This is a genomic window from Acinetobacter sp. SM34 (assembly GCF_022012365.1).
Lineage (GTDB): Bacteria > Pseudomonadota > Gammaproteobacteria > Pseudomonadales > Moraxellaceae > Acinetobacter.
Map to the genome: position 1 here is coordinate 113,992 of NZ_JAKLTP010000007.1, position 42,111 is coordinate 156,102.

38 protein-coding genes and 6 pseudogenes (1 of these 44 only partly in view) are annotated in these 42,111 nt (G+C 41.0%); 24 read left to right on the forward strand and 20 right to left on the reverse strand.

Annotated elements, in window-relative coordinates:
- The 8 genes and pseudogenes from LZZ98_RS08005 to LZZ98_RS08040 all read right to left on the reverse strand — a co-directional run.
- Window positions 1-53: pseudogene (locus LZZ98_RS08005) on the reverse strand (DUF4198 domain-containing protein) (its annotated part extends 124 nt beyond the left edge of the window); the annotation flags it as partial.
- Between the two features lie 42 nt (window positions 54-95).
- Window positions 96-734, reverse strand: coding sequence for a CoA transferase subunit B (locus LZZ98_RS08010; RefSeq protein WP_237787387.1), 639 nt, complete (start codon window positions 732-734; stop codon window positions 96-98).
- A 2-nt stretch (window positions 735-736) separates the two neighbouring features.
- Complete coding sequence (locus LZZ98_RS08015; protein WP_237787388.1) at window positions 737-1,441, reverse strand: CoA transferase subunit A; 705 nt, start codon at window positions 1,439-1,441, stop codon at window positions 737-739.
- A 98-nt stretch (window positions 1,442-1,539) separates the two neighbouring features.
- Entirely contained in the window at window positions 1,540-2,442 is a 903-nt protein-coding gene (locus tag LZZ98_RS08020; RefSeq protein ID WP_237787389.1) for a hydroxymethylglutaryl-CoA lyase, read from the reverse strand.
- Window positions 2,439-4,433, reverse strand: coding sequence for an acetyl/propionyl/methylcrotonyl-CoA carboxylase subunit alpha (locus LZZ98_RS08025; protein ID WP_237787390.1), 1,995 nt, complete (start codon window positions 4,431-4,433; stop codon window positions 2,439-2,441). The genes LZZ98_RS08020 and LZZ98_RS08025 overlap by 4 nt, the downstream gene beginning before the upstream one ends.
- 19 nt (window positions 4,434-4,452) lie before the next feature.
- Complete coding sequence (locus tag LZZ98_RS08030; RefSeq protein WP_237787391.1) at window positions 4,453-5,247, reverse strand: enoyl-CoA hydratase/isomerase family protein; 795 nt, start codon at window positions 5,245-5,247, stop codon at window positions 4,453-4,455.
- Window positions 5,248-5,259: 12 nt separating this feature from the next.
- Window positions 5,260-6,861, reverse strand: a complete 1,602-nt coding sequence (locus LZZ98_RS08035; RefSeq protein WP_237787392.1) for a carboxyl transferase domain-containing protein — start codon at window positions 6,859-6,861, stop codon at window positions 5,260-5,262.
- Between the two features lie 35 nt (window positions 6,862-6,896).
- Window positions 6,897-8,069, reverse strand: coding sequence for an isovaleryl-CoA dehydrogenase (locus tag LZZ98_RS08040; RefSeq protein ID WP_237787393.1), 1,173 nt, complete (start codon window positions 8,067-8,069; stop codon window positions 6,897-6,899).
- 147 nt (window positions 8,070-8,216) lie between these two features.
- Between LZZ98_RS08040 and LZZ98_RS08045 the strand changes: the two genes are divergently transcribed.
- The 4 genes from LZZ98_RS08045 (at window position 8,217) to LZZ98_RS08060 (ending at window position 13,396) form a co-directional block, all read left to right on the forward strand.
- Window positions 8,217-8,852: a TetR/AcrR family transcriptional regulator gene (locus tag LZZ98_RS08045; protein WP_237787394.1), complete on the forward strand. Its 636-nt coding sequence runs from the start codon at window positions 8,217-8,219 to the stop codon at window positions 8,850-8,852.
- 97 nt (window positions 8,853-8,949) lie between these two features.
- Window positions 8,950-10,641 carry an AMP-binding protein gene (locus LZZ98_RS08050; protein ID WP_237787395.1) on the forward strand — a complete coding sequence of 564 codons (1,692 nt, stop codon included), beginning with the start codon at window positions 8,950-8,952 and terminating at the stop codon, window positions 10,639-10,641.
- A gap of 354 nt (window positions 10,642-10,995) precedes the next feature.
- Entirely contained in the window at window positions 10,996-11,496 is a 501-nt protein-coding gene (locus LZZ98_RS08055) for a pyridoxamine 5'-phosphate oxidase family protein (protein ID WP_237787396.1), read from the forward strand.
- A gap of 709 nt (window positions 11,497-12,205) precedes the next feature.
- Window positions 12,206-13,396 (forward strand): MFS transporter, encoded by a 1,191-nt coding sequence (locus LZZ98_RS08060; RefSeq protein WP_237787397.1) that lies wholly within the window; start codon window positions 12,206-12,208, stop codon window positions 13,394-13,396.
- A gap of 101 nt (window positions 13,397-13,497) precedes the next feature.
- On the opposite strand, the gene LZZ98_RS08065 is transcribed toward LZZ98_RS08060, so the two are convergent.
- The gene (locus LZZ98_RS08065; protein ID WP_237787398.1) at window positions 13,498-14,931 is read right to left on the reverse strand and encodes an alpha,alpha-trehalose-phosphate synthase (UDP-forming); all 1,434 of its coding nucleotides are present in this window, start codon (window positions 14,929-14,931) and stop codon (window positions 13,498-13,500) included.
- Window positions 14,919-15,767 carry a trehalose-phosphatase gene (gene otsB / locus LZZ98_RS08070; RefSeq protein WP_237787399.1) on the reverse strand — a complete coding sequence of 283 codons (849 nt, stop codon included), beginning with the start codon at window positions 15,765-15,767 and terminating at the stop codon, window positions 14,919-14,921. The genes LZZ98_RS08065 and otsB overlap by 13 nt, the downstream gene beginning before the upstream one ends.
- A 1,189-nt stretch (window positions 15,768-16,956) precedes the next feature.
- Here otsB and LZZ98_RS08075 point away from each other — a divergent pair.
- Window positions 16,957-17,304, forward strand: a complete 348-nt coding sequence (locus LZZ98_RS08075) for a hypothetical protein (protein ID WP_237787400.1) — start codon at window positions 16,957-16,959, stop codon at window positions 17,302-17,304.
- Window positions 17,305-17,379: 75 nt separating this feature from the next.
- Here the strand turns inward: LZZ98_RS08075 and LZZ98_RS08080 are convergent, their stop codons facing one another.
- Complete coding sequence (locus LZZ98_RS08080) at window positions 17,380-17,817, reverse strand: DUF2147 domain-containing protein (RefSeq protein ID WP_442862700.1); 438 nt, start codon at window positions 17,815-17,817, stop codon at window positions 17,380-17,382.
- A gap of 348 nt (window positions 17,818-18,165) precedes the next feature.
- On the opposite strand from LZZ98_RS08080, the gene LZZ98_RS08085 reads away from it, so the two are divergent.
- Window positions 18,166-18,312, forward strand: coding sequence for a hypothetical protein (locus LZZ98_RS08085; protein ID WP_171264064.1), 147 nt, complete (start codon window positions 18,166-18,168; stop codon window positions 18,310-18,312).
- A gap of 174 nt (window positions 18,313-18,486) precedes the next feature.
- On the opposite strand, the pseudogene LZZ98_RS08090 reads toward LZZ98_RS08085, so the two are convergent.
- A pseudogene (locus tag LZZ98_RS08090) lies at window positions 18,487-18,597 on the reverse strand (IS5/IS1182 family transposase); the annotation flags it as partial.
- Here LZZ98_RS08090 and LZZ98_RS08095 point away from each other — a divergent pair.
- Together LZZ98_RS08095 and LZZ98_RS08100 are read left to right on the forward strand one after the other, a co-directional pair.
- A pseudogene (locus LZZ98_RS08095) lies at window positions 18,586-18,996 on the forward strand (ABC transporter permease); the annotation flags it as partial. The pseudogenes LZZ98_RS08090 and LZZ98_RS08095 sit on opposite strands and share 12 nt — an antisense overlap.
- Window positions 18,997-19,249: 253 nt before the next feature.
- A complete protein-coding gene (locus tag LZZ98_RS08100) occupies window positions 19,250-21,448 on the forward strand; it encodes an OsmC domain/YcaO domain-containing protein (protein ID WP_237787402.1) in 2,199 nt (732 codons plus the stop codon).
- 143 nt (window positions 21,449-21,591) lie between these two features.
- Here LZZ98_RS08100 and LZZ98_RS08105 read toward each other — a convergent pair.
- Window positions 21,592-21,753, reverse strand: a pseudogene (locus tag LZZ98_RS08105) (efflux RND transporter permease subunit); the annotation flags it as partial.
- Window positions 21,731-22,005, reverse strand: a pseudogene (locus LZZ98_RS08110) (efflux transporter periplasmic adaptor subunit); the annotation flags it as partial. The pseudogenes LZZ98_RS08105 and LZZ98_RS08110, both read right to left, overlap by 23 nt.
- 451 nt (window positions 22,006-22,456) lie before the next feature.
- Here LZZ98_RS08110 and LZZ98_RS08115 point away from each other — a divergent pair.
- Genes LZZ98_RS08115 through LZZ98_RS08125 form a run of 3 tightly spaced genes read left to right on the forward strand, consistent with a single transcriptional unit; the run spans window position 22,457 to window position 25,621 of the window.
- Window positions 22,457-23,680, forward strand: coding sequence for an efflux RND transporter periplasmic adaptor subunit (locus LZZ98_RS08115; RefSeq protein WP_237787403.1), 1,224 nt, complete (start codon window positions 22,457-22,459; stop codon window positions 23,678-23,680).
- The gene (locus tag LZZ98_RS08120; protein ID WP_237787404.1) at window positions 23,677-24,900 is read left to right on the forward strand and encodes an ABC transporter permease; all 1,224 of its coding nucleotides are present in this window, start codon (window positions 23,677-23,679) and stop codon (window positions 24,898-24,900) included. Before LZZ98_RS08115 ends, LZZ98_RS08120 begins: the two co-directional genes overlap by 4 nt.
- The gene (locus LZZ98_RS08125) at window positions 24,893-25,621 is read left to right on the forward strand and encodes an ABC transporter ATP-binding protein (RefSeq protein WP_237787405.1); all 729 of its coding nucleotides are present in this window, start codon (window positions 24,893-24,895) and stop codon (window positions 25,619-25,621) included. Before LZZ98_RS08120 ends, LZZ98_RS08125 begins: the two co-directional genes overlap by 8 nt.
- 57 nt (window positions 25,622-25,678) lie before the next feature.
- Here LZZ98_RS08125 and LZZ98_RS08130 read toward each other — a convergent pair whose 3' ends face one another.
- Window positions 25,679-25,864 (reverse strand): hypothetical protein, encoded by a 186-nt coding sequence (locus LZZ98_RS08130; protein ID WP_237787406.1) that lies wholly within the window; start codon window positions 25,862-25,864, stop codon window positions 25,679-25,681.
- A 406-nt stretch (window positions 25,865-26,270) separates the two neighbouring features.
- On the opposite strand from LZZ98_RS08130, the gene LZZ98_RS08135 reads away from it, so the two are divergent.
- Entirely contained in the window at window positions 26,271-27,665 is a 1,395-nt protein-coding gene (locus tag LZZ98_RS08135) for a methylenetetrahydrofolate reductase C-terminal domain-containing protein (RefSeq protein ID WP_237787407.1), read from the forward strand.
- Window positions 27,666-27,690: 25 nt separating this feature from the next.
- Here LZZ98_RS08135 and LZZ98_RS08140 read toward each other — a convergent pair.
- A pseudogene (locus tag LZZ98_RS08140) lies at window positions 27,691-28,090 on the reverse strand (epoxyqueuosine reductase QueH); the annotation flags it as partial.
- Between the two features lie 416 nt (window positions 28,091-28,506).
- Between LZZ98_RS08140 and LZZ98_RS08145 the strand changes: the two are divergent.
- From LZZ98_RS08145 to LZZ98_RS08160, 4 genes are all read left to right on the forward strand, one after another.
- The gene (locus LZZ98_RS08145) at window positions 28,507-29,505 is read left to right on the forward strand and encodes a putative oxygenase MesX (RefSeq protein WP_237787408.1); all 999 of its coding nucleotides are present in this window, start codon (window positions 28,507-28,509) and stop codon (window positions 29,503-29,505) included.
- Between the two features lie 40 nt (window positions 29,506-29,545).
- Window positions 29,546-30,589: a methionine synthase gene (locus LZZ98_RS08150; protein ID WP_237787409.1), complete on the forward strand. Its 1,044-nt coding sequence runs from the start codon at window positions 29,546-29,548 to the stop codon at window positions 30,587-30,589.
- A 102-nt stretch (window positions 30,590-30,691) separates the two neighbouring features.
- Window positions 30,692-31,186 (forward strand): flavin reductase, encoded by a 495-nt coding sequence (locus LZZ98_RS08155; protein WP_237787410.1) that lies wholly within the window; start codon window positions 30,692-30,694, stop codon window positions 31,184-31,186.
- Window positions 31,187-31,230: 44 nt separating this feature from the next.
- Window positions 31,231-32,031, forward strand: coding sequence for a sulfite exporter TauE/SafE family protein (locus LZZ98_RS08160; protein ID WP_237787411.1), 801 nt, complete (start codon window positions 31,231-31,233; stop codon window positions 32,029-32,031).
- A gap of 301 nt (window positions 32,032-32,332) precedes the next feature.
- Here the strand turns inward: LZZ98_RS08160 and LZZ98_RS08165 are convergent, their stop codons facing one another.
- The gene (locus tag LZZ98_RS08165) at window positions 32,333-33,028 is read right to left on the reverse strand and encodes a DUF1826 domain-containing protein (RefSeq protein WP_237787412.1); all 696 of its coding nucleotides are present in this window, start codon (window positions 33,026-33,028) and stop codon (window positions 32,333-32,335) included.
- A gap of 418 nt (window positions 33,029-33,446) precedes the next feature.
- On the opposite strand from LZZ98_RS08165, the gene LZZ98_RS08170 reads away from it, so the two are divergent.
- The 3 genes from LZZ98_RS08170 to LZZ98_RS08180 all read left to right on the forward strand — a co-directional run bounded on the left by LZZ98_RS08170 (window position 33,447) and on the right by LZZ98_RS08180 (window position 34,249).
- Window positions 33,447-33,662, forward strand: coding sequence for a cold-shock protein (locus LZZ98_RS08170; RefSeq protein ID WP_237787413.1), 216 nt, complete (start codon window positions 33,447-33,449; stop codon window positions 33,660-33,662).
- A 99-nt stretch (window positions 33,663-33,761) separates the two neighbouring features.
- Window positions 33,762-33,989: a hypothetical protein gene (locus LZZ98_RS08175; RefSeq protein WP_237787414.1), complete on the forward strand. Its 228-nt coding sequence runs from the start codon at window positions 33,762-33,764 to the stop codon at window positions 33,987-33,989.
- Between the two features lie 62 nt (window positions 33,990-34,051).
- Window positions 34,052-34,249 carry a hypothetical protein gene (locus LZZ98_RS08180; protein ID WP_237787415.1) on the forward strand — a complete coding sequence of 66 codons (198 nt, stop codon included), beginning with the start codon at window positions 34,052-34,054 and terminating at the stop codon, window positions 34,247-34,249.
- 562 nt (window positions 34,250-34,811) lie between these two features.
- Here LZZ98_RS08180 and LZZ98_RS08185 read toward each other — a convergent pair.
- On the reverse strand, window positions 34,812-35,810 hold the full coding sequence (locus LZZ98_RS08185; RefSeq protein ID WP_237787416.1) for an NADP-dependent oxidoreductase: 999 nt from the start codon (window positions 35,808-35,810) through the stop codon (window positions 34,812-34,814).
- A 49-nt stretch (window positions 35,811-35,859) separates the two neighbouring features.
- On the reverse strand, window positions 35,860-36,663 hold the full coding sequence (locus LZZ98_RS08190; protein WP_237787417.1) for an oxidoreductase: 804 nt from the start codon (window positions 36,661-36,663) through the stop codon (window positions 35,860-35,862).
- A gap of 237 nt (window positions 36,664-36,900) precedes the next feature.
- Between LZZ98_RS08190 and LZZ98_RS08195 the strand changes: the two genes are divergently transcribed.
- Genes LZZ98_RS08195 through LZZ98_RS08210 form a run of 4 tightly spaced genes read left to right on the forward strand, consistent with a single transcriptional unit; the run spans window position 36,901 to window position 40,521 of the window.
- Entirely contained in the window at window positions 36,901-37,914 is a 1,014-nt protein-coding gene (locus tag LZZ98_RS08195) for an alpha/beta fold hydrolase (protein WP_237787418.1), read from the forward strand.
- Window positions 37,915-37,953: 39 nt separating this feature from the next.
- Complete coding sequence (locus LZZ98_RS08200) at window positions 37,954-38,817, forward strand: alpha/beta fold hydrolase (protein ID WP_237787419.1); 864 nt, start codon at window positions 37,954-37,956, stop codon at window positions 38,815-38,817.
- A gap of 54 nt (window positions 38,818-38,871) precedes the next feature.
- Window positions 38,872-39,258: a helicase gene (locus LZZ98_RS08205; RefSeq protein WP_237787420.1), complete on the forward strand. Its 387-nt coding sequence runs from the start codon at window positions 38,872-38,874 to the stop codon at window positions 39,256-39,258.
- A 9-nt stretch (window positions 39,259-39,267) separates the two neighbouring features.
- Window positions 39,268-40,521 carry an NADH:flavin oxidoreductase/NADH oxidase family protein gene (locus LZZ98_RS08210; protein WP_237787421.1) on the forward strand — a complete coding sequence of 418 codons (1,254 nt, stop codon included), beginning with the start codon at window positions 39,268-39,270 and terminating at the stop codon, window positions 40,519-40,521.
- A gap of 29 nt (window positions 40,522-40,550) precedes the next feature.
- On the opposite strand, the gene LZZ98_RS08215 is transcribed toward LZZ98_RS08210, so the two are convergent.
- Window positions 40,551-41,012 carry a winged helix-turn-helix transcriptional regulator gene (locus LZZ98_RS08215; protein ID WP_237787422.1) on the reverse strand — a complete coding sequence of 154 codons (462 nt, stop codon included), beginning with the start codon at window positions 41,010-41,012 and terminating at the stop codon, window positions 40,551-40,553.
- 498 nt (window positions 41,013-41,510) lie between these two features.
- On the opposite strand from LZZ98_RS08215, the gene LZZ98_RS08220 reads away from it, so the two are divergent.
- Window positions 41,511-42,077, forward strand: coding sequence for a recombinase family protein (locus LZZ98_RS08220; RefSeq protein ID WP_237787430.1), 567 nt, complete (start codon window positions 41,511-41,513; stop codon window positions 42,075-42,077).
- The last annotated feature ends 34 nt before the right edge of the window (window positions 42,078-42,111 follow it).

Genomic DNA, 42,111 nt, shown 5'->3' on the forward strand with positions numbered 1-42,111 from the left:
ATTTCGATTTCACCTTTAGTATTGGTTTTGGCTTGCGGTTGTTCACGTTTGGCATAAAGAAACCCTTAAAATTTTTATTTTAAGGGCTGGGAAAATCAGGCTGCGTTTCGGAGCAAAGGAACACCGGTGACTTTCTGGATTTCCTCAAAACTCACATCCGGTGCCAGTTCAATCAGTTGAATACCATTGGGGGTGACATCCAGTACACCGAGATCAGTAATAATCCGGTTGACCACAGCTTGGCCGGTGAGCGGCAGGCTACATTGCGCAACAATTTTAGCTGTGCCATCTTTGGCACAGTGTTCCATCAAGACCACGACTTTTTGCACGCCTGCGACCAGATCCATGGCACCGCCCATGCCTTTGACTTTTTTACCCGGAATCATCCAGTTGGCCAGATCGCCATTTTCAGACACTTCCATGGCCCCCAAAATGGCGATATTGACATGACCGCCACGGATCATGGCAAAGGAGTCGGCACTGGAAAAGAAAGATGCGCCTTTACGGGCAGTTACTGTCTGTTTGCCGGCATTGATCAGGTCAGCATCCACAGTATCAGCTGTTGGAAATTCACCAATACCGAGCAAGCCATTTTCGGACTGCAGCCAGACGTTGATGTTTTCTGGAATATAGTTAGCAACCAGCGTTGGCAGGCCAATACCCAAATTGACATAGAAACCATCTTCAAGCTCTTGTGCGGCGCGCTGCGCCATTTGGTTACGTGTCCAAGCCATGATCAAGCCTCCGCCTTTAAGGTCATCTGTTCAATACGTTTTTCCGGTTGGGTATTTAAGACAATTCGATTCACATAAATACCGGGTAGATGAATTTCATCGGGATCAAGCTCACCAATCTCGACAATTTCTTCTACTTCAGCAACGGTGACTTTGCCGGCCATGGCACAGACCGGATTAAAGTTCTGGGCGGTTTTACGAAAAATCAGGTTGCCGGCTTTATCCGCTTTATAGGCTTTTACCAGAGCGACATCAGCTGTTAATGATTCTTCCAGAATATAGGACTTGCCATTAAATTCACGCTCATCCTTGCCTTCAGCAATGACAGTACCTACACCAGTCGCCGTATAAAATGCCGGAATGCCTGCACCACCGGCACGTAATTTTTCAGCCAAAGTCCCTTGAGGCGTCAGTTCAACTTCCAGTTCGCCACTCAGGTATTGACGTTCGAATTCTTTATTTTCACCGACATAGGAAGAAATCATTTTTTGAATCTGTTTGGTTTCCAGTAAAACTCCCAAACCAAAACCATCGACACCGGCATTGTTGGAAATACAGGTCAGGTTTTTCGCGCCAGTTTCCTTTAAGGCCGCAATCAGGGCTTCCGGAATACCGCATAAACCAAAACCACCGACTGCCAGGGTCTGTCCATCCTGAACCACGCCGTCTAAAGCGGCCTCTGCGCTGTCATAAACTTTATTTGACATTTGTCACCTCGATTTATTCTTGTCTTGCAGTTCTCATTGGATGCAGAGAACTGCCGATTTATATCCTTGAGGACTGGTAGAGTGTCCGTTGTTTTTTATTAAGCACATGCCTTTTGCCAATAGGCATTGGCATAATTCGACGGGTTATTGCGCTGTAAGACCGTACTGATATTACGGCTGGCCTGCATCAGGGCATCCAGCTGAATGCCGGTTTCAAGGCCCATCTTGGAGAGCAGGTAATACAGGTCTTCCGTCGAGACATTGCCTGAAGCGCCTTTGGCATAAGGGCAGCCACCCAGGCCGGCAATCGATGAATCAAACACCCGAATGCCTTGCAACAGCGACTGGTAAATATTGGCAATCGCCATGCCATAAGTATTGTGAAAATGACCTGCTAGTACTTTGGCATCAATTTCTGCCAGACACGCATCCCACACTTTCTTCACCCGATCCGGAGTGGCCGTACCGATGGTTTCACCCAAAGACACTTCATAACAGCCCATATCCAGTAAGCGCTGCGTGACTTTAACCACCTGCTTCGGATCAATTGCGCCTTCATAAGGGCAGTCCACCATACAGGACACATAGCCGCGAACCTTGATATCATTGGCTTTGGCGGTTGCCATCACATCCGAAAACTTCTCAAAGCTTTCATCAATCGAGCAGTTGATATTTTTACGGGTAAAGCTTTCAGAAGCTGCGGTAAAAACCGCAACCTCCTTGCAACCCACCGCCAAAGCGGCTTCAAAACCTTTCAGGTTCGGCGTGAGCAAACTGAACTGAATGTTCGGGTCTTTGGGCAAGCTGGCAAATAGCGCATCGCTGTCGGCCATTTGCGGTACCCATTTCGCCGAAACACATGAACCGACTTCAATCGCCTGCAAGCCGGTCTTCATCAGATCCAGAATCAGGTTTTTACGGTCATCCAGCGTTAAAGGTGTTTTTTCGTTTTGCAGGCCATCGCGTGGTCCGACTTCTACGATTTTGACGAAATCAGTCATGCAACTTCCTCCGTCAGCGGCTGGAACTCCACCAGTTCATCACCAGCTTTAACCTGATCACCTTTCTGGAAATATGAACTTGCGATGATGCCGTCATGCGGTGCACGAATCGAATACTCGATCTTCATGGCTTCCAGCGTCATCAGCACATCGTCTTTTTTGACTTTGTCATTCGCTGCCACCAGCACTTGCGTGATCACACCCGGCATTGGTGCAGTCAGGTTGTTTTCTGTCCCTTGATCATCATGCTGATGATAATCAAGCTTGAGGTAATCGAATTTATGCGTCTGACCATTCTGGAACAGGGTAATGCCATGTTCAGTCTGGCTAAAGGCCAATTTTTGCTGTTTGCCAGCAAGTTGTAGCGCTAAAGTATGCGCATCAATGAACTGACCTTGAAGCTGAATCTGCTGACCATTGTAGTTGGCCACAAAGCCTTGATCCTGAGTGCTGAACTGAACTTTAAGATTAATGCCATTGCGTTGCAATTGTACTGTATATGCATTTTGCTGGTTCAGGCGCCAGAACGGCTTCTGCTGCCAGACCGGATTACTCGGAACAGGATTTTGCGCTTGGCGTGACAGCAGTTCAATCAATGCAGCACTGGCCACCAACTCGGCACTGATTTCAGTAGAAGGCTTGAGTAAGAACTCTTCTTCACGCTGAATCAGGCCTGTGTCCAAATGTGCATTTTTAAATGAGTCACACAGTACCAGACGATCTAAAAATGCAATGTTATTTCCTAAGCCATCAACATGGAACTGGCCCAGTGCATGATGCATCTGGGTCAAGGCCGCTTCACGGTTTTTACCCCATACAATCAGTTTGGCAATCATCGGATCATAATAGGTGCTGATTTCATCACCTTCGACAATGCCGCTATCGACACGCACACTGTCATTTTGTGCTGGGTAGTGTAAATAGCTGATCTGACCAATCGCAGGAATAAAGCCTTTTTCTGGCTCTTCGGCATAAACACGGGCTTCAAGTGCATGACCGTGAATCTGCAATTCGTGTTGCTGTTTTGGTAAAGGCTCACCGAAAGCGACACGTAATTGCCATTCCACCAGATCCTGGCCAGTAATCATTTCAGTGACCGGATGTTCGACCTGCAGACGGGTATTCATTTCCATGAAATAAGCCGTACCATCCTGTTCAACGATGAACTCTACCGTACCGGCACCGACATAATTCACTGCACGCGCAGCATCGATCGCCGCCTGACGCATGGCTTCAAGTTTATGTTCTGGCATTTTGGGTGCAGGGGCTTCTTCCAGCACTTTCTGGTGACGGCGTTGTACTGAACAATCACGCTCGAACAGATGCACATAATTGCCGTGGGTATCACCAAAAACCTGTACTTCAATATGCCGTGGCTGAATCACATAGCGTTCAATCAGCACATCTTCATTGCCAAAGCTGGAACGTGCTTCACTTTTACAGGATGCCAGTGAACTTAAGAAGTCTTCACTGCGCTCCACCAGACGCATCCCTTTACCGCCACCGCCGGCACTGGCTTTGATCAGAACCGGATAGCCAATATTGTCGGCCTGCTGTTTCAGGAAATCAGCATCCTGGTTGGTACCGTGATAACCCGGAGTTAAAGGTACACCGGCTTTTTCCATCAATGCTTTAGAGGTCGCTTTCAGACCCATCGCCAAGATGGCATCGACAGGTGGACCAATAAAGACAATATTGTTGTCCTGACAGGCCAGGGCAAACTGGTCATTTTCAGACAGGAAACCATAACCTGGGTGAATCGCCTGGGCACCGGTGCTTTTGGCTGCCTGAATAATACGTTCAATCTGCAAATAGCTTTGAGCTGCTGGCGATTCACCAATATAGATCGCTTCGTCCGCCAGTTTCACATGCTGAGCCTGTGCATCGGCATCGGAATAGACCGCAACGGTGGCGATGCCTAACTTTTTCGCTGTACGAATCACACGGCAGGCAATTTCACCACGGTTGGCAATTAAAATCTTTTCAAACATCGTACGATCCTTCTTGTTGTTATGCCGTGGTCTTGATCCAGGCCGGGCTTTGTTTGTTTAAAAATGCATTCAGTCCATTTTTCGCCTCATCTCCCTGGCGAACATGGGCAATATGCTGTGCTGTTTTAAGCAGCAGATCTTCGGTCAGGACTTGCTGATCGACCAGCTGAATCAGCTGTTTTGAGGCGTTCTGTGCTGCTGGGCCACCGAGTAAAAGTGCTTCAACAATCTCATCAATTTTGCTGTCGAGCTGTTCTGGTGTGGTGACTTCATGCGCCAGTCCAATGGTTTTGGCCTGTTCCGCAGAAATTCGTTCGGCCGTCAGGAAATAACGTGAAGCCTGACGCGCACCAATCGCACGAATCACATAAGGACTAATGGTAGAAGGCGCCAGACCTAAACGCACTTCTGAAGTCGCAAACTTGGCATCGGTGCTGGCGATACAGATATCACAGGCCGAGGCCAGACCCATACCACCGCCAAAAGCAATGCCATGTACACGGGCAATGGTCGGCTGTTTCAAGGTTGCCAGGCTTTGTAGCATTTTTGCTAGTTTTAGTGCATCCGCTTCGTTGTCTGCTTGTGAAGCCTGACCGGCCTGTTTCATCCAGTTCAGGTCAGCACCAGCGGAGAAGCTTTTGCCTCGACCCGCCAGAATCACCACACGTATATCATCACGGTCATTTAGAGACTGGAAGCAGGCATGCAGCTCTTCAATTACTTGAGTATTAAAAGCATTGTGCAATTCAGCACGGTTAATCCAGACCGTGGCGACCTGATTCTGCTGTTCGAGCTGTAAAAATTGATAATCCATTTTTGTCACCTCTTACATGCGGAACACGCCGAATTTGGTTGGCTGGATGGGTGCATTCAGCGCAGCAGCCAGACTCAAAGCTAAAACTTCACGCGATTGAGCAGGATCAATCACACCGTCATCCCATAAACGCGCTGAAGCATAGTAAGGATGTCCTTGGCGTTCGTATTGATCACGAATCGGTTGCTTAAACTGGTCTTCTTCTTCAGCTGACCAGGTTCCGCCTTTTTGCTCAATCTGATCACGTTTTAAGGTAGACAATACGCTGGAGGCCTGTTCACCGCCCATCACCGAAATACGCGAGTTCGGCCAGGTCCACATAAAGCGCGGCGAGTAGGCACGGCCACACATGCCGTAGTTACCGGCACCGAAAGAACCGCCAATCACCAAAGTCAGTTTCGGAACATTGGCTGTGGCTACTGCCATCACCAGTTTGGCGCCATTTTTAGCAATGCCTTCATTTTCATACTGGCGACCGACCATAAAACCGGTAATGTTTTGCAGGAAAATCAGCGGAATATTGCGCTGGGTACACAGCTCAATAAAATGCGCGCCTTTTTGAGCGGACTCAGAAAACAGAATCCCGTTATTGGCAATAATCCCGACCGGCATACCGTAAAGTTTGGCAAAACCGGTCACCAGTGTGGTACCAAAACGGGCCTTGAACTCGTCAAAACGTGAACCGTCAACAATACGGGCAATCACTTCACGGATATCAAAAGGCTTGCGGGCATCACTTGGTACAATGCCGTACAGTTCCGAACTGTCAAACAGCGGCGCTTCTATTTCATCTGCGGTCTTGTTTGGTTTTTTATTTAAATTGGCCACAATATTGCGGGCAATTGCGATGGCATGTTCATCATTTTCCGCCAGATGATCGGCCACACCAGAGAGACGGGTATGTACATCACCGCCACCCAGATCTTCACTGGAAACCACTTCACCCGTCGCAGCTTTGACCAGAGGAGGGCCACCGAGGAAAATCGTGCCCTGATTACGTACAATAATGGTTTCATCCGACATCGCAGGCACATAAGCACCACCCGCAGTACAGCTACCCATCACCACTGCAATCTGGGCAATGCCTTGACTCGACATACGTGCCTGATTGTAGAAGATACGGCCGAAGTGATCGCGATCTGGGAAAACTTCATCCTGTAAAGGCAGGTAAGCACCGCCAGAATCCACCAGATAAATACATGGCAGATGGTTCTGTTCGGCAATTTCCTGCGCACGTAAATGCTTTTTAACGGTGAGGGGATAATAAGTACCGCCCTTAACGGTGGCATCATTGGCTAAAATCATGCAGGTCACACCATTGACCTGACCCACACCAGCAATAACGCTAGCCGCAGGTACATCATCCTGATAAACCTGATAGGCAGCCAGTTGACCAATTTCCAGAAAAGCAGTCCCTGGATCAATCAGGTGGTTAATCCGTTCACGCGGTAACAGTTTGCCGCGATCCAGATGTTTCTGGCGGGCAGTTTCTCCACCACCCAAGGCAATTTTTTCGACTTTCTGTTTAAGGTCATCGACCAGTTGCAGCATGGCATTCTGGTTGGTCTTAAACTCTTCGCTACGTATATTGATCTTGCTCTGTAACTGATTCATGACGAACATCCTTGTTTTATTCTGATTATTAAGGTTTAGGCTGTTTCATTAAACAGTTCACGACCAATCAGCATGCGGCGGATTTCTGAAGTACCTGCACCAATTTCATAAAGTTTGGCATCACGCCATAAACGGCCGGCAGCAAACTCGTTGATATAACCGTTACCCCCCAAGGTCTGAATGGTTTCACCTGCCATCCAGGTGGCTTTTTCAGCGGCATATAAAATGGCGCTGGCTGCATCTTTACGCAGGCTACGTTTATGATCGGCCTTGTCACATTCAGCACCGACTGCATACACCAGGGCTTTACATGCCAGCCAGGTTGAATACATGTCAGCAATTTTGCCTTGCATCAACTGGAATTCACCGAGTGCCTGACCAAACTGTTTACGGTCGTGAATATACGGAATTACGGTATCCATACAGGCATCCATAATGCCCAGTGGGCCGGCACTTAAAACGGCACGTTCATAGTCCAGGCCACTCATCAGCACCTTGGTACCATTGCCGACACCACCGAGTACGTTTTCTTTTGGTACTTCAACATTGTCAAAAAACAGGGGATAGGTATTGGAACCACGCATGCCCAGTTTGTCCAAATGCGTGCCATGACTGAAACCTGGCATATTTTTCTCCACCAGGAAAGCCGTCATGCCTTTGGCGCCAGCCTGCAAATCCGTTTTGGCATAGACCACCAATACATCGGCATCACCACCATTGGTGATCCACATTTTTGAACCGTTCAGCAGGTAATGATCGCCTTTGTCTTCGGCTTTAAGCTTCATGCTGACGACGTCTGAGCCAGCATTTGGTTCTGACATCGCTAGCGCACCAACATATTCACCCGAGATCAGTTTTGGCAGATAACGCTGCTTTTGTTCTTCCGTACCATTTCGATTAATTTGATTCACACATAGGTTAGAATGTGCGCCATAGGACAAACCAATGGATGCTGAAGCACGCGAAATCTCTTGCATGGCAATAATGTGTGCCAGATAACCGAAATTCGAACCGCCATATTCTTCACTCACAGTGAGGCCGAGCAGGCCCATCTCGCCAAATTTTTTCCAAAGGTGAGCAGGGAATTCATTGTCACGGTCAACCTGTTGGGCAATAGGGGCAATTTCCTTGGCGCAAAAAGCAGCCACTGAATCACGCAGCGCAATAAGAGTTTCATCCAAACCGAAATCCAAGCTTTGTAAATTCATTCTTCATCCATCCTGAGGTTATATTTGTTGTGTCCAAAAAAGCATTTTTGTTGTGCTTGTTTTTTAACATACAACGAAAAATTAAAAAAGTGAACCCATATTCACAAAATGATTTACAATTCATTTTATCTTGTTGAGAATAATTTTATGAGTTATAAAAGATCATCACTGATGCAGGAACGAATGGAACAAAATCGCTTGTCGATTTTACAGTCTGCTCGTGAACTGATTACTCAAGGGGGCTTTAAGGAGGCATCGATTCAGGCGATTGCAGAACGTTCAGGCGTTTCTACAGGGCTGGTATATCGATATTTCGAAAACAAAAACCAGATTTTGATTGAGGTTTTATCGGCAGCGATTCAGCATGAAGTAGGAATTTTGAACCATATTGCCGGGTCAGATTTGTCGCCAAAACTGAAATTGCAAAAATCTGTTACAACTTTTGTGAAGCGTGCCATGAACAGCCCCCAATTGGCGTATTCACTGATGTTCGAGCCGGTCGATCCGGAAATGGAACATGAGCGTTTTCGCAGTAAACAGCTGCTCAAACAAAGCATTAAGGAGATTCTGGCCGAAGGGAAGGTGAACGGAGAGTTCGAATTTGAAGATTTAAATACCGTAGCTTTGGGCGTGGTGGGTGCCATGACCTTTGTGGTGATTGAACCTTTGAATCCATCCCGTAATGTAATGTTTGATCAGAAGTATAAGGATCACTTTGTCACACAGATTGCCGATTTTTGTGTTAACGCAGTACGTCGACAGGAGGGAAATTCAGCAGCATAAGCACACAAAAACAGGCATATAGACAAGGTCGTCGTGGTCATAAAACAATTAGTAAAGTTGAAAATCAGAATTACAAAGAATCAAGGAGATCGATTCAATGACACAAGTACGGTTAAGCTATGCCTATGGAACAAGCAGTCAACCCTTATTGGGCATGACTATTGGTGAAAAATTTGATCAGGCATGCGAACAGTATGCACATTCTGATGCAATCGTCAGCTTGCATCAGAATGTGCGTCTAACCTATCAGCAGCTGCAACAGCAAGTGAATGCTTTTGCCTGCAGTTTGCAGAAATTGGGCCTGGAAAAAGGTGACCGTCTGGCCATCTGGTCGCCGAACTGTGTGGAATGGACCATTACCCAGTTTGCTGCCTTTAAGGCAGGAATTATTCTGGTCAACCTGAATCCGGCCTATAAAAGCAATGAGCTGGAATATGTCCTGAACAAGGTGTCCTGTAAGGGACTGGTGATTGCAGCGCAGTTCAAGACCACGGACTATCAGGAAATTCTGACCAAAATTGCCCCTGAGCTGAAGCAGGCTGAAAGTAAATTACTCAATGCAGAGCGTCTGCCGCATTTGAAGCATGTCATCAAGATTGATGATCAAGCACATACTGGTCTACATCGTTTTCAAGACCTGCTGGTTGAGCCGAGTGCAAAAGCCGTGGAAAATTTACAGCAAGTTTCGAGTGAATTGCAGTTCGATGAAACCATTAATATCCAGTTTACTTCGGGGACTACAGGCAATCCGAAAGGCACCATGCTGACCCATAACAATATTTTGAATAACGGTTACTTTGTCGGTGAAGCGATTCATTTAGGGTCGGAAGACCGGGTCTGTATATCAGTACCGCTGTTCCACTGCTTTGGTATGGTGATGGGCAATCTGGCCTGTATCACCCATGGTTCAGCCATGATTTATCCTTCAGCCGTGTTTAACCCGCTTGAAACCTTAAAAGCCATCCAGCAAGAAAAATGTACTGCGGCCTATGGTGTGCCAACTATGTTTATTGCCATGCTGGAACATGAGCAATTTGACGAATTTAACCTGTCCAGCTTGCGTACCGGCATTATGGCGGGTAGTCCATGTCCACAGGAAATCATGCAGCGTGTGATTGAACGTATGCATATGTCTGAAATTACCATCTGTTATGGTATGACTGAAACTGCGCCAGTGAGTGCACAAAGCTCAACTGAAGACAGTGTCGAGCGACGTGTCAGTACCGTGGGTCGGGTTCATCCGCATCTGGAAGTTAAAATTGTCGATGAAAATGGCAAAGTGGTTCCACGCGGTCAGTTGGGCGAGTTATGTGTGCGTGGTTATTCCGTGATGCTCGGTTATTGGGAAGATCAGGACAAAACTCAGGAAGTGATCGATGCTGCGCGCTGGATGCATACTGGCGATATTGCACAAATGGACGATAATGGCTTTGTCAAAATCAAGGGTCGGATTAAAGATGTCGTGATTCGTGGCGGTGAAAACCTATTCCCGAAAGAAATTGAAGATTTCCTTTATACCCATCCGGCAGTTTCAGATGTACAGGTGATTGGTGTGCCTGATCATCGTTATGGTGAAGAACTTTGTGCCTGCATCATTCTGCATGAAAATGATCCATGTACCGAAGAAGCAATTCGTCAGTATTGTGCTGAGCATATTTCTCACAATAAAGTGCCACGCTATGTGCGTTTCTTTCATGAATTCCCGATGACGGCATCAGGCAAAGCGCAAAAATTTAAGTTACAGGAGTTGATGCGCCAAGAGCTGCAATTGCAGGATATCGCCTCATAAGTATTCATTTATTTTTAATCATTATGCACTTGTCTTTAGTCTTACAACTAAACACAAGTGCTTTTTTATGGCCGACATTCTTTTTCTGCTCACTATTTACGAATTTTTAATCAATTTTGGGAACACGGCTATTCAATACTGCAAAAAAGAGAGCATTCACTCAATCAGGCAAAAGCAGCTGATTTCCGTTATTTCTTATGAGTATTGCTAGCAGCTTTTATGGTGCAAATGTATAAGATCAGTGAGGCGGGATATTCAAACTGGAAAATATAACTAAAACTAATCTGGAAAATAAGTTAATCCACAAAATTAGAGCATTTTTTCTTATTTCGGTTTAGTTTCAGGAGAACAGTTATGACAGATAATCAAAATCGTGAAAAATTATGGGAATTGATTAAGGATGTACGATTCTCCATGATCAGTCACACCACTGAATCTGAGGAAATCCATGCACAACCGATGACCATGCTCAACTCTGAGCAAATCAATGAAAGCCAAAATCTTTATTTTATCTTGAGAAATACCAATGATCTGGTCAATGCGATTGAATCTGGCCGTAATCAGATAGGATTATCCTTCGCCAAACCTTCTGACAGTATTTATGTTTCGATTAGTGCGCATGCACATATCAGTACAAACTCGGCGCTGATAGATGAACTTTGGAATTCATGGGCTGAAAACTGGTTTGAAGGAAGAGATGATCCGAGTGTACGAATTCTGGTTGCGGAAGCAGTCAGTGCCGAGTATTGGAACGTTACAGACAATAAAATGACCCAACTGTTTAAGGTGATGAAAGGTAGTCTTACCGGTAAAACGGATGTGCCTCATGCAGAGCATAAAAAAATGAATCTATAAAATTTAAAAATCTGCCGATGGATAAGAAGCAACTTAAAAATTTTAGCCCGCTAGCGAAAACTACCGGGCTTTTTCTCTTTATAGAACAGTCAAATTCATTGAATCATCATTCTACTTTTCAGGGGAAAATTAGTGAGGTTTACTCAATTCATAAAAATTAAAAAATTTACTTGTTTTTGAGAATAGCGAGAACCGTATGTATCAACAGAAGAACATTCATATTGGAAATAATTAACCCACTGAATCCTTGAATAATTTTTTAAATAATTATTATATCTTATAAAAAATAATGATGCATAGCAGCTTTAATGTGGATATTTATTCTAAATAATTAGAATAAGATTCTCAGGAAGAGGAGCTTTTCAAATTCCCTAAAAAAATTTCGTTATTATTTCAGGAAGATAATACTTCGAATAAAGAAAATAAGATATAAATTGCTGTTTTATATTGATTTTTAATGTTCAAACTTGAGTTTTTATTTATTTATTGCTCAACAATATAAGCTGATTACATTCCGGTATTAGTTACAAAATATTTTTTAGAATTTCTAAAAAATAGGATTGATTTGATGTTTTTTTGTGTATAATTTCGCCAAATTAAAGCCCTTGTGAATTTATAGAAAATTTCTATAAGTGAGCAGGGGTTTTTCTATGGGAATCATCCTGAAAGGGACTGCCAAACAGCTTATTTATTGTGGTGGCACACACATATGTTTTTATCTAAAACAACACATCTGGATCATGCAACTCAGCACTCTGCACAGCGTCTATCCACCTTGCTCAGTTTCTTTAGTTTAGGACTAAGTACTGCGGCGTGGGCACCGCTTATTCCTTTTGCACAGCAGCGACTTCAGCTGAATCATGCCGATTTTGGTACTTTATTGTTGTGTATCGGTGCAGGTTCTATGCTGGCTATGCCTGCAACAGGTTTATTGATTCAGAAAGTGGGTTGTCGTGCCATTATTTCGGTAGCCGTTTTATTATTGCTCATGGTGTTACCTTGCTTTGCCTTGACCAGCAGTATATTAATCATGGCGATTGCTTTGTTCCTGTTTGGTACAGCCGCGGGTAGCTTGGGTGTGGCAATTAATTTACAAGCTGTGATGGTGGAAAAAAACAGTTCCAAAAGCATGATGTCGCAGTTTCATGGCATGTGCAGTTTAGGTGGCCTAGCCGGAGTCATGACTGTTACTGCCTTACTTGCATCAGGTGTGAGCCCCTTGATGAGTGCTTTGGCAATTTGTCTTTTATTAGTGATTTTGAGCGTCATGGCTGTGCCTAACAGTTTATCGGTCATTGAAAAAGAACCAAAAACCGATACTACTGAAGTTGAAAACAAAGCTAAAAAATTCCCCAGTCCGTTAATCATTTTGATGGGTGTGGTTTGTTTTATTGCCTTTCTTTCAGAAGGTTCTGCTATGGACTGGAGCGGAATCTATTTAATCAGTGAGTATGGGGTAAAGCCTACCGTTGCTGGGCTGGCTTATACTTGCTTTGCAATCGCCATGACTTTGGGGCGTTTTGCGGGTCAGTATTTAATCAAGGCTTTGGGCGAAAAAAATATCATTATTTACGGTGCACTTTGTGCAGCGCTTGGACTGCTGATAGTCGTTGCAGCTCCGCATTGGACCGTGGTTTTATTGGGCTATGCTTTATTGGGCTTGGGCTGTTCAAACATTGTTCCGGTGATGTTTTCACGTGTTGGCCGTCAAAATGTCATGTCTAAAGCAGCGGCATTGTCATGTGTTTCAACTATGGCTTATACTGGATCTTTATTGGGACCTGCATTGGTTGGGATCACCAGTGAAATGATGGGTTTAACCATGGTTTTCACCTTGATTGCAGCTTTATTGAGCATGATTGCTTTGCTCAATCATTTTACTCAAGTCAAAGCTTGTTAAGTTAATTTCTCTAGTTACTTTGCTAAAATTGCACGGGCATATCCAAAAATGGATATGCCCGTTTTTTTAGTTAAAGAATATAAATAGCTAATTATAAGTACTTAATAATTAAAAATTTTATGATAGGTCTTTTTCGCGGGTGATGGAAAAATATTGAATTCATCAGCTCCTTTCAGATCGGCTAAAAATGCATTACGCCAGTCATTGATATCAAAAAGTTTTAAGCCATTCATTAATTGCTGATAGCGTTCTAAACGTTCTGATTTTGCCATGGTTAAGGCTTTTTTTAGCGCCTGAATCATACTGCTACAACTTTCAGGATCGACAATTAACGCTTCAGACATTTGCGCTGCTGCACCGGTATATTTTGAAAGAATTAGTACACCAGGATTTTCAGGATTTTGTGCCGCGATAAATTCTTTGGCCACCAGGTTCATCCCATCGCGTAATGAATTGACCCAGCAAATATTGGCCTGCCGGTAAATTTTCATTAATTGATCATGTGAAATGGTGTCATGGGTACAATTAATCGGCAACCAGTCATCTTGGGAAAATTCTTGATTAATCAAATCCACCTTGGATTGCAGATGCTCAAATAAATCTTTATACGCTGCGATCTCCATCCGGCAGGGACAGGCAATTTGTATGTCGGTCAGGTGTTTATGATATTCAGGATTGTTTTGTAAAAATGTTTCCAGCGCATTAAACCGTTCGATTAATCCTTTGGAATAATCAATGCGATCGACACTGATAATGGTTTGTTGATCAGCCAAACCATCGAATTCAAATACCACAGAAGCATTTTCATCTTGTTGTTGCGCGACTTTTTGTATCAGTTCCGGGTTAACCCCAATGGGATAACATTTCACCGTCACCGGATGATGATTACAGTTCAACATTTGGCTATGAACGGGTTTTGTAGCCAGGTAATAACTACATACTTCCATACACTTCTTTTGGTCCTGTTCAGTTTGCAAACCCACCACATCATACTGGCAAAGGTCTTGAATCAATGAATGTACAGTAGGAATTAAATTCCAGATTTTTATACCGGCAAAGGGAATATGCAAGAAGAAACCAATTCTATTCTTCATACCCATTTCACGACAGTAACGGGCCACGCTAAAAAAATGGTAATCATGCACCCAGATGATGTCATCGGGCTGAGCAATTTTCTTGAGTTGCTGGGCAAATAGGTGATTAACCTGTTGATAGGTCTTGTATTGCTGAGCCTGATATTCAATTAAATCTGCTCGATCATGCATGGCTGGCCATAAAGTATTATTTGCAAAGCCACAATAATAATTTTGGTATTGTTCCTCGGTTAAAGGGCAAGTAACGTATTCCACACCTTTATATTCGGTTTGATTAAAATATGGCTCTTGATGATTTTCAATTTTTTCACCATTCCAGCCTAACCAGACTCCGCCAATATCGGTAAGTGCATCTTGTAATGCCACAGCAAGACCGCCCGCCGTTACTTTATTGGGGTTGGGTAAACTTACACGATTTGATAATACGATTAATCTAGACATGCTTTTTCTCCATTTGATACTTGAGACAGTCCCAACAAACGTGCTTTTAAAAATTGCGAAAATAGATTGAGAAAATTGGCGACATCAGAAACATTCTTCAGTCGATAGTGAGCGTGAGTTGATTCTGGGCCAACTTTTATACTGATACCGTTATAGTGATTGATGACTTTGAAGCCAGATTCATCGGTTCTGTCATCGCCAATAAAGATAGGCAAAACATCACTGAAATTTAAATGTTTTAATATTTTTTCAATGGCTTTGCCTTTATCGGCCTGTAACGGAAGCAGTTCAAATACAAACTTGCCTTCATTAATTTTTAGTCCCGAATACCTATGCTGCACATTTTCGGCAATTTGTCGGGCAATATCAGCCAATTCGGGACATTGCCGATAATGAAGGGCAACGGAATAGGTTTTATTTTCAATGAGTAGCTGCGGGTAAGGGCAGCAAAGTTGCTGGATCTCTTGCTGGATGAGTGATAAATCAAATTCTTCAGCTGCAGTATTAAGTTGCACTTCATGATTCATTTTAATTTCTAGACCGTGCGTTCCGGCAATGGGCATTTCAAGCGGGGCAATCAGTTGTTCAGCAATCTGTACGGAACGTCCTGTAACAAAGCTAACGGCAACATTAAAATTATTGATTTGCTGCAATATTTTTAATGTGGTTTTAGGGATAAAACTGCGGGATGGATCAGGATGAAACTCTGAGAGCGTGCCATCAATATCCAGAAATAAGCAAATTTTTTTATCTGCGTTTAAATAAGAAGTAATAAGTTGTAATAAATTTTTTGAATAATAGCTTTCATCTGAATAATAGGAACTAGGGGTATACATTTCCAATGCTGCTCATTATCTGGTCAATAATTAATAACATTAAAAAATGAGTGAAGAATACAAATTATTATTTAAACTACATAAATTAAATAAAGTTTACATATTTTACTCTTATTTCAAATTCGAAACATTTTTACTTTGAATAACATGCTGTTATTCGAATAAAATTTAGAATGGAAGCATCTGGAAAGCTGTAAAATGTATGATATATCACATTTTTATGGTTTATTTACATTTTCTTTTTTCTCAATATCGCTGCAAAATTTCTTTTTTAAATTAAATTCCATTCAAATTTTATGTGATTTAAGTTTTTGTTAAATATAATTAAATTAAAAGATAAAAGATTTTTTTAATAAAAAAATATTAACAAAGTTACATTTCAGATAACCTGTGTTACATGAATATATATTGATCTGAATTTAATGCAGTGCAATATTCGATTGATTAAATAATATATTGAATTACATATTTAATTATTCAATTAAAGAAAATTGGACATATTTTGAATCATTATTGTTGTTAAAATAATTATTTCAAAATATGAGTCTGAAACGTTAAATAATATTTAAAAGGAGTCATTTTACTTAATCATCCTTATTACTGTATCTGAGATAGAAAAATATAGAGATATTCTACCTTTATACATTTAAAAGTTAAAAAAATGGCAACTTTAGAAAAAATATTGTTATGGGATTTATCTTGTTTAATTTGTACTTGAGTTAAAACTGAGTGTGAAGCCGACAATATGCCTGGTGATCAAGCAGAGTATTTCACCAGATGTCTAATAAAATATGCAGAAACAAAAGGATATGAGTATTTAATCGTTAAGACCCATGTCAATATCACGCTGATTATCAATCAAGTTAAATTCACGTTCTGGATGGTAGAAATTCCTGAAATTCAGTCATGACGGGCATTTATAAAATATGTCTTTAAAGCGTTTCAGCACAATTTTTATAAAATCTAGATCACTCCTTATCTATATTTAAACAGGACCAAGAATGTGAAAAATTCTTACCATTTTTTGGTACATTCAATGGTCGTGAAAAACACATAAACTCTAGCCATTCACCTGATTTTATTGATAAAATTCGATTTTTACAATGGGTCATGCATCAGATAAACGAATGATCAGATATACAGGTTTTCTAGCATATACGAACACCAGATTTATAAAAGGATAACAAAGATGAACAAACTTATATTGCTCGGCATGATTTCACTTTTTGGATTACTGGGATGCCAAACCAATCTAACAGATAGGAATAGCACCGATAGAAATGATTTGGTTCTGATCTCGAAACCCTTAGGTAGCAAACAATGTTCAGAAACCAAGGCGGATTTTCTGCTTCAAAGGCTTCAACAAGGATTAGAACAGCAGCATATTAAAGTTTTTTCTGCTGAAATTGCTACAGACCAGAGGGTACATATTGCCTTATGTGGGGCAGACGACGGGAAAATAGCGATCTTCACAGTGAAGCAGGATTCGGTTATTAAAGCTGAAAAAATGGGCTATAAGCAAAAAAGTGAAAATTAAAAAAATTGATTGCTGAAAAAAGGCGACTTCATTCAGTCGCCTTTTTTTGGGAGATCAATGAGTTATCAATTGAGATTAATTGATCCTAATCCAGGTCTGACTGCGGCCTAAAGCTGAAACTCCAATATAACCACGACCATTTAAAATCTTACCATCCTCGGATAATTTGGCATTAAAACTATAAGTTTTACCATTTTTAGGGTCGGTAATTTTTCCTCCATCATAACTATTGTTACCGGCCTTTTTTAGTCCAGATACAATTTGTACACCTTGAAGTGGTTTATTATAAAATTTACCCTTGCACTTGGTACATTTTTCACCCTCAGTACCTTCTAATACATTAATAATTTTTGCAGAAAGCACACCCGGAGCGCTTTCTGTAAATTGCACAATGGATAACGGTTTTTTGGTTTCATCATCTATGGTTTTCCACTTGCTGCCATGTAAGGGATCAGAGGCTAGGGCTAGGGTAGACACTAGCGATAGAGCCAAGAGACTGAGCATTGTTTTTATCATCGTTAGACCTCAACTGATTTGAGTAAACTTTTATTCTGGTTGAAGTCAGATGGCTTTTAACAGACCTGCGATATCTGACTTCAACAGCTACAAAATCCATAAAGCACCATGTTGAGCCCAAATGATGCTAAAAAATATTGTAATTATTGTGGATTTTTCATGGATTTATGTTCCAAATTATAAGTATTGGTACATTTTTTATCCTATTTCTCTACAGAGCTTTATTCAAGTATTCGAAAATATGTACAAAAAACTTCTTTCATAAATCATTTTAGAAACTAAAACTTGTTCGTAAAGCCAAAATTGAAAATAGATTTTAGTCGATATTAGATTCATGAGTGTGGCATGGATGCCACACGTTTCCCATCCCTTGCGCTGCATTTTAAAGCAGTGCTTAAAACTGGCTCAGGAAGTCGTGTATGGGAAACAAAAGGTTTTTCTTGCGGACTCAAAATATATTTTGAGATCCTCATTTTGACCTTTCAAAAGTAGAGAGATTGCCTACGAAAAGATAAAAAACTAAATCAATAAAATGAGGCCGTGCTGATTTAAAAAAATCTAATATTGAACATTTTTTGATTTATGAAAGAGATCTAAAGATGAACTATTTTAAAATAATGACCAGATGAAGAATAGTTGAGAGTAGACCTCTTTCATAAATCATTTTTAACTCAACTCCAAATTATAGATTCCAGGGATTAAACTGAATCTCAAACCTAGTCGCTTAGCTCTGTTTCGGTAACGTTCAGCAAGGATTTTAAAGGTCTTCAGGCGACCATTATTCTGCTGATTATATTGTTCTGGTTCCAGATTCCCATGAATGGTTCACTGGGATTATTGTATTTTGGCTTGGCGGTTTTCAATGTTGCCGTGGTGGGAATTGGCTTATCTATATCGGCACTTTCAGTGAATATGCAACAAGCCATGCTGTTTACCTTTTTGCTGATTATGCCGCTGATGTTGCTATCCGGGCTGCTTACTTCCGTGCAAAACATGCCGCAATTTTTACAGATAGCGACCTATGTAAATCCTTTACGCTTCGGTATTGATCTGGTGCAACGTGTATATTTGGAAGGGGCACAGTTTAGTCAGGTGAAAAGGGATTTTGTGCCCATGCTGATAATGGGAGTAGTGAGCTTGCCTTTAGCGGCCTGGCTGTTTAGAAACCGTTTATAAAGGACAAATAAATAAATTTTCTTTGTATCAGCATTTCTCAGAAATCGGTGAGAAACACAGACAAAAGTTATCAATCAGGCAAAATCACTCTATAATACCGTCCATCTTTCTAGGGTCAGTCGTTCGGAATGCTGCACGAATGGCACTAGTCACACTATTGCTTAAGTCAATTTCTTATCCCTGATTCGGCTTATATTTTATTTTTTTGATTTTTATGTGTTGCACTGACACATAAGAATATTTAGGTGCCAGCATGGAAATTAAGGTCAATTATCTTGACAACCTTCGACAAGAAGCCAAGTTCGATGATTTCACGGTAATCGCCGATCAACCCATTCGCTACAAAGGCGACGGTTCAGCGCCGGGTCCATTCGACTACTTTCTCGCGTCCTCTGCATTATGTGCTGCCTACTTTGTAAAGGTGTACTGTGCAGCGCGTGATATCCCGACCGATAACATCCGTTTGTCGCAAAACAATATTGTAGACCCAGAAAACCGTTACAAGCAGATTTTTAAAATTCAGGTTGAGCTGCCAGCCGATATTTCCGAAAAAGACCGTCAAGGCATTTTGCGCTCAATTGATCGCTGCACGGTCAAGAAAGTGATCCAGACTGGTCCGGAATTTGTGATCGAAGAAGTAGAAAGCATTGATGCCGATGCTCAAGCCTTGCTGATGCCGAGCTTGACTTCGGAAAGCAGTACCTATATTCCGGGTAAAGATCTGCCATTAGAAGAAACCATCGCCAATATGTCCGGCATTATGGCGAACTTGGGGATGAAGATTGAAATCGCTTCATGGCGCAACATTGTACCGAATGTATGGTCTTTGCATATTCGTGATGCGCAATCTCCAATGTGCTTTACCAATGGTAAAGGTTCGACCAAAGAAAGTGCTTTGGCTTCGGCCTTGGGTGAATTCATTGAGCGCTTAAACTGTAACTTCTTCTATAACGACCAGTTCTGGGGTGAAGACATTGCCAATGCAGAATTTGTGCATTTCCCGGATGAAAAATGGTTCAAGCCGGGTCCGAATGGTGAATTGCCGAAAGAAATTCTGGATGAATACGCCTTAGACATTTATAACCCTGAAGATGAACTGCTCGGCACACATTTGTATGATACCAACTCGGGCAATACTGAGCGCGGGATCTGTTCACTGCCATTTGTACGTCACTCTGATGGTGAAACGGTTTATTTCCCATCCAACCTGATTGAAAACCTGTATCTTTCGAATGGGATGAGTGCAGGCAATACCTTGGCTGAAGCACAAGTGCAGTGTTTGTCTGAAATCTTTGAACGCGCAGTGAAACGTGAAATTCTGGAAGGTGAAATTGCACTGCCAGATGTACCTGAACAAGTCTTGGCGAAATATCCGGGTATTGTGGCAGGCATTAAAGGTCTGGAAGAGCAAGGCTTCCCGGTACTGGTGAAAGATGCTTCTTTAGGTGGCAAGTATCCGGTTATGTGCGTAACCTTGATGAACCCACGTACCGGTGGCGTATTTGCCTCTTTCGGTGCGCATCCTAAACTGGAAGTGGCTTTAGAGCGCAGCCTGACTGAGTTGCTGCAAGGTCGCAGCTTTGAAGGCCTAAATGATTTACCAAAACCAACCTTTAGCAGCAACGCTGTCACCGAGCCGAATAATTTTGTTGAACACTTTATCGATTCTAGCGGTGTCGTGTCATGGCGTTTCTTTAGTTCCAAGTCTGACTACCAGTTTGTGGAGTGGGACTTCACTAATGAAGGCAAAAACAGTAATGCCGAAGAAGCGGCAATGTTGTTCGGCATTCTCGAAGAAATGGGCAAAGAAGTGTATATGGCAGTGTATGAGCATTTAGGTGCAACAGCCTGCCGTATTTTGGTACCCGATTATTCGGAAATTTATCTGGTTGAAGATTTAATCTGGGACAATACCAACAAAGCCTTATTGTTCCGTGAAGATATCCTGAATTTGCACCGTTTAGATGAAGACCAGCTGGTGGCTCTGGTTGAACGTCTAGAAGAAGTGGAAGCGGATGATTACACCGACATCACCACTTTGATCGGGATCGAGTTTGACGACAACACTGTTTGGGGTCAGCTCACTATTCTCGAGTTAAAACTGCTGATTTATATTGCTTTACAAGAATTTGAAGAAGCCAAAGAACTGGTGGAAACCTTCCTTCAGTACAATACCAACACCGTTGAGCGTGGTTTGTTCTATCAGTGCATGAATGTGGTTCTGGAAGTAGAACTTGATGATGACATGGACCTGAACGATTACGAAGCCAATTTTCGCCGTATGTTTGGTGATGAACGTATGGATGCGGTGATCGGTTCTCTGGAAGGCAGTATCCGTTTCTATGGTTTAACTGAAACCAGCATGCAACTTGAAGGTTTAGACCGTCATTTACGTCTGATTGACAGCTACAAAAAACTGCATATGGCACGTGGTAAAGCTTTATCAGAGTGAACTCATTGAGAATGACTCAAATTTTCCTCTAAGGTAAATCCAAGAACGGCTTAATCATGATGATTAAGCCGTTTTCTTTTTAAAAATTCGTGGTTTAAAATGAGAAGATTGAATAACGTTTATTCTTGAATTTTAAAATCTTATAAAGCTCGTAAAGATGTAATTTCATCTTCAATTAAAGAAATCACACTGTCATTCAGCATTTGTGGTGTCGCGCCTGGATATATGGCAGTGATACTGATCTGAGGCGGTGCGACAGAGGGATAACGTGCAATCGGTAATTGAGGAATGCTCATTTGCCTGAAAGGTGGCTGAATTGATTTTAAATAAGGCTTGGCCTGCTTTAACTTCAGAGCCTTAAGTAAATAATACTTTTTCAATAATCCCGCCCACTTAAGGACGAATTTCTGCAATTTTATAGGCTTGAACACGCGCCGGTAGGTTTTCACTGAAATTCACGCTTTGCGGCTGTACTTTAAAAATACTCACTTGCGCCGCAGTACTTTCCGCTGTTTGCTGCTGTGTTTTTTAGACTTATGACAAGCCGCTAAACCCATACAGATATACAGCAACAAGAGTAAAGGGAAGAACACTCGTTTATCCATGAGAAAAGCACCTACAATTATTATTCTGTTTGTTTAAATGCGGCGTTTAAATTATGCAGACTGTCTGGAGACAGCAAGAAGCATAGTAATTTTAATAGCATGCTTTGTTTTGGGAGGGAAAATTATTATGTATCCGTATTTTTCTCTCAACCAAAATAAAACCATCCTTGTGACTGAAGATGACTATGAGAATATTGGTGACATCTTTGAACAATCCTTAAAATGAGACTTTAATAATATAAAAACCTACTATTGGTTAAATTCTAATAATCTAAATTTATGATAAAAAAGAATATTTCAAAATTACTATTTTTTTAATAAAATTACATATTACGAAAACACTAAATACTTCTACATCTTTTTAATTGAATATGCAGTTAAAAATCCTATCGGAGATGTCCATTTGCGTGCTGCCCGCTATAAAATTTTGATTGTTCTTCTGCTGATACTGGCAGTGGGTTTTGCACTTTTCCGCTGGTGGAGAGGTCCAGAACTACCGAGCTATACCTTAAGCGCTATGCCGTTGGTACAAAATGTGGTGGCGACAGGACGTGTTGCTACCGTTTCGCGTGCCGATGTCGGCAGTGAAATTACTGGTGTGGTGTTAGAGCGACGCGTTCAGGAAGGGGATCAAGTTAAGCCGGGTGACCTGTTGTTAGTACTGAAATCAGATGAATTGGCTGCCCAGGTCCGCCAGGCAGAAGTTGCGTTGACCGAATTAGCCACAAGCCGACGTCCGCAGGCAGCAGTAGAATTAGCCTCCGCCAAAGCCCAGCGTGAACAGGCCAACCGTGAAGCCAACCGTAGACGAAATGCCGAGGCAGGCATCCTTTCAGCTGAAGAAATTGAAAAGGCGGTAGAAGCTGAAAGGGTTGCACGTAATAACTTTGAAACAGCACGTTTAAAAGCAGCCGCACTGGCATCGGGTCAGGTTGAAGAGGCTTCATTACGCGAAAAGCTCGCCGTGGCACGTGCCCAACTGGACAAGACAAAAATCCGTGCAACGGCGGCAGGCACTGTGCTGACCCGGAATGTTGAACCGGGCGATCTGGTGCAGCCCGGCCAGAGCTTATTTACCATTGCACTCGATGGTAATACCGAAATCCGTGTACCTCTGGATGAACGTAATCTATCCCGCCTGGCTTTACAGCAAAAAGCCACGGTGATTGCCGATGCCTATCCTGACCAAACTTTCCCAGCATGGATTAATTTTATTGCTCCAAGTGTCGATCCTCAACGCGGTACAGTAGAACTTAAGCTCACAGTAAATCCAGTACCTGATTTTCTACGTCAGGATATGACCGTATCGGTGAATATAGAAACGGGTAGCCGCGAGCGGGCTTTAGTCATTCCAAATGATGCTTTAACTGGACTAAAAGGAGATAAAGCCACGGTACTACTGGTACGCAATGGCAAAGTCCAACGCCAGCAGGTGACTTTGGGGATGCGCGGACTGGATCGCACAGAAGTAACTTCTGGCTTAAAGGAAGGTGATCAGGTATTGGCTAATCCAGATGCTTCTTTGGAAGATGGCACGCGGGTGCGTTTAAAGCCACAAAATAGCTTAACTAAAAATCCTGCGAACCAAAGCAGTACCAAAAACGAAATACCGGTGAAATTCGATTGAAAAACTTTTTCGGACGGCTATGGACCGAATGGACAATTGCGGTCAGTTTCTTACGTGAAGGCCGGGCACAGTCCATCATGATTACTGTTGGTGTTGCAGTAGGCGTGGCTGTGATTGTGTTTGTTACTGCCTTGATTCAAGGCCTGCAATCCAATCTGGTCGACCGGACTTTAGGTACGCAGGCGCATATTCGCCTATTGTCCCCGGATGAAGTCAATCAGGTGGCACCGACTAAAGAAGGGGTGACCCAGCTTCTACTGGAAGATAAACGTGCCCAGCGACTCCGTTCGATTAATAACTGGCAGCAAATCATGACCACACTGGATCAGTTGCCAATATTGACTGCAGTTTCCCCGACGGTTTCCGGACCGGCATTGGTACAGCGTGGTGAAGCCATTGAATCTGTCGCGCTGGTCGGTATTGATCCAGAACGTTATCAGCAGATTATTCCTTTAAAGGAATATTTGCAAAGTGGTCAGCTGCGAGTAGGTGCGGATGATGTGATGATTGGTAGCGAACTGGCCAAGGACCTCGGTGTTCAGGTCGGTAGCAAGTTGCGGCTGGATACCGGACAGGAAAAGAGTACCTTGGTCAATATTGCCGGGATATTTGAGCTTGGGGTACGTGAACTGGATGCACGCTACGTGTATCTGGATCTAAAACAGGCACAATCCTTGCTGAATTTGCCGGGTGGGGTGACCGTGATTGATCTGAGAGTGAATGACCTTTTTCAGGCCGATCAAATTGCGGATCAGGTAGGACGTTTAACCTCCTTACAGGCTGAAAGCTGGATTAAAAGCAATGCCCAGTTAATGAATGCGATTTCATCCCAAAGTCTCTCCACCAATATGATTATTATCTTCGTCGCCGTTTCCGTGGCTTTTGGTATTGCCAGCGTCATGTCGGTGAGCGTGGTGCAGCGAACCCGGGAAATTGGTATTTTGCGTGCGACTGGTGCGACTCAATCGCAAATTTTAAGAGTATTTCTATTTCAGGGCGCGATTTTTGGCCTTATTGGCTCCGCAATTGGTAGTTCTGCCAGCTATGGACTTGTGTGGATATTTAATAATTTTGGTCCCGGCCTGTTTTATATTCCAGTACCAATTGAACTGGTATTTTTAGCATTGTTATTGGCAACATTGACAGGGGTATTGGCAGCAGCAGTTCCTGCTCGTCGTGCAGCAGCGCTGGATCCAGTGGAGGCAATTCGTCATGTCTGAGCAGTTTCAGGAGGTCTTGCGTTTAGAGGCGCTGCGAAAATCCTATAACATCGGTCAGCCCAATGAGGTGGAAGTCTTGCACGGCATTGATCTATGTATAGAACGGCAAGATTTTGCTGCGCTGATTGGTCCTTCAGGCTCCGGAAAAAGTACCTTATTAAATATTTTGGGGCTGTTGGATCAGCCGAGTAGTGGGGAATTGTATTTGCTGGGGCAGCCAACCAGTAAAATGCATGATACTGAACGGACTGCACTACGAGGTAACAGTATTGGCTTTGTATTCCAGTTCCATCATCTGATTCAGGCTTTTACTGCACTGCATAATATCTTGATGCCTTTAATGTTGACCCACGGCAGACCTGATAAGCAGATGATTGAGCGGGCACTTGAATTACTGGCAGCTGTCGGACTGGAAAAGTTTGCTGACCGTAAACCAAATGAGTTGTCTGGTGGACAACAACAACGTGTTGCCATTGCCCGGGCTTTAATTACCAATCCGGCTTTATTGCTGGCAGATGAACCGACCGGAAATCTGGATACGCAAACCGCTGAAGATATGTTTGCACTATTTCGTAAAGTGCATCAGGAACGGGATTGCGCTGTACTTTTGGTCACTCATGATCCGCGTCTGTCAGCGATGTGTGATCGAACCATTAACCTGGTCGATGGCCTGATTCAAAGTGATACGAGAGTGCAGCCGGTTGAAGAAGTATCTGAGTAATAGCTGAAGAGTAGGTAACCATTCATTTTTGACTCAGATTAATCAACTCATCGAGGATTATAAATTCTGATCCTCTTCGTCCTCATGTCTCTGACGGATCTGGTCTCGTTTTATCTGTGGGTCTTTGTCTACGCCTAACTGACTACGCTGAATCTCCCGATCCTGCTTTTCTTGCGGGTCTAATTCCTCTTCTGGGAATTCTTCATTCACTTCTTCATCGGTTTCTTTATCTGGATTAATCATAAGAATTTACCTTCTAAAATATGGATACCGGGTACGCTTAGCTGCTTCTCTATCTGAATATTCTTGTTATTGTATTGGAGAGCTGTAATTACACTGTTGTGTTTATAAGCTGCTTGATTTTATAAATTGTGGCTTGTGTTAATGTTGGTGTTCGTGGATGACTGGTCTACGCAGCTCAGCATAATTTGATTTTCATTTGATAGTTTTTTTTAGATGAATGTTTTACCCAATGCAAGAAAATCAAGCTGATGAATGAGGTAGCAAAAGAGATTTGGGAATAACTACCATTTAATAGGTATAACTTCTGCCACCGCTATTTATTGGTAGTAGCAAGTGGTTTTTCAATCTTTCTGGCCTATAATAATTCAGCTCAATCTCTTTCTGATCCTTTAGATCTACTTTGTATATGCCCCAATTATCCTCCTTTTTTCAAAAAAACCAGTTTTGTATTCTGGTGGAATATCTCACTTCATTAAATGAGATTTTTGCCGTAAAAACGGCATTTGCTGGCTATCCTGCTGTAATGACTTTGGCAGACCGTGTTCATTCAGATCATGATATGGCGCCGCTTGAAGCGAGTAAGCGATATCCAAACTCAGTGGAAAAGGTTCTGCATTTTGCTGGCAAAGGACGGGATATTCAGGATTTTGAGTTATTCCTACAGCAAGCTAAGGCGGCTAATATCAACAATCTTTTATTGCTGACAGGCGACAAGCTAAAAGAACATCATGATGGAAAAGACGGAGCAGAGCGTAGCCGATACCTGGAGTCGGTGAATGCTGTTATGGCGGCCAAACAATTTGGCGGATTTTGCATTGGCGTTGCATTTAACCCGTTTAAATATGTTGAAGCAGAACGCGATGCCCAGTACTTAAAACTGCATAAGAAGATTAAAGCGGGGGCTGATTTTATTATCACGCAATTGGGTTATGACATTGATGCACTCAAGCAGGTTAAGGCATTTTTAAAACGCCACCATTACGCACAGAAAATCCTCGCATGTGTGATGCCGCTCAGTTTGGCGCGCGCCAACTTTATGGTAAAAAATAAAGTTGCAGGGATTGTCATTACGCCGCATATGCTCAAAGTATTGGCAGATGAGAAACAAGCCGGACTGAGCGAGCGGGTTTATTTGCGATGTGCTTTACAAATTTTGATGTGCAAACAGCTTGGATTTGCCGGTGTTGATTTATCTGCCTGTCATAAGCCTGAAGAACAGATGCTGCTAGAAAGCTATATTGAGCAATATCGGCATCTGGGTTTAGATGCACTTGAATCGCTATGGATGTCCTTATGGAAAATTAAAACGGGGAAGGAGTTCATACCGGAACTATCTTCTTTTTCCCGCCAGCCATCATCTAGTCAGATGATTAAATATTATCAATTACATTTAATGCATGATGCTTTATTTGATTCAAAAATTGCTAAGGGTGTCGGCCGCTTTATTTTTAAAGCGCCATTTTGGGAACGCAAGGCTGCTGCAAAAACCTTGCTGAAAACTGAATTCATCAGCAAACATAGTATTGTCGGCTGTGAAAGCTGCGGGCATTGTCGTTTGGGAGATACATTATATATCTGTCCTGAAACTTGCCCGAAAGGTTTAGCCAATGGGCCGTGCGGCGGGACAAGCTTAGACCGCTGTGAATTTGGTGATCGAGAATGTATTCATTCGGTTAAAGCAAGACTCGCCAAGGCGGTAGAACAAACCCAAGTGTTAAAAGAAAAACTGATTCCAACTGTACCGATTGAAGTGCGCGGAACCAGTTCTTGGAAGAATTGGTATTTAGCGACAGAGGTTTAAAGGACTATTACTTAAAGGATCATTGTTAATCTTCATCATCCATGGCATTAGAATAGAATTTTACCCCCAAGTTTAATACGGTCACGCCCTTGGCTCATATGCCAACGGTTAATGTCACGAAGTGAGTACACACAACCACAGTATTCCTGTTGATAAAATTCTCCATTTTTACTGATTTCTAGCATACGCACAGCACCGCCATTTTTACGCCAGTTATAGTCCCAATAAGTAATGCCTGGGTAATGTGAAGCAGAACGATGACCACAATCATTAATCTGTTTCATATTTTTCCAGCGTGAAATACCCAATGAGCTACTGATCAGGCTAAAACCATTTTCTGCTACATACAGGGCAGTGCGTTCAAAGCGCATATCAAAACACATGGTACAGCGGATGCCTTTTTCAGGTTCATTCTCCATACCTTTCTAGTGATTTGCTTGGTCTAAAAAGAATGAATATGTTGATCTTTTCTCATATTAAAATGAGCTAGATTCACTTTGAATGAAATTCAAGCTTTCCTCATTAGAACTTAAATCTGAATAAACATGTATTGGATTCAGTTTGTAGGCTTTAGATGCTGCTATTAAGTTTTATTGATAAAAGCATAATAAGTTATTGTTATTTAATTAATTATATTTTGTTTTAGTAGTGATTATTACTCGGACAAGCCTCTCTTAATTTCAACTGTTTGAATGAATTTCATTGAATCATACTGCTAAACATGAATTTTTCTCACTTTGTGTTGAGGTTAAATCATTTTTATTCATCTTTGAATTCACGTATAAATTGCTCCATACATAAATTTTGATTTTGTTTTTTAGAAATTAGGGCAGTGAATACCATGAGCAATAAATTTGCATGTTCAATTAAAAAAATCCGTTTTGATGAGAACTACGAGCCAGCAAACAATACACGTTTGACGACTAACTTTGCTAATTTGGCACGTGGTGAAAGCCGCCAAGAAAATCTTCGTCGTACACTTGCAATGATCAACAATCGTTTCAATAGCTTGGCAACGGTCGATAATCCAAAGGGTGATCGTTATTCACTTGAAATCGATATCATCTCTGCGGAAATTGATATCGAAGGCAATGGTCAAACTTTCCCATTCATTGAAACCTTAAAAAGTACCATTATCGATCATCATACCAATGAACGTATTGAAGGCATGATTGGCAACAGCTTTTCATCTTATGTACGTGATTATGACTTTAGTGTGGTATTGCCATCACTTGGTTGCAAGTTCAATGAAAAGCCTGAAGACTTTGGAGACCTGCACGGCAAGCTGTATCAACATCTCGTGAATTCAGAGGTCTTTAAAGCGGAATTTAACAAACAACCTGTGATCTGTTTAAGTGTTTCAACGACTAAAACCTATTACCGTACTGCCAATGTTCACCCGATATTAGGTGTGGAATATACCAACGATGATTACTCACGTACCGATGAATACTTCGCAAAAATGGGTTTAAGCGTGCGTTATTTCAAACCTGAAAATGGTAATGCGCCGTTGGCATTCTATTTTGCAGGCGACTTGTTGCGTGATTATACCGATTTCGAATTGATCAGCGCGATCAGCACCATGGAAAGCTTCCAAAAAATCTATCGTCCTGAAATTTATAATACCAATTCACCTGCAGGTGTGGTGTATCAGCCAAGCTTGAGCTATGGGGATTATTCATTGACTCGTATTGTCTATGACCGTGTTGAACGTAGTGAATTGGCGGTAAAACAAGGTAAATGGACAGAAGAAAACTTCATCAAACCCTATAAAGACATTCTTGAACAGTGGGCTGCTAACTTCACTGTAGCCAATGCTCAGCAAAATCAAGCTGCCTAATACATCACATATAAACAAATTTAGAGAAAGAAGATTAGACATGGCACTTGTACAACCAAAAATGTTACTTCCAACATCAACAGCAGGCAGCTTACCGAAACCTTCTTGGCTCGCTGAACCTGAAAAGCTTTGGTCAGCTTGGAAACTTGAAGGTGAAGAGCTTTTAGAGGCAAAACGTGATGCATTAAAATTGTCTTTGCATGAGCAACGCCAAGCCGGGATCGATATCGTAAGTGATGGTGAGCAAACCCGTCAGCACTTTGTGACAACCTTTATTGAGCATCTTGAAGGTGTGGATTTTGAAAAGCGTGAAACCATGCGTATCCGTAACCGTTATGATGCCAGCGTGCCATCAGTGGTGGGTGAAGTTTCTCGTAAACAATCTGTGTTCGTAGAGGATGCAAAATTCTTGCGTAGCCAAACCACGCAGCCGATTAAATGGGCACTGCCGGGTCCGATGACTATGATTGACACGCTTTATGATGGTCATTATAAGAGCCGTGAAAAATTGGCGTGGGAATTTGCCAAAATTCTGAACCAAGAAGCACTTGAACTAGAAGCAGCTGGGGTTGATATCATTCAGTTTGATGAACCTGCCTTTAACGTGTTCTTTGATGAAGTGAATGATTGGGGCGTGTCGACTTTAGAGCGTGCACTTGAAGGTTTGAAATGCGAAACTGCGGTACACATTTGCTACGGTTATGGCATTAAAGCCAATACAGATTGGAAAAAAACCTTGGGTAATGAATGGCGTCAATACGAAGAAGCCTTCCCAAAACTACAAAAGTCTAAGATCGATATCGTGTCACTCGAATGCCAAAATTCACGTGTACCGATGGATTTGATTGAACTGATTCGTGGCAAAAAAGTCATGGTTGGGGCGATTGATGTGGCGACCAACCAAATTGAAACCCCTGAAGAAGTAGCAAATACTTTACGTAAGGCGCTTCAGTTCGTCGATGCTGACAAGCTTTATCCATCGACCAACTGCGGTATGACACCTTTATCTCGTCCAGTCGCTCGCGGCAAACTCGAAGCATTAAGCGCAGGTGCTGCCATTGTTCGTCAAGAACTGACCGCTTAATTCTAAGCTGTCTCAATAAGTGCAGGGTGGATGATATATCAAATTATCCATTTCCCTGACTTGAGTAAGAGACAAGCCATATATACATTTGAGATAGAAGAGATGATTGAAGCAACCGATTTTAGAAATGCAATGTCCTTGTTAACGACTGCTGTGAATGTAATCACCACACAAGGTACAGCAGGGATGCATGGTTTCACTGCATCCGCCGTATGTAGTGTGACCGATACACCGCCGACATTACTGGTTTGCATGAATCAATCATCTCGCTCACATGCACATTTTATTGAAAATAAAGTCCTGTCAGTGAATGTCTTAAGCACACAGCATGAACAGATCTCAAATGCATTTGCATCGAGCAAATTCAGTTCTGAACAGCGATTTCAATTGGGTGCTTGGACAACACTAAAAACAGGTGCTCCGATTCTCGAAGATGCACTTGTTAGTTTTGATTGCCAAATTGAAGAAATGCAAAACGTCGGTACACACAGCATTTTCTTATGCTGTGTCGTAGCGATTAAACAAAGTCAGCAAGAAGAAAGCCTAGTCTATTTTAACCGTGCTTATCATCAAGTCGGTCAACTCGAACTCGCTTAATTACTCATTGCTTCAATACTCCATTCTTTAAAAGTCAGCATATCGTGGAACTTATTATTTTTTTAATCATCGGGGCACTTGCTGGATTTGCAGCAGGTCTCTTCGGTGTCGGTGGTGGTACGATTATCGTCCCACTCTTGTTTATCGTCTTTACCCAAATGGATTACAGTCCTGATGTCATTATGCATTTGGCGTTAGGGACTTCACTCGCGACGATTGTGGTGACGTCGATTAGCTCATTGATGGCACACCATAAAAATGGTGCGGTGATGTGGCCGGTATTTAAAAACCTGGCGCCACCGATGGCGATCGGCTGTTTTGCCGGAGCAGCCATTGCAGGATGGCTTTCAGGAATACATCTTCAACTCATTGTTGGTTTATTCTTGATTTGGGTAGCATATACCATGTTTACTGGTGCTAAAAAGGCAGTCGATCCAACAAAGTCTTTGCCTTCAACAGGTAAACAAATTGCTGCAGGTTCTGTGATTGGTGTGGCTTCAGCCATTTTTGGGATTGGCGGTGGTAGTGTCACTGTGCCATATCTCACCCGTTATGGTGTGGTGATGCAAAAGGCGGTCGGAACATCGGCTGCTTGTGGTTTACCAATTGCGATTGCAGGTGCTTTGGGCTTTATGATTTTTGGGATGAAAGCGCATGCGGCTGTTCCCAATAGTATAGGCTATGTACATACTTATGCATTCTTAGGCATCAGCCTCATGAGTTTCTTTACCGCAAAGTTGGGTGCAAAAACAGCGCATGCATTATCACCACAAGTGCTTAAAAAATGTTTTGCCTTATTGTTAGTTATTGTAGGATGCTTTTTCCTGTTTAAGGCCTTCAATTAAATCATTATCAGCAAATAAAGCTCACTATATCTGGGCTTTATTATTTTATAGGAATTAAATTTGTATTAGGCTTTTTGCATAAGTCGAGTTTTGAAAAATATTTGATTCACAATGAGAATTCCCTCTCCTTTGAAAAGGATGAGCGTTAATACGCGCAAGAGGGAGAGGATTTGTATGAGAAATTCCCCTCATCCTCTTGCGCAGCGTTGCTGCTCATCCCCGTGGGAGAAGGGACTTTTCAATATTAATTTAAAGTCAATTGATGAGCATTTTTGACTTTAGAAAAAATTCTAATAAATCATTAACAAATCAATAGCAGACGATATACATTATTTTCAGCAGGTGCTCTATGTACACAAGGCAAAACTTGCTGTGTTGGATGATCAACTGCCAAGCGCCAAAGATGTCCTAGGCCTAAATTCACAGGTTTTGCATCAGGTTTAGGTTGATAATGCAGATCAAAGAAATATTCTTCTAAAAAATTTTCAAATCCTGCTTCTGCGCCGTCATATAGTGCTTTTAGTTGTGCTCTAATTTCTGGAATCAAAATCTTTTGCTCGACCTGATCATTCGGCAAAATATCGCTTGCAGCACCGTAATAGGTACATAAAAAGGTATCTGTACCAATCGGTGAGCGATCGACATGAAAGGAATAGACATCTGTCGAAATAAAATCCAGTTCATCATCCCGTTCATAACTTTTAAGCAAATTCAGAGAAGGGGATGCACCAAAATCGGTTAAAAGTTGCATATCCTTTAAGATAATTTCTCTAGCCAGATGACCATTTTCTGAAAGCTGAAGCGCCAAAAGATCTTCAATAGAAACTTCCGTAATGTTCTCTTTTAAATAAAGTTTAGCGACAATCTCTTTAAAATCACCCGCCAAATTTCTAGACCAGCAAATGGCATTCATATCGTCTTGAAAATTTGAATGAACAAGTTCAGAAAAAGTTGAAACCACACTAATTTGATTGTTTCCAGAAAATGTATTCGTCATACCCGAATGAAATTATTCATTAATCATGTCTAATTATATACACTCAGCGCTATAGAGATGGAAAATGATTAAGGACATAAGACAATTTTATAGACGACACCATTTTCGGTTTTTCAGATCGTGAAAAATAAAAGTGCCATTTGGCACAAAATCGCATTCATTACTTATCAAACTTACTAAGTGGATAGGCAATACTTTTTTATAAAAAAAATAAATATGCATATAAAAAAACTTGATTAAATCGATTTTTAGTGTATAGTTAACTTAACTAGAAAAAAGTCTTGTTTCGGTAAATCTTCTTTAAGTATCGCAGTTTTAGTCATAATCCTTCGTTTTTTTCAGATTTTAAGTCTCATTCTTTATTATTTCAAAGTTATAATCGGTCAACAAAATGACTAAAAAATTAGTAGGATATATTATGTCAAACTCAAATATTGTTAAAGGTACTGTTAAGTGGTTCAACGAAACTAAAGGTTTTGGTTTCATTCAACAAGAATCAGGTCCAGACGTTTTTGCTCATTTCAGCGAAATCGCGAGTTCAGGTTTCAAAACCTTACTTGAAGGCCAGCAAGTTGAATTCAGTATAGCTCAAGGTCAAAAAGGACCGAATGCTGTAAATATTGTTGCTATCTAAGTAATAATAGGCAGTAATAAAAAGCACTCATGAGTGCTTTTTTTATACTTTAAAATTTGTTTTCAAAATTGAAAAAATCTCTAAAAAATAGGATATAAGTTGTTAAAAATAAATGATTTAATTGCAAAATCTAAAAATGGTACTGAAATTATTGTTTCATTAATTCCCCTCAATAAAATGCAAAATACACGTCAAGGTTTAAAAAGAGTAGAAGTGGGTAAAAGAGTTCTTCTTTCATCGGGAATCGAGGTTGATTTAAATTTGGATGGCCGTACATTTTACACTTCTCCAAATCAATTATTTAAATTAAACCATAAAGTTTCTTAGAGATAAAATTAATAAACATCAATATCTTAGGTTTTCCCACTACAATTTTATTAAGGGTATATATGTTTAAACAGAGTCTCAGCGTGAAAGATCAGTTTGGTGTTAAACACGCTATTCAAGCAACAGTGGATCATCAGTTTGCCAACACGCAATCTCATTCGAATATAAAATATATCACCGTTGATGGTGAAGATATTCGACCTGGTTTTGAAATGTTTTTCCAAAGTACTGTGAGTGGAAAAATTTTTAAAATCTTATAGATAATAATTTATGTTAGATCATTATTACCACAAGTATATGTTGCGTATGATCCAGTGTGTGCAAAGGATCTGCCAAGTTTCAGAGTGGGAGAACAGTCTTATTTTTTAGACAAGTAAAATATATAAGTCAAAAATCCTTTTCAGATGCGTTTCTCTTATACGCAGGCTATACAAGAACCACCGTCAGCCCAGTTCTTATAAACTGGGCTGATTGATTTTTTAAAGCTAATTATGAAATTTTGTCAAAGTGGGTTTTATTTTCATAATTAGCTTTAATTTCTGCTGAAAATTTCATAATTAATTTTTATGAACAACATCATAAGAGGTAAGCGTTTTACGTAATATCTTATTTAACTTATGTTCACAATAAATTATTAAAATTTATATTTTATTTTCAATAATTTATTTCGATAAATTAATTTACTTAAATAATCATAGTTCATGAACCTAAGCTTTTTTTAAACTAAAATTAAAATCATAAGTTCTTTCATTCGATTGAAGCCTACTCTCGTTTATTGAGGAAAAGGCATCAAAAGATGCCTTTTTTCTCTTTTCCCTGAATTTATTCTGAAATTTTTATCACTACTTTACCTTTGGCTCTTCCAGTATTTACATATTGGAAAGCATCTTTAATCTCACTGAATTCATAAGTCTTATCAACGATTGGATTTATTTTCCCAGACTCGACTAATTTTGAAATTTCAGATAACTGTTGACCATTCGGTTGCATAAACAAAAATGAGTAGGTGATGCCTCTTTTTTTTGCTTTATTGCGGATTGACCAACTTAAAAGGGGGATAATACATTTCAGTAACCAATTTGCATGAATTGCTTCTGCGAAATCACGATCAGGTGGACCTGAGATACTAATAATACGACCACCACGTTTAAGGACATTTAGAGACTTCTCTAAAGTTTTTCCACCTTGCGTATCTAAAACTACGTCATAGTCTTTAAGTTCTTGCTCAAAATCAGTGGTTTTGTAGTCAATGATCGTGTCTGCACCTAATGCTTTGACCCAGCGAATATTTTTTCCACTTGTGGTTGTTGCAACAGTTGCACCCAAGTGTTTCGCAAGCTGAATAGCAATTGATCCAACACCGCCAGAACCAGCATGAATCAGTACTTTTTGTCCTGCTTGAACTTTCGCAATTTCGACCAAAGCTTGCCATGCAGTTAAAGAAACAAGGGGAAGAGACGCTGCGAGTTCCATAGAAATATTTTGAGGTTTTAGTGCCAGTGAAGATTGCTGTACGACCGTATATTCGGCAAAAGCACCATTCGAATCTGTCTTGGCATACACTTCATCACCGACTTTGAACCGAGTGACATTTGCTCCAACATGAACAACTGTACCAGCAAAATCATTGCCTAAAATAAAAGGAAATTGAACGGGCAGAATTGCCTTAAATTCACCTTCTAAAACTCTTAAGTCGAGTGGGTTAATACTTGCGGCATGAACTTTAATGAGTACATCATTTTCTGTTAGAACTGGTTTGGATTGTTCATCCAGTTGTACATCATTGATATTGCCGTAGCGGTTAATGTAGGCTGCTTTCATATTAGGACCTCTATTTTTTGAATTTTGTTTTAACGTTTCATAAGCATCATTAAACTTTCAAGCTGCGTTGAATTAATGTGTCAAAGATCTTTACTGGGGCAAATTTTCGTAAATTTTTCAAATGTTTTGCAGCCTTGCCCGAGGTATAGCGGGGTAATATGTTTTGACTGTTGATGACCGTTAAAATGGTCTTAGCAACAACACTCGGATCATCTGACTTATTAATTGATTTTATCATTTGTTGATGTAGCTTCTCACGAATGTGATCATACGCTGAGACTTTTGCATCTGCTTCAAGTAAGTTTATTCCTAATGAGGTTTTGGTGTAAGCAGGTTCAATAAGAGAAACACGAATGCCTTGAGACCTTAACTCATGATCTAAAGACTCTGAATAACCTTCGAGCGCATGTTTTGAAGCAGAATAAAGCGCACCAAAAGGTGTTGGTAAAAGTCCTAAAATTGAACTGATATTGAGAATAAGTCCAGATTTCTGTTCACGCATCACAGGAAGTGCCGCACGGGTCATTCGGGCAGCACCAAAAAAATTGGTATCAAAAATAGCTTGAGCTTGTTGCATCGAACTTTCTTCAGCGCCAGCTGGTGCGATTGCAAATCCTGCATTATTGATCAAAACATCAATTCGACCTTCATTCTGAATCACTTTTTCTATTGCATGATTCACCGAATCATCATTATTTACATCTAGCTCAATCAGATGGAATTTATATTGCGAAGCATCACTTGTACGTCGACTCGTACCGTAAACAATAAAACCTGCCTCATGTAAAAGCTCTGCTGTTGCTAAACCAATACCAGAAGATGCACCTGTAATAAGAACTACTTTACTCGTCATACCAAATTTCTCACTTGTAATATGTTGGTGATTGGATAACCAATTTCACCTTGATGTTTAGATCATAATCTAAAATTAAAATAGTTACTACTAAAAAGATAGTGACAGTGTGATTTTTGGGGAGTATATTAAGTACTAAATAAGTACTGACTGTGAATGTATGCTGTTAATCTCAATAGATTGCTCATAAAAAACAGTTAAATCAGTTGAATGAATAGAATGTGAGGAACAAAACAAATGAAATTTCTATTAAATACAATTGCTATGGGATTAACGGTGGTCTCTATCTTTAGTTCCCCATTAACTCAGGCAGAGACGGTGGCATCTATTTCTTTTCGTGACCCCGTGACTCAGGCAAATAAAGTGTCATCCAACATCGTTGTCAATCAGCAAACTGTTCAGAACCCTCAGCAAGATACAAATTGGAAGAATGTCCCGACTCAATTTATTAATGCAGGCGGTATTAACTTCGCTTACCGAGAATATGGTCAACAAAATGGTGGAACGCCTGTCATTTTCTTAAATCATTTGGCTGCTGTATTAGACAATTGGGACCCAAGAATCATTGATGGAATTGCCGCAAAACATCATGTGGTGGTTTTTGATAATCGCGGTGTTGGTGCTTCTACTGGTAAACCTGCCCAGTCGATTGAACAAATGGCAGATGACGCCATTACTTTTATTCAAGCAAAAGGATTTAAACAGGTTGATTTATTTGGTTTTTCAATGGGTGGCATGATTTCGCAAGAGATTGTGCTAAAACAGCCGCAATTGATCCGAAAAATGATCCTATCGGGAACTGGACCTGCGGGTGGTACTGGAATTAGTACAGTGGGTCGAGTTTCAAATTGGGATTTAGTCCGTGGTATGACGACTCGCCAAGATCCTAAAGTTTACTTATTTTTTACTCGGACAGACAATGGTAAAGCTGCTGCAAAAGCATTTGTGCAACGGATAAATGAACGAACTGAAAATCGCAATAAAAAAATAACGCTTTCTGCATATCGTGCCCAGCTTAAAGCCTTAAAAAAATGGGGAAGTAAAAAACCTGCTGACCTTTCAGTCATTCAACAACCCGTCTTAGTGGCGAATGGTGATCATGACCGTATGGTTCCAACGGTCAATACGTATGACTTGGCAAAACGCCTTCCAAATAGCTCGCTCATCATTTATCCAGATGCAGGACATGGTGGAATCTTTCAGTTTCATCAAGATTTCGTCAAGCAATCTTTAACTTTCTTAGCGAAATAGATTTCAACTTAATCGTGTATAAAAAATAGGATAACGACGATGACTACGATTACACACCAAACAGCCGAGACTCAATTCATTGAAGTCGATGGAGCAAGTTTTGCCTATCGTCGCTGGGGTAATACAAATACAGAGCAACCTCCTTTATTTTTTCTTCAGCATTTCCGAGGCGGTTTAGACAATTGGGATCCATTCATTACAGATGGATTAGCAGCAGGACGAGAAGTCATTTTATTCAATGGGCGCGGTGTCGCTTCATCTACAGGTCAGCCACGTACCCGCATTGAGGATATGGCTGATGATGCTGCCGCAGTGATTCGTGCATTGGGTTTAAATCAAGTCGATCTACTCGGATTTTCATTGGGAGGATTTCAGGCACAGGATTTAGTTCGTCGTCATCCAGAGTTGGTCAGAAAATTAATGCTTTTGGGAACAGGCCCAAGAGGTGGAAAACCACGTGGTGATGACCCAGATGTACCAGCTTTAGTCTTGAAGCATGCAACGACTGCTGTGCCTTCTGAAGAGGACTTTCTATTTTTATTCTTTGGTCGATCACCAAAAGCAATTCAAGCAGGGCGTGAATTTTGGCAACGTCGACATCAACGTAAAGATCAGGATCCAGCGAGTTCAGTCGATGTGATGCAGGCTCAGATTGAAGCCAATATGCACTTTTTACCGAAACTTGATGAACAAGATCCATTTGCGCATTTACGTGAGATTAAACAGCCTACTTTTATTCTCAATGGTGTAGATGATGTGATGATTCCGACCATCAATGCCTATCAGATGGCACTTAATATTCCAAATGCACAGCTATTCATTTATCCAGATGCAGGGCATGGCGCACAGTTTCAGTATCCAGAACGTTTCGTTAAACATGCCATACAGTTTCTAGATGAGTAATTAATCAAAACTCCGAAAGGATCTGATTCAAATATAGATAAGTAGATAAATAAAATGATGAAATTTAAGTTATTGCTGTGGATACTGACCAAGCTGTTACAACGAGCTGTGAAAAGCAATCCGAAATGTGCAGCCTATGTGAAAGATAAAAATGTTACATTCCAAATCCAAACTGCAAGTGGTGAAGGGCGTTATTTTGAAGTCAAAAATGGCAAGCTAAGTTCTCACGCAGGACAAACCCAGTCCCCAAGTTTTACCTTTACCTTTAAAACAGGTAATAAGGGTTTTGCGGTGTTATCAGCTAAAGATAGTGTCAATACGTTTCTAACTGCTCTTAGAACAGAGGATCTTGTGATTACTGGAAACTTTGTAGATGTCATGTGGTTTCAAAGTTTAGTGGACTTTATTCAACCTCATTCTCAATCATCTTCCACTGTGTGAGCGAAGCCCATGACTCATTTGCAATTAAAAACGAATCTCCTGAATCAGCCTTTAACTTTACCTAATGGTGTGGTGATTCCAAATCGGTTGGCAAAAGCAGCAACCAGTGAAACTTTAGCCACCTATTCCAATAATCCAACTGAAAAGCATATACGGTTATATCAACGCTGGGCGGCATCAGGGATTGGCATGATTATCACGGGCAACATTATGATTGATCGACGTGCCTTAGGTGAACCGGGGAATGTTGTGATTGAAGATGAGCGTGATTTTGAAATTTTACAGAAATGGGCGAAAAGCGTGACCGAGCAAGGTTCTCAATTGTGGGCACAACTCAATCATCCGGGAAAACAATCACCGAAAGGATTAAATGTCCGTAATATTTCTGCATCGGCCGTGCCATTTGGGGTTGAAATGCAATCTTTATTTGCGACTCCAGATGAAGCAACTCATGAGGAGATCATAGAGATTATTCAACGCTTTGGTCGTAGTGCTGCAATATGTAAAAAGGCAGGATTTAGTGGTGTTGAAATCCATGCTGCACATGGATATTTGATTAATCAATTTTTATCTCCATTACATAATTTAAGAAAGGACGAGTGGGGTGGCACACCCGAAAAACGTCGTAAGTTCCTAATGGACGTTTATACAGAAATACGAAAACAGGTCGGTACAGATTTTCCAATCGCGATAAAACTTAATTCAGCTGATTTTCAAAAAGGTGGATTTACGGAAGAAGACTCTTTAGAGGTTATTAAGGCATTAGCAGACGCAGGAATTGATCTGATTGAAATCTCAGGTGGTACTTACGAATCTGGTGTAGCTAAAGCACCAGAGAAATCTTCAACCATTGCCCGTGAAGCATTTTTTATTGATTTTGCTGAAAAGGTGAGAAAGCATGTAACAACACCATTAATGGTGACAGGTGGTTCTAGAAGTGCAGAGGGAATGAATCAAGCGCTAGAATCCAATGCATTTGATGTGGTTGGAATTGCAAGACTGATGGCAATAGACCCAGATGCTCCCAAATATTTGTTAGCAGGGACAGATAGCAAACAAAAGGTTCAACCCATAAAAACAGGAATTAAAAAAATCGATAGTCTTGGTATTATGGAAGTTCTTTGGTACACCCAACAACTTAACCGTATTGCTCAAGGTAAAGCACCAAAACCTAAAGAAAGTGGTTTATGGGCATTTATTAAATCTGTTTTACGTAGTGGTTGGGGAACATATGCGACCCAGCGTAGCCGGATAAAATCTTAAACCATTCGTTGAAGCTATGAAAAAAGCACTCATTTTGGGTGCTTTTTAGCTTTATTCACCTTGTGGCGAATAGGTCGTGTACCAATTTCGGCTCCTGTCACTTGATCAATCACAATAGGCTTAATTTCAGTACCATTTTCAGCATCAAGAAACGTTACCATTTCTTCAGGATGTTCATAAGGTTTGTATTTACGTCCCCATGCACCAATCACAAATAATACAGGGAGAAAATCCTGACCAGCTTGAGTTAATACATATTCTTCACGAGGAGGATGTTCTGAATATTGTCTTTTTTCAAGTAATCCTTCATCAACTAAAACAGACAAACGTTTAGTTAACATTGTCGGAGCAATGCCTAAATTTTTACGAAATTGGTCAAATCGAGTAAAACCTGCATGTGCATCTCGTAATATCAGCATACTCCAAGCATCACCTAAAACAGACAAACTTCTGGCAATTGGGCAGATTTCAAGACTGGTATTTGTACTCATAGGGAATTAACAAACTGAAAAGTAACTACTATAACAATAGTAACATACTCTGACTTATTAAAGAAAAGCTATTCATCAATAACTTCTATTTTTACTTATAGGTTCTCATAAATTTTATTCAGTATTAATGAACTAAGTTGCAGGTGTTATTTACTGCACTTATGTTCACCAAAAGTCTAGTTCATAAATATATTTATAAAATTTAATAGCTTGAAAAGAATTTTCATTTTTACTGAAAAACTTGGTTCATGAATCCGTTAGAAATAATCAAATTTTTCACAATAACAAGAAAATGTGTTTGATTTAACATACATTTTTAAAATTGAACAACACCATTCACATTTTGATGAGATGAATCCAGAAACATTCGATGAATGGTAAATATCTAGGGTATACCCTAAAACAACATATTTTTATCTAACTAAACAATGTCTCTTTTAAATCTATTACTTATAATAGACAAATTGGATTGTTTTTAGTCAATTTGGAGCAAAGTGCATAAAAGGTCAAAAAGTCGGCTATGTCCGAGTCAGCTCAGTCGAGCAAAATACGGGACGCCAACTTGAAGGCATCGAAATTGATCGGCTGTTCATAGACAAAGCTTCGGGTAAAAATACCGACCGCCCCAAATTTCAGGAAATGCTGAACTATGTTCGAGAAGGGGACATGGTGGTGGTACATTCGATGGATCGTTTTGCGCGTAGCTTAAAAGATCTAGTTGAAGAAGTAGACAAATTGGTTAAGCGGGGTATTGCGATTCAATTTATCAAAGAAAAAATTACCTTTACTGCCCAAGCCACGCCGATGGATAACCTGATGTTGCAACTGATGGGGGCTTTTGCTCAGTTTGAACGTGAAATTATTTTAGAACGGCAAAAAGAAGGCATTAAACTGGCAGCGGCTCAAGGTAAATATAAAGGTCGGGTCCATAAACTCAAACCAGATCAGGCGAATGCTTTACGTCAGGCTTGGGCAGAAGGGAAATATAGTTCGAAGGCTGCTTTGGGGAAGGCTTTTGGAATTAGCCGGCAGGCTGTTTATCGGTATTTAAAAGCTGATGATTAACTCAATTTAAATTGGTAATTCTATAGTTTACTTA

Bases quoted from the DNA above. Each gene is read 5' to 3' on its own strand.
- LZZ98_RS08010 (WP_237787387.1), bottom strand. From the start codon at position 734: ATGGCTTGGACACGTAACCAAATGGCGCAGCGCGCCGCACAAGAGCTT.
- LZZ98_RS08015 (WP_237787388.1), bottom strand. From the start codon at position 1,441: ATGTCAAATAAAGTTTATGACAGCGCAGAGGCCGCTTTAGACGGCGTG.
- LZZ98_RS08020 (WP_237787389.1), bottom strand. From the start codon at position 2,442: ATGACTGATTTCGTCAAAATCGTAGAAGTCGGACCACGCGATGGCCTG.
- LZZ98_RS08025 (WP_237787390.1), bottom strand. From the start codon at position 4,433: ATGTTTGAAAAGATTTTAATTGCCAACCGTGGTGAAATTGCCTGCCGT.
- LZZ98_RS08030 (WP_237787391.1), bottom strand. From the start codon at position 5,247: ATGGATTATCAATTTTTACAGCTCGAACAGCAGAATCAGGTCGCCACG.
- LZZ98_RS08035 (WP_237787392.1), bottom strand. From the start codon at position 6,861: ATGAATCAGTTACAGAGCAAGATCAATATACGTAGCGAAGAGTTTAAG.
- LZZ98_RS08040 (WP_237787393.1), bottom strand. From the start codon at position 8,069: ATGAATTTACAAAGCTTGGATTTCGGTTTGGATGAAACTCTTATTGCG.
- LZZ98_RS08045 (WP_237787394.1), top strand. From the start codon at position 8,217: ATGAGTTATAAAAGATCATCACTGATGCAGGAACGAATGGAACAAAAT.
- LZZ98_RS08050 (WP_237787395.1), top strand. From the start codon at position 8,950: ATGACACAAGTACGGTTAAGCTATGCCTATGGAACAAGCAGTCAACCC.
- LZZ98_RS08055 (WP_237787396.1), top strand. From the start codon at position 10,996: ATGACAGATAATCAAAATCGTGAAAAATTATGGGAATTGATTAAGGAT.
- LZZ98_RS08060 (WP_237787397.1), top strand. From the start codon at position 12,206: ATGTTTTTATCTAAAACAACACATCTGGATCATGCAACTCAGCACTCT.
- LZZ98_RS08065 (WP_237787398.1), bottom strand. From the start codon at position 14,931: ATGTCTAGATTAATCGTATTATCAAATCGTGTAAGTTTACCCAACCCC.
- otsB (WP_237787399.1), bottom strand. From the start codon at position 15,767: ATGTATACCCCTAGTTCCTATTATTCAGATGAAAGCTATTATTCAAAA.
- LZZ98_RS08075 (WP_237787400.1), top strand. From the start codon at position 16,957: ATGAACAAACTTATATTGCTCGGCATGATTTCACTTTTTGGATTACTG.
- LZZ98_RS08085 (WP_171264064.1), top strand. From the start codon at position 18,166: ATGGATGCCACACGTTTCCCATCCCTTGCGCTGCATTTTAAAGCAGTG.
- LZZ98_RS08100 (WP_237787402.1), top strand. From the start codon at position 19,250: ATGGAAATTAAGGTCAATTATCTTGACAACCTTCGACAAGAAGCCAAG.
- LZZ98_RS08125 (WP_237787405.1), top strand. From the start codon at position 24,893: ATGTCTGAGCAGTTTCAGGAGGTCTTGCGTTTAGAGGCGCTGCGAAAA.
- LZZ98_RS08130 (WP_237787406.1), bottom strand. From the start codon at position 25,864: ATGATTAATCCAGATAAAGAAACCGATGAAGAAGTGAATGAAGAATTC.
- LZZ98_RS08135 (WP_237787407.1), top strand. From the start codon at position 26,271: ATGCCCCAATTATCCTCCTTTTTTCAAAAAAACCAGTTTTGTATTCTG.
- LZZ98_RS08145 (WP_237787408.1), top strand. From the start codon at position 28,507: ATGAGCAATAAATTTGCATGTTCAATTAAAAAAATCCGTTTTGATGAG.
- LZZ98_RS08150 (WP_237787409.1), top strand. From the start codon at position 29,546: ATGGCACTTGTACAACCAAAAATGTTACTTCCAACATCAACAGCAGGC.
- LZZ98_RS08155 (WP_237787410.1), top strand. From the start codon at position 30,692: ATGATTGAAGCAACCGATTTTAGAAATGCAATGTCCTTGTTAACGACT.
- LZZ98_RS08165 (WP_237787412.1), bottom strand. From the start codon at position 33,028: ATGACGAATACATTTTCTGGAAACAATCAAATTAGTGTGGTTTCAACT.
- LZZ98_RS08170 (WP_237787413.1), top strand. From the start codon at position 33,447: ATGTCAAACTCAAATATTGTTAAAGGTACTGTTAAGTGGTTCAACGAA.
- LZZ98_RS08180 (WP_237787415.1), top strand. From the start codon at position 34,052: ATGTTTAAACAGAGTCTCAGCGTGAAAGATCAGTTTGGTGTTAAACAC.
- LZZ98_RS08185 (WP_237787416.1), bottom strand. From the start codon at position 35,810: ATGAAAGCAGCCTACATTAACCGCTACGGCAATATCAATGATGTACAA.
- LZZ98_RS08190 (WP_237787417.1), bottom strand. From the start codon at position 36,663: ATGACGAGTAAAGTAGTTCTTATTACAGGTGCATCTTCTGGTATTGGT.
- LZZ98_RS08195 (WP_237787418.1), top strand. From the start codon at position 36,901: ATGAAATTTCTATTAAATACAATTGCTATGGGATTAACGGTGGTCTCT.
- LZZ98_RS08200 (WP_237787419.1), top strand. From the start codon at position 37,954: ATGACTACGATTACACACCAAACAGCCGAGACTCAATTCATTGAAGTC.
- LZZ98_RS08205 (WP_237787420.1), top strand. From the start codon at position 38,872: ATGATGAAATTTAAGTTATTGCTGTGGATACTGACCAAGCTGTTACAA.
- LZZ98_RS08210 (WP_237787421.1), top strand. From the start codon at position 39,268: ATGACTCATTTGCAATTAAAAACGAATCTCCTGAATCAGCCTTTAACT.
- LZZ98_RS08215 (WP_237787422.1), bottom strand. From the start codon at position 41,012: ATGAGTACAAATACCAGTCTTGAAATCTGCCCAATTGCCAGAAGTTTG.